The sequence below is a fragment of the Salinibacter altiplanensis genome (assembly GCF_002894645.1).
GTDB classification, from domain to species: Bacteria; Bacteroidota; Rhodothermia; order Rhodothermales; family Salinibacteraceae; genus Salinibacter; species Salinibacter altiplanensis.
The window spans coordinates 365,871-423,541 of sequence record NZ_NCQY01000002.1 but is presented as its reverse complement, the minus strand read 5'-3'; the positions used below and the strand labels follow the sequence as shown (position 1 = coordinate 423,541).

Annotated in this window: 52 protein-coding genes and 1 tRNA gene (1 of these 53 only partly in view); 19 read left to right on the top strand and 34 right to left on the bottom strand. The window is 65.0% G+C overall.

What is annotated here, in order from left to right:
* Positions 1 to 169, bottom strand: the beginning of a protein-coding gene (locus B7R93_RS01935) for a gamma carbonic anhydrase family protein (RefSeq protein ID WP_103019143.1). 377 nt of this gene lie to the left of the window's left edge; the window shows 169 of its 546 coding nt (coding positions 1-169); it begins with the start codon at positions 167 to 169; its stop codon lies off the left edge, out of view.
* Positions 170 to 250: 81 nt separating this feature from the next.
* Between B7R93_RS01935 and B7R93_RS01930 the strand changes: the two genes are divergently transcribed.
* Complete coding sequence (locus B7R93_RS01930) at positions 251 to 1,309, top strand: AI-2E family transporter (RefSeq protein WP_103019142.1); 1,059 nt, start codon at positions 251 to 253, stop codon at positions 1,307 to 1,309.
* Positions 1,310 to 1,647: 338 nt separating this feature from the next.
* On the opposite strand, the gene B7R93_RS01925 is transcribed toward B7R93_RS01930, so the two are convergent.
* From B7R93_RS01925 to B7R93_RS01860, 14 genes are all read right to left on the bottom strand, one after another.
* Positions 1,648 to 1,720: transfer RNA gene (locus tag B7R93_RS01925), tRNA-Thr, on the bottom strand.
* A gap of 61 nt (positions 1,721 to 1,781) precedes the next feature.
* Positions 1,782 to 2,444, bottom strand: a complete 663-nt coding sequence (locus B7R93_RS01920) for a DedA family protein (protein ID WP_198598553.1) — start codon at positions 2,442 to 2,444, stop codon at positions 1,782 to 1,784.
* Between the two features lie 28 nt (positions 2,445 to 2,472).
* A complete protein-coding gene (ispF, locus tag B7R93_RS01915; protein WP_103019141.1) occupies positions 2,473 to 2,961 on the bottom strand; it encodes a 2-C-methyl-D-erythritol 2,4-cyclodiphosphate synthase in 489 nt (162 codons plus the stop codon).
* A gap of 28 nt (positions 2,962 to 2,989) precedes the next feature.
* On the bottom strand, positions 2,990 to 3,730 hold the full coding sequence (gene ispD / locus B7R93_RS01910; protein WP_103019140.1) for a 2-C-methyl-D-erythritol 4-phosphate cytidylyltransferase: 741 nt from the start codon (positions 3,728 to 3,730) through the stop codon (positions 2,990 to 2,992).
* Between the two features lie 53 nt (positions 3,731 to 3,783).
* Entirely contained in the window at positions 3,784 to 4,833 is a 1,050-nt protein-coding gene (gene queA, locus B7R93_RS01905; protein ID WP_103019139.1) for a tRNA preQ1(34) S-adenosylmethionine ribosyltransferase-isomerase QueA, read from the bottom strand.
* Between the two features lie 148 nt (positions 4,834 to 4,981).
* Positions 4,982 to 5,938 carry a cobalamin-binding protein gene (locus tag B7R93_RS01900; RefSeq protein WP_103019138.1) on the bottom strand — a complete coding sequence of 319 codons (957 nt, stop codon included), beginning with the start codon at positions 5,936 to 5,938 and terminating at the stop codon, positions 4,982 to 4,984.
* A 59-nt stretch (positions 5,939 to 5,997) separates the two neighbouring features.
* The gene (locus B7R93_RS01895; protein WP_103019137.1) at positions 5,998 to 7,713 is read right to left on the bottom strand and encodes an amidase; all 1,716 of its coding nucleotides are present in this window, start codon (positions 7,711 to 7,713) and stop codon (positions 5,998 to 6,000) included.
* A gap of 361 nt (positions 7,714 to 8,074) precedes the next feature.
* Positions 8,075 to 8,629, bottom strand: a complete 555-nt coding sequence (locus tag B7R93_RS01890) for a hypothetical protein (protein WP_103019136.1) — start codon at positions 8,627 to 8,629, stop codon at positions 8,075 to 8,077.
* Positions 8,630 to 8,675: 46 nt separating this feature from the next.
* Complete coding sequence (locus tag B7R93_RS01885; protein ID WP_103019212.1) at positions 8,676 to 9,929, bottom strand: inorganic phosphate transporter; 1,254 nt, start codon at positions 9,927 to 9,929, stop codon at positions 8,676 to 8,678.
* Positions 9,930 to 10,185: 256 nt separating this feature from the next.
* Positions 10,186 to 11,787 (bottom strand): peptide chain release factor 3, encoded by a 1,602-nt coding sequence (locus tag B7R93_RS01880; RefSeq protein WP_103019211.1) that lies wholly within the window; start codon positions 11,785 to 11,787, stop codon positions 10,186 to 10,188.
* Between the two features lie 212 nt (positions 11,788 to 11,999).
* The gene (locus tag B7R93_RS01875) at positions 12,000 to 12,443 is read right to left on the bottom strand and encodes a hypothetical protein (protein ID WP_103019135.1); all 444 of its coding nucleotides are present in this window, start codon (positions 12,441 to 12,443) and stop codon (positions 12,000 to 12,002) included.
* A 73-nt stretch (positions 12,444 to 12,516) separates the two neighbouring features.
* Entirely contained in the window at positions 12,517 to 13,791 is a 1,275-nt protein-coding gene (locus tag B7R93_RS01870) for an MgtC/SapB family protein (protein WP_103019134.1), read from the bottom strand.
* 176 nt (positions 13,792 to 13,967) lie between these two features.
* Positions 13,968 to 14,318, bottom strand: a complete 351-nt coding sequence (locus tag B7R93_RS01865; RefSeq protein ID WP_262507541.1) for a YdcF family protein — start codon at positions 14,316 to 14,318, stop codon at positions 13,968 to 13,970.
* 239 nt (positions 14,319 to 14,557) lie between these two features.
* On the bottom strand, positions 14,558 to 15,847 hold the full coding sequence (locus tag B7R93_RS01860) for a vitamin K epoxide reductase family protein (RefSeq protein ID WP_232797907.1): 1,290 nt from the start codon (positions 15,845 to 15,847) through the stop codon (positions 14,558 to 14,560).
* Positions 15,848 to 16,366: 519 nt separating this feature from the next.
* Between B7R93_RS01860 and trpE the strand changes: the two genes are divergently transcribed.
* The 11 genes from trpE to B7R93_RS01805 all read left to right on the top strand — a co-directional run bounded on the left by trpE (position 16,367) and on the right by B7R93_RS01805 (position 26,874).
* Positions 16,367 to 17,875 (top strand): anthranilate synthase component I, encoded by a 1,509-nt coding sequence (trpE, locus tag B7R93_RS01855; RefSeq protein ID WP_103019131.1) that lies wholly within the window; start codon positions 16,367 to 16,369, stop codon positions 17,873 to 17,875.
* Between the two features lie 109 nt (positions 17,876 to 17,984).
* Positions 17,985 to 18,464 carry a hypothetical protein gene (locus B7R93_RS01850; RefSeq protein WP_103019130.1) on the top strand — a complete coding sequence of 160 codons (480 nt, stop codon included), beginning with the start codon at positions 17,985 to 17,987 and terminating at the stop codon, positions 18,462 to 18,464.
* A 47-nt stretch (positions 18,465 to 18,511) separates the two neighbouring features.
* Entirely contained in the window at positions 18,512 to 19,546 is a 1,035-nt protein-coding gene (trpS, locus tag B7R93_RS01845; protein WP_103019129.1) for a tryptophan--tRNA ligase, read from the top strand.
* Positions 19,547 to 19,673: 127 nt separating this feature from the next.
* Complete coding sequence (locus B7R93_RS01840) at positions 19,674 to 20,276, top strand: anthranilate synthase component II (protein ID WP_103019128.1); 603 nt, start codon at positions 19,674 to 19,676, stop codon at positions 20,274 to 20,276.
* A 35-nt stretch (positions 20,277 to 20,311) separates the two neighbouring features.
* Positions 20,312 to 21,346, top strand: a complete 1,035-nt coding sequence (gene trpD, locus B7R93_RS01835) for an anthranilate phosphoribosyltransferase (RefSeq protein WP_103019210.1) — start codon at positions 20,312 to 20,314, stop codon at positions 21,344 to 21,346.
* Between the two features lie 55 nt (positions 21,347 to 21,401).
* On the top strand, positions 21,402 to 22,220 hold the full coding sequence (trpC, locus tag B7R93_RS01830; protein WP_103019127.1) for an indole-3-glycerol phosphate synthase TrpC: 819 nt from the start codon (positions 21,402 to 21,404) through the stop codon (positions 22,218 to 22,220).
* A gap of 77 nt (positions 22,221 to 22,297) precedes the next feature.
* A complete protein-coding gene (locus B7R93_RS01825; protein ID WP_103019126.1) occupies positions 22,298 to 22,963 on the top strand; it encodes a phosphoribosylanthranilate isomerase in 666 nt (221 codons plus the stop codon).
* 80 nt (positions 22,964 to 23,043) lie between these two features.
* Positions 23,044 to 24,264, top strand: a complete 1,221-nt coding sequence (gene trpB / locus B7R93_RS01820; protein WP_103019125.1) for a tryptophan synthase subunit beta — start codon at positions 23,044 to 23,046, stop codon at positions 24,262 to 24,264.
* Positions 24,265 to 24,317: 53 nt separating this feature from the next.
* The gene (gene trpA / locus B7R93_RS01815; protein ID WP_103019124.1) at positions 24,318 to 25,160 is read left to right on the top strand and encodes a tryptophan synthase subunit alpha; all 843 of its coding nucleotides are present in this window, start codon (positions 24,318 to 24,320) and stop codon (positions 25,158 to 25,160) included.
* A gap of 140 nt (positions 25,161 to 25,300) precedes the next feature.
* The gene (locus B7R93_RS01810; protein WP_103019123.1) at positions 25,301 to 26,449 is read left to right on the top strand and encodes a DUF4837 family protein; all 1,149 of its coding nucleotides are present in this window, start codon (positions 25,301 to 25,303) and stop codon (positions 26,447 to 26,449) included.
* Entirely contained in the window at positions 26,449 to 26,874 is a 426-nt protein-coding gene (locus B7R93_RS01805; RefSeq protein WP_103019122.1) for a DUF4296 domain-containing protein, read from the top strand. Before B7R93_RS01810 ends, B7R93_RS01805 begins: the two co-directional genes overlap by 1 nt.
* An 8-nt stretch (positions 26,875 to 26,882) precedes the next feature.
* On the opposite strand, the gene B7R93_RS01800 is transcribed toward B7R93_RS01805, so the two are convergent.
* Positions 26,883 to 28,832, bottom strand: coding sequence for a RecQ family ATP-dependent DNA helicase (locus B7R93_RS01800; protein ID WP_103019121.1), 1,950 nt, complete (start codon positions 28,830 to 28,832; stop codon positions 26,883 to 26,885).
* Positions 28,833 to 28,945: 113 nt separating this feature from the next.
* On the opposite strand from B7R93_RS01800, the gene B7R93_RS01795 reads away from it, so the two are divergent.
* A complete protein-coding gene (locus tag B7R93_RS01795) occupies positions 28,946 to 29,989 on the top strand; it encodes a glycosyltransferase family 2 protein (protein WP_103019120.1) in 1,044 nt (347 codons plus the stop codon).
* On the opposite strand, the gene B7R93_RS01790 is transcribed toward B7R93_RS01795, so the two are convergent.
* From B7R93_RS01790 to B7R93_RS01760, 7 genes are all read right to left on the bottom strand, one after another.
* Entirely contained in the window at positions 29,957 to 30,901 is a 945-nt protein-coding gene (locus B7R93_RS01790) for a DMT family transporter (protein ID WP_103019119.1), read from the bottom strand. The genes B7R93_RS01795 and B7R93_RS01790 overlap by 33 nt on opposite strands.
* 25 nt (positions 30,902 to 30,926) lie before the next feature.
* Positions 30,927 to 31,352 (bottom strand): DUF4293 family protein, encoded by a 426-nt coding sequence (locus B7R93_RS01785; RefSeq protein ID WP_103019118.1) that lies wholly within the window; start codon positions 31,350 to 31,352, stop codon positions 30,927 to 30,929.
* Between the two features lie 22 nt (positions 31,353 to 31,374).
* Complete coding sequence (locus B7R93_RS01780; protein ID WP_103019117.1) at positions 31,375 to 32,397, bottom strand: isocitrate/isopropylmalate dehydrogenase family protein; 1,023 nt, start codon at positions 32,395 to 32,397, stop codon at positions 31,375 to 31,377.
* 150 nt (positions 32,398 to 32,547) lie between these two features.
* On the bottom strand, positions 32,548 to 33,009 hold the full coding sequence (locus tag B7R93_RS01775; RefSeq protein ID WP_103019116.1) for an ExbD/TolR family protein: 462 nt from the start codon (positions 33,007 to 33,009) through the stop codon (positions 32,548 to 32,550).
* Between the two features lie 73 nt (positions 33,010 to 33,082).
* The gene (locus tag B7R93_RS01770; protein WP_103019115.1) at positions 33,083 to 33,691 is read right to left on the bottom strand and encodes an ExbD/TolR family protein; all 609 of its coding nucleotides are present in this window, start codon (positions 33,689 to 33,691) and stop codon (positions 33,083 to 33,085) included.
* 52 nt (positions 33,692 to 33,743) lie between these two features.
* A complete protein-coding gene (locus tag B7R93_RS01765; RefSeq protein WP_103019114.1) occupies positions 33,744 to 34,025 on the bottom strand; it encodes a hypothetical protein in 282 nt (93 codons plus the stop codon).
* A 102-nt stretch (positions 34,026 to 34,127) separates the two neighbouring features.
* Positions 34,128 to 34,874 (bottom strand): MotA/TolQ/ExbB proton channel family protein, encoded by a 747-nt coding sequence (locus tag B7R93_RS01760; protein ID WP_103019113.1) that lies wholly within the window; start codon positions 34,872 to 34,874, stop codon positions 34,128 to 34,130.
* Between the two features lie 560 nt (positions 34,875 to 35,434).
* Here B7R93_RS01760 and B7R93_RS01755 point away from each other — a divergent pair.
* Together B7R93_RS01755 and B7R93_RS01750 are read left to right on the top strand one after the other, a co-directional pair.
* Entirely contained in the window at positions 35,435 to 37,111 is a 1,677-nt protein-coding gene (locus B7R93_RS01755) for a helix-hairpin-helix domain-containing protein (RefSeq protein WP_103019112.1), read from the top strand.
* 37 nt (positions 37,112 to 37,148) lie between these two features.
* Entirely contained in the window at positions 37,149 to 39,125 is a 1,977-nt protein-coding gene (locus tag B7R93_RS01750; protein WP_103019111.1) for a penicillin acylase family protein, read from the top strand.
* A gap of 24 nt (positions 39,126 to 39,149) precedes the next feature.
* Here the strand turns inward: B7R93_RS01750 and acs are convergent, their stop codons facing one another.
* From acs to B7R93_RS01735, 3 genes are all read right to left on the bottom strand, one after another.
* Positions 39,150 to 41,135, bottom strand: coding sequence for an acetate--CoA ligase (gene acs, locus B7R93_RS01745; protein WP_103019110.1), 1,986 nt, complete (start codon positions 41,133 to 41,135; stop codon positions 39,150 to 39,152).
* 125 nt (positions 41,136 to 41,260) lie between these two features.
* The gene (gene pabB, locus B7R93_RS01740; protein ID WP_103019109.1) at positions 41,261 to 43,108 is read right to left on the bottom strand and encodes an aminodeoxychorismate synthase component I; all 1,848 of its coding nucleotides are present in this window, start codon (positions 43,106 to 43,108) and stop codon (positions 41,261 to 41,263) included.
* Between the two features lie 143 nt (positions 43,109 to 43,251).
* A complete protein-coding gene (locus tag B7R93_RS01735; protein ID WP_103019108.1) occupies positions 43,252 to 44,274 on the bottom strand; it encodes a zinc-dependent alcohol dehydrogenase family protein in 1,023 nt (340 codons plus the stop codon).
* A gap of 296 nt (positions 44,275 to 44,570) precedes the next feature.
* Here B7R93_RS01735 and B7R93_RS01730 point away from each other — a divergent pair, with 296 nt between their 5' ends.
* Together B7R93_RS01730 and B7R93_RS01725 are read left to right on the top strand one after the other, a co-directional pair.
* Entirely contained in the window at positions 44,571 to 45,722 is a 1,152-nt protein-coding gene (locus B7R93_RS01730) for an alkene reductase (protein ID WP_103019209.1), read from the top strand.
* A 135-nt stretch (positions 45,723 to 45,857) separates the two neighbouring features.
* Positions 45,858 to 46,130, top strand: a complete 273-nt coding sequence (locus B7R93_RS01725) for a pirin family protein (RefSeq protein ID WP_232797905.1) — start codon at positions 45,858 to 45,860, stop codon at positions 46,128 to 46,130.
* Positions 46,131 to 46,194: 64 nt separating this feature from the next.
* Here the strand turns inward: B7R93_RS01725 and B7R93_RS01720 are convergent, their stop codons facing one another.
* Positions 46,195 to 49,713, bottom strand: coding sequence for a methylmalonyl-CoA mutase family protein (locus B7R93_RS01720; protein ID WP_103019107.1), 3,519 nt, complete (start codon positions 49,711 to 49,713; stop codon positions 46,195 to 46,197).
* Positions 49,714 to 50,056: 343 nt separating this feature from the next.
* Here B7R93_RS01720 and B7R93_RS01715 point away from each other — a divergent pair, with 343 nt between their 5' ends.
* Positions 50,057 to 50,842 carry an NAD-dependent epimerase/dehydratase family protein gene (locus tag B7R93_RS01715; RefSeq protein ID WP_103019106.1) on the top strand — a complete coding sequence of 262 codons (786 nt, stop codon included), beginning with the start codon at positions 50,057 to 50,059 and terminating at the stop codon, positions 50,840 to 50,842.
* Positions 50,843 to 50,888: 46 nt separating this feature from the next.
* Here B7R93_RS01715 and B7R93_RS01710 read toward each other — a convergent pair whose 3' ends face one another.
* The 7 genes from B7R93_RS01710 to B7R93_RS01680 form a co-directional block, all read right to left on the bottom strand.
* A complete protein-coding gene (locus B7R93_RS01710; RefSeq protein WP_103019105.1) occupies positions 50,889 to 51,419 on the bottom strand; it encodes a Na+/H+ antiporter subunit E in 531 nt (176 codons plus the stop codon).
* Positions 51,346 to 52,914, bottom strand: coding sequence for a Na+/H+ antiporter subunit D (locus B7R93_RS01705; protein ID WP_103019104.1), 1,569 nt, complete (start codon positions 52,912 to 52,914; stop codon positions 51,346 to 51,348). Before B7R93_RS01705 ends, B7R93_RS01710 begins: the two co-directional genes overlap by 74 nt.
* A 45-nt stretch (positions 52,915 to 52,959) precedes the next feature.
* Positions 52,960 to 53,316, bottom strand: coding sequence for a sodium:proton antiporter (locus B7R93_RS01700; protein ID WP_103019103.1), 357 nt, complete (start codon positions 53,314 to 53,316; stop codon positions 52,960 to 52,962).
* A 43-nt stretch (positions 53,317 to 53,359) separates the two neighbouring features.
* The gene (locus B7R93_RS01695) at positions 53,360 to 53,797 is read right to left on the bottom strand and encodes a Na+/H+ antiporter subunit B (RefSeq protein WP_103019102.1); all 438 of its coding nucleotides are present in this window, start codon (positions 53,795 to 53,797) and stop codon (positions 53,360 to 53,362) included.
* Positions 53,794 to 56,178, bottom strand: a complete 2,385-nt coding sequence (locus B7R93_RS01690; RefSeq protein WP_103019101.1) for a putative monovalent cation/H+ antiporter subunit A — start codon at positions 56,176 to 56,178, stop codon at positions 53,794 to 53,796. The genes B7R93_RS01695 and B7R93_RS01690 overlap by 4 nt, the downstream gene beginning before the upstream one ends.
* Before the next feature lie 65 nt (positions 56,179 to 56,243).
* Positions 56,244 to 56,648 carry a monovalent cation/H(+) antiporter subunit G gene (gene mnhG / locus B7R93_RS01685; protein ID WP_103019100.1) on the bottom strand — a complete coding sequence of 135 codons (405 nt, stop codon included), beginning with the start codon at positions 56,646 to 56,648 and terminating at the stop codon, positions 56,244 to 56,246.
* Between the two features lie 44 nt (positions 56,649 to 56,692).
* The gene (locus B7R93_RS01680; RefSeq protein WP_103019099.1) at positions 56,693 to 57,001 is read right to left on the bottom strand and encodes an MrpF/PhaF family protein; all 309 of its coding nucleotides are present in this window, start codon (positions 56,999 to 57,001) and stop codon (positions 56,693 to 56,695) included.
* Between the two features lie 267 nt (positions 57,002 to 57,268).
* On the opposite strand from B7R93_RS01680, the gene B7R93_RS01675 reads away from it, so the two are divergent.
* Complete coding sequence (locus tag B7R93_RS01675; protein WP_232797904.1) at positions 57,269 to 57,556, top strand: amphi-Trp domain-containing protein; 288 nt, start codon at positions 57,269 to 57,271, stop codon at positions 57,554 to 57,556.
* Positions 57,557 to 57,671 lie beyond the last annotated feature (115 nt).

Sequence of the window (57,671 nt, the reverse complement as noted above, 5' to 3'; positions counted from 1 at the left end):
CGTTGGTTTCGGCCCCCACACGGATCCAATTCACGTCTCCCCGGAGGGTACAGTGATGCCAAATGCTGGCCTTCCGTCCCAGTACAACGTCCCCAACGAGGACCGCCGTGTCCGCGACGTAGTTTGTGCCGTCGTACGTGGGCTCGACGCCCAACAAGGGTTTGATCATGATTCGGCTGAGGAAGATGTTGGGGAGTGCGCATCGACGCCAGATCCCTATCTGTTTTTCTCCACGGTCGTCTTCCCGTTCATGGCTGCGCCTCCCTCCAGCTCGTTCATCTCGCAACGCCCGTACGTGACGACGGGACTGGCCGTTGGGGGAGTGCTGCTCGTCGTTCTCGCAACGCAGCTCGTCCAGGTTCTGTTTACCGTCTTCGCCGGCATTTTGCTGGCCGTTTTTCTCGCGGGGGTCACCCAACAGCTGACCGACGACACCGTCCTTCCTCGCCCGCTGGCTCTCGCCCTCACACTGCTCGGACTGGTGGGGGTGCTCATGGGCCTCTGGGCCCTGGCAGGGCCCGACATTTCTGAACAGGCCAGTGCCCTGGCGACCCTTCTGCCGAACGCCGCCGAGCGGCTTGCCGCACGTGTTCGCGCCGCCGTCCAGCAGTACGGGTGGATGGGGCGGTACGTATCCCCCAGCCAACTCTTGCCTCCAGTTTCCAGCGTCCTAGGCCGCGTGACGAATGTGTTTCGGGGCACCCTCAATCTGTTCGTCAACGGATTCATCATCCTCTTCATTGGCATCTACGGGGGCGCAGCGCCGCAGTCATACCTCAAGGGCACGGTCCGGCTGGTGCCTCCGTCCTCGCGTCCCCGGGCCCGAGAGGTTCTCTCTGCAGTTGGACGGGCCCTGCGCTGGTGGCTCACCGGTCGGCTGATTCTTATGCTAATCGTCGGGGTACTGACGGCCACCGGGCTGAAGACCGTCGGCATCCCCTCGCCCATCGCTCTCGGGCTCCTCGCCGCCCTCTTTTCCTTCGTGCCCTATCTGGGGCCCATCCTGTCCGTGCTGCCGGCCCTGCTCGTCGCCTCCTTAATTGGACCTACGGAGGTGTTCTACGTCCTCCTGGTCTACGGGGCAGTGCAATTGCTAGAAAGCTACCTCATCGCCCCCCTCGTGCAGCAGCAGGCCGTCCACATTCCACCCGCCACGGTCATTACGGCGCAGTTTATCGGCGGGGCCAGCGCCGGGGCTGGGGGCGTCCTCCTGGCCACCCCGTTCGCCATCGTCGTAATCGTCCTCGTGCAAACGCTCTACGTGGAGGACGTGCTGGGCGACGAGGTCTCGCTGCTGGGCGAACACTGAACGAAGCCCACCCCCTGCAGTCCGTCCCGCCGGTCGGAGCCCACGCCGGAACGGTCCCGAACTCGCTCCCGCAAGCCACCCCGAACAGAAAGATCAGGGACAGTGCCGGGCATCGTCTCGTCCCAGTCCTCCCCTGATGACAGGACGATGCCCAGGAGCGCACCGCCTGCGGACACCAGCTGCAGACAGAGCGATGCGGCATCGGGGACCGTGGGCGAGCCGGGAGCCGACGCGCGGCAGGAGTAAAACGAGGCCATGCCGCTCGGCTGGGGCACGGCCCTGGAGACGAAAACATCTCCCTTGCCCGCATCTCAGATGCGAAGGACACATTGCTGCGGAGCTGACGGGCGGACTCGAACCGCCAGCCTGCGCATTACAAGTGCGCTGCTCTACCAGTTGAGCTACGTCAGCGTAGGAAGCCAACCCCAAACCAGCAAAAGTAACTGGTCGTATCGGGCCGAGTTTCGACGAGTCAGTACGTCCCGGAGGGGTCTCCCTTATCGTCGGCCTCAGTCGCCGCCCCGTCCTGCTGCCGCCGCCAGTACCACCGTCCCGCCAGCGCGGCCGCAATCAGGACCAGTATCGTCAGTACAATGCGCCCGTAGGTCTGGAGGTACGTCACCACGAGGTTCCAGTTTTCCCCCACGGCGTAGCCGGCGTAGCTGATGAGGCCCGTCCACACCAGCGCGCTGACCGTGCACCACACGGCCGTCCGGCCCACGTCCATCCGAAACATGCCCGCCGTCAACGAAATCACCGACCGGGCCCCACTGAGAAACCGGTTGGCCGCGATGACGCCGTAGCCGTACTGATGGATCCAGCGCTGCGCACGCTCGAATCCGTCCCGGGGCAGCCACTGCAGGCGGTCAGGATTCAAGGCCGAACGCCCGAGCTTGTGCCCAACGGCGTACATCGTCATGAAGCCCAGCGCGCCCCCCACCGTGGAGAGCAGGACCACGACGCCGAGGTGCAGCTGCCCGAGCCCGGCCATGTACCCCCCGAAGACCACGACCATATCGCCGGGAATCGGGGGCATCACGTTCTCGCCGTACGCGATGACGAGCAACGTCACGTACGCCCAGATCGGCGAGAGCGCCTCCATCCAGGCAAAGAAGTTGGAGAATCCGTCGAGCATGTGCGCGAGCGATCCGGCCAAATCGGTGTCAGGACCTTTCTCGTTGCGCGGGCTGGATCGTGCAGACTGCCTGCACCGCCACGCCTTCTTCCCGCCCCACGAAGCCTACTCCTTCCGTCGTGGTCGCCTTCACGGAGACCTGGTCGCGGGAACAGGAAAGCGCCGTCGCAATGTTCGCCCGCATCTCGTCGACATGAGGGCGCAGCTTGGGGCGCTCCAGGAGGACTGTGCCGTCGACGTTGTGCGGTATGTACCCGGCGTCGTGGATCTTTTGTGTCACCTGCCGGAGCAGCACCTGACTGTCCGCCCCCTCCCATTCGGCGTCTGTGTCCGGGAAGTGAGCCCCGAGGTCACCGAGCGCAGCGGCCCCGAGTAGGGCATCGGCCACCGCGTGCAGGAGAACGTCCGCGTCCGAGTGGCCGGCGAGGCCCTGCTCGTACGGAATCTTCTTGCCTCCCAGGATGAGGGAGTGCCCCTCGACCAGGCGGTGCACGTCGTACCCGAACCCAATGCGCATGGATGGTCTTCACCTGTGGAATGCAACGCTACGTCGACGCCCCCTCCCCAAACCGTTCGGGCGCATCTTTCCACCCCGGCCACAGCTCTCGGGCGAGCGCCCAGTCGTCCGGGGTCGTAATTTTGAAGTTGCGCCGGCTTCCCGACACCGGGACCACCTCGCGGTCCAGTCGCTGCACGAGGGCCACGTCGTCGGTTGCCGTCCCGTCCGCGGACGACGCGCGACGGTGTGCTTGCTCAAGCCAGCCGCGCCGGAAGCCTTGCGGCGTCTGCATCCGGTAGAGGTCGCTTCGCGGGATCGTATCGCCAAACTGATCGTCGCCGCCCCGGCGGAGCGTATCGGCCACCGGAACGGCCAGCGACGCTGCCCCGTCTGCGCGTGAAGCCTGAACAACGGCCTGCACCTGCGCCGCCGCGACGAACGGACGGGCCGCATCGTGCACGAGCACCGTGTCTACGGGGTCGGGAACCGCCCGCAACGCGTGCCGGACGGAGGCCTGCCGGTTCTCTCCCCCACGCACGACGGCCGTCAGCACACTGAGGCCCTCCGCCTCCAAGCGGTCGGTGACCTCTGCAACCCGATCCTCGGGGGCCGCCACCACAGCATGCCCCACGGCTGGGTGTCGCTCGAACGAAAGAAGCACCTGCACGAGCACCGGGTGCTCGCCAAGGGTCCGAAACTGTTTGGGTCGCCCCCCCAACCGGCGTCCCTTGCCCGCCGCTGGAATCAGAACGGCCACGTCGTCCGGACGAGCATCGGCAGGGTCCATGGGAACGGGGAATCGGGTGCGACGGACGCGGGGCGCTTTGGGCTCTTGCGCAGCTACTTGATGAAGATCGCATCGCCGAAGGCAAAGAGCCGGTACTCTTCTTCGAAGGCTTCTTCGTAGGCCTCGAAAAGGAAGTCATACCCGGCAAACGCCGCGCCCATCATCATCAACATACTCTCGGGCCGGTGGAAGTTTGTGATCATCCGCTCTACGATCTTGAACTCGTGCTCCGGAAACACGAAGAGGTCCGTCCAACTGTGGTCCGGCTTCAGGGTCTCGTCGGCCGAGAGGCTCGACTCAAGGGCCCGCACGACGGTCGTGCCGCAGGCCGTGACGGTATTTTCGTCGGACGCGAGGGCACGATTCACAACCTCCGCCGTCTCGGGGGGGATGTCGTACTCCTCCGAGTCCGTGCGGTGCTTGGACAGGTCCTCCACGCCCACCGGCTCGGACTTGTTGCGGCCGATGTGCAGGGTGATGGGGACCACCTTGACGCCCTTCTCTTTCAGGCGCCCCAGCAGGTCTTCGGTGAAGTGGAGCGTTGACTTCGGCGCAGCCACCGCCCCTCGTTCCTCGGCGAAGATGGTCTGGTACCGGTCTCGGTCCTCCTCCTCCACCTCCCGCTCGATGTGTGGGGGCAGCGGCGTCTTACCGATGTCCCGGATTTTCTGATACAGCGCCTCGTTTACGTCGTCGAACGAAAAGCGGATCGTTCGGCCCCGGGAGGTCGTGTTGTCGATGACCTCCGCGATCAGGTCGTCGTCGAAGTAGAGCTTGTTGCCGATGCGAATCTTGCGGGCCGGGTCGACCTCCACGTCCCAGAGCCGGCTCTCCGGGTTCAGCTCCCGGAGGAGGAAAACCCGGATGTCGGCGCCGGTCTTTTTCTTCTGGCCGTACAGGCGTGCCGGATAGACCTTCGTGTTGTTTACGACGAGCACGTCTCCCTCCGAGAAGTACTCCGGAAGGTCGTGGAACTGTTTGTCGTGGTTGATGTCGTGCGACGCCCGATCCAACACCATCATCCGGGACGAATCGGGCGGATCGGCCGGATATTCTGCGACGAGTTCTTCGGGGACGTCGTAGCTGAATTCCGAGCGTTTCATATACGGTCGTCAGTCGGGCAACAGGTGAGTTGAGCAAGCGCGGGGACCCACAAACGACGTTCGTGGGGGAACAGGGTAGGTACGAGTTGGGGCGCGAGCCTACTACACTTCCGCACGGGTCAAGTTGATCCCACTCCACGCGGGCTTTCTACGCGGGCGTGGGGGTGGAGGCGTGCAGCCACTGGCGCTCCCAGGCCGCCACCGGAGGCTCCGGGCAAAGCGCGTTGGGGTGGAGCACGGACGCGAGCACCTCGATGGCCCGGTAGAGGCGCGGGCCCGGACGGTTGAAGTACGCGTTGCCGTCGAGCAGGGCCACACGCTGATCCTCAACCGCCGACAAGGCCTCCCAGCCGGGCCGGTCGGTCAGGTAGTGCACGTCGCGGCGCGTTTCGTCGATGGTGAAGCCACAGGGCATGAGGGCGAGTGCGTCCGGATCCGCCTCACGAAGCGCGTCCCACTCAACCGGTGCGGTGGGCTTTCCGGCGGTTCCAAGCACGGGACGCCCGCCCGCCATCTCCACCACGTCCGGCATCCAGTGCCCCGCCACCATGAGTGGCTCCAACCACTCGACACAGGCCACGGAGGGAAGCGATTGCGGATTCGTGGCGCGGTCCACGCCGATTTGTTCGCGCAGCACGTGGAGGCCCGTTTCGAGATTGGCAATTGCGGTCATCGCCGCGTCGAGCGTCTCCGTGGCACGGGCCAGTCGGAGGGCCTCGTCGAGCACCTCCTTCAGCGTCTGCGGCTGCATCGAGACCACCTCAGGGCCACCGCCGGTCCACTCTCCGAGCTGTGCCTCCAGCTCCGGCAGGCTCACCGCACAGACCTCGCACTGGTCCTGCGTCACAATCAGGTCGGGCTCCAGGGCTCGCAGTCGCTCCAGGTCCACGTCGTAGAGGCTGAGCCCGTCTTGAAGCTGTCCCTGCACCGCATCGTCGATGGCGGCGGAGTCGCCGTCGGACGCATAGGTCGGGGCCGTCACGACCGGCACGTCCTGTACGCTCTCCGGGTAGTCGCATTCGTGGGAGCGTCCCACGAGCTGGCCTCCGGCCCCGAAGACACAGATCCATTCAGTCGCGGCCGGTAATAACGAGACGATGCGCATGGGCGAACAGGATGGCTGTCGAAAAGCGCGCGGCAGTTCGAACCTCCGCGCGTCTGGAACTACCGGATTGGCGGACGGCGGTTGTGGACCTCGGTCTCTTTCTGCACGGCGTGGGCGAGCGTAAGCGCATTCTGATCCTTGTACAGAGGGGCCACGAAGCTAACGCTGCCCGGCTCCCGACGCTCATCCGGGCCCTCGTCCACGGGCCGCAGGGCATTGGGAAGACACACGCACGGATGTCCCGTTAGGTTCGTGATGCTGAGCGTTCCGCCGCCGAAGCTCGGGCTCACCAGGACGTCGAGGTCCTGCATGACCGCGTGGGCCTGTTCCATGAGGTCCACCCGCAGCCGATCCATCTGCACGTGCTCCACGGCCGGGACGAAGCGGGCGCTACGGAAGACATTCGGCCACGTGTTCTCGCCCTGCCGGACCAGATCGTCGACGCCGCCCGAGCGCGTCAGCTCGTCGAACGCCGCGGCCGCCTCCACGTCAAGCGTATTCAGCAGCGCCCCCACCGGCACGTCCGCATTCCACGACACCGGCTCCAGGTCCACGCCGAGCCCACGGAGGACCTCAAGCGTCGTTTGGTCGGCCGCTTGGTTGCCGTAGTCTTCCTCGAACGCTTCGTGGAGGTACCCCACGCGGAGGGACGCGGCGGACCGCTCCGCCTCGAATGGAAACGGGACGTCCACCGAGGCGGGATCATCGGGATCGGCCCCACGGATCGCGTCGTAGACGTGTGCACAGTCGAGGGCCGAGCGCGCGATGGGCCCCAGCTTGTCCATGGTCCACGAGAGGGCCATGGCGCCGCCCCGCCCCACAGCCCCAAAGGTCGGCCGGTGGCCCGTGACGCCGCAGCGGGTGGACGGCGACACGATGGAGCCCAGGGTCTCAGACCCGATCGCAAACGGCACGCACCCCGCCGAGACCGCCGCGGCCGGCCCCGCCGACGAGCCACTGGAGCCCTGGTCGAGGTTCCAGGGATTCTTGGTGGTGGCATCGTACCACACGTCCCCCCACGCCAGCGCCCCCAGTGCCAGCTTGGCAACGAGAACAGCGCCCGCCTCGTCGAGCCGCTTCACGACGGTTGCCGTCTCGTCGATGGTCTGGTCCTTGTACGGTGCCGCTCCCCACGTCGTGGGGGTGCCCGCCACGGCCAGCAGGTCTTTGGCCCCATACGGCACGCCGTGAAGGGGGCCGCGCCAAGTGCCGGCGTCCAGCTCGTCGTCGGCCTGCCGCGCCGCCGTCAGGGCGCGGTCTTCGGTGTACGAGATGACCGCGTGCAGCCGGTCGTCGTACCGCCGCAGCCGCCGCAGGGCTAGCTCAGTAAGCTCCACACTGGTAACCTTCCGGGCACGGAGCAAGTGGGCCAACTCGGAGATCGAGGCAAAGGCCAGGTCCTGGTCGGCGGACGGACGGTCGATGGACGGCAGGGGGACCTCGGCTCCGTCGTCGGAAGGGGACACCTCCGGAATCTCTGCACCTCCGCGGCGCGGATCGAAAATCGTGGCCGGGGCCCGGGCATTGGGAAGTGCGTGTGCCCGCAGTGCCTCGTACTGCTCAAGGGTCTCGTTCAGGTTTTCCACCAGCAGCTCCCGCTCCTCCTCGGTGAAGGCAAGCCCGGCAATCGATTCGGCGGTCGCGACGTGCTCGGTCGTAATGGGGGCCTCATCATCTCCCTCCTCAGCCACTTGGGCATAGAGGGCACCCGGGAAGAGGCCACTTAGCCCCGCCGCGGAGCAAGCATCCAGAAACTGTCGTCGATCTATAGACATGGCCTTTTCCGGAGGAGAAAACAAATCATGAACGATGCACACCCGATCAATCCGGAGCTACAGGACTCGGCCCGCGGCCCCCTCCTCTGGGGCATCGCCCCGTCGGGAAACGGTCACTGGTCCGTCCCCCTTTTTCTGACGGGTGCAAAGACGCAACAGAAAGGCAGTTCCTGCAGTCTCGGTAGGGTGGGAGCATGGAAAACAGCCATGCGTGTTTCCAATCTTCATGCGATTACGCGAACCGCGGCGTACCGGAAAAACCACGACCCGTTTCTTGAGAAGATTTCTCTCTCAATCCGACGGGGGTCTTTTTGACGTGGCGCCACCGGGAAAAGGGCAAGGTCACGTGGGGGAACCGCCCCTACGGTTGCCCGGAGGACCCTCCATCGCTGGGTCTCCGGGCCGGCGCCTCCTCCGTACCGTCTCCGGCGTCGTCCAGTTGCGACCGTTGCTCTTCCCGCCGCTTTCTCACGTGTTCGGGGACACGCTCGTCCGCGCCGGCCAGTCGTTCTTCCATTTCTTCTCCCACCTGCTGCTTGATCTCGTCGGCCATTTCTTCGGCCACCTGCTTTTCGACCTCGGCGGTCACCTCTTCGGGCACGGCGTCTTCGGCCTCCTCGGCCACGGCGCCCTCAACCGTTTCGGCCACGGCCTCTTCCACCTCGCCCGGCATCGTGTCCTCAATTTCGTCGGCCACCACCGCTTCGGCCTCCGCCGCCACCTCTTCGTGCAGGATGCGCTCATATATGCTCATGTTCTCCCACACCCGCAGAAAATAGCCCAGCACGAGGCCGCTCTGAAAGGCGGCCACCAGCGGGTTCATGCCGACAAACAGCAAGTAGCCGAAGCCCATCGCGAACCCGAGGCCATAGAGTAGGTCGATGTAAAACTGCGTTTGACGACCGCGGAGCTGCATACGGCGTGCGTGCGTCTGGTTTGGAATTTGGAAGAACACCAACGGCTCACCCTCCCACCGGAAACAGCCAGAAGGCCAGGTACGATCCGCCCGTCGCCAGCAGGGGCACCAGGTTCTGCATCAACACGATCCGCACGCTGGTTCCAGGGTCAAACAGGTCCGACCGGGCCGGGCCAGACCGCCGCGGAGCGTTCGGGGGCGAAGAGGCGGCCCCCGTGGTTCCAACCGTCGCATCCCCACTCTGTGCCAGCGCCCCCACCGACACCTGGGGAGACACGTCCCCACGTACAGCCTCGGCCACCGACACGGTCTGCGTAGAACGCCCCCAGCCGAGCCCGATGATGCAGAGGGTGGCAACCACGACGAAGCTCGCCGGAATGCCGAGGGCGGAGAGAACGATGATAATACACGAACTGAGGAGCGCCACCACGATCGCAGCCGTAAGCGGCAAATCGGTGATGTCGTTGCCGAGCGTCTCCATGGTCCGACGGGCAATCGTAAGGGCCCCCAGCGCCACGGCCCCGCATCCGATGAGAATGCCGGCGTTCATGGCAAGCGCACCGCTGCCCACCAGCGGCGCGATGGCGTTGGCAATGTTGCTGGTGCCGGAGCTAGACGCCATCAGGACCCCGATGCTCACCAGAACGGCCGTGCCCACGACCTCGCGCCGGGAGGTGTTGGGCCCAAGAGCGAGGCGGAGCGGCACGCCGATGGGCTTCATCTCCACAATCGGCGACCCGTCGGGACGAATCACGGGCCACCCTCTGACTTCAATTCGTTCGAACACCAGCAGGGGCCCATCGCTCCGCTTAATGGCGACAAGCCGGTCGAGCGACTCGTACCCATAGCGCCCCACCATGACGGCCAGCCAGAAGCCGATGATTGGAGACAGGATCCACCAGGCGAGAATCTCTCCAACCACGGCAACGTTAAGCTCCCCGCTCGCAAGGCCAAGGCCAATGATGGCCCCCACGGCCGTCATTGACGTGGAGGCCGGTGTGCCCGAGAGATTGCCCACGAGCAGCGCCCCACCAATGAAGAGCAGCACCGTGATGCTGGCTTCTAGCGTGAAGACGGACGGGTCGTGGACCAGCTCTTGCCCCAGGGTATCGACGACGCGCCGCCCAATCGTGTAGGCCCCGCCAAAGAACGCCACCGCCATGAGCGTCCCCGCAGTGGTCTTCGACAAAACGTCCGCCCCCACGGCCGGCCCAAACGCCGGCCCGGTCGTCGCGCCGCCAATGTTGAACGCGACGAAGCACGCGATGATGACGCCACCGATGAGAAACAGATCGCCCACCGTCAAGAGTCAGAACGTGGTGCTATAGAGGGTCTCAGAGGCGTATTAAAACAAACTGGTTTTCCGGAAAGCCCCCCCCTCCAAAGACCCTTCGCGGGCGTGAAATGCCGTCTGCGTTGGATCTGGGGCAACGGGCCGGCGCTATCAGAGCCGAAGCCTCTCTCCGAACGAAGCCGTCTCCAGGGCACGCGCACCGAGCCGCAACGCAGGGCGTTCGTGAGGACAACCCACCGGGTCCGGCATCTCCCCAATGGGACTAGCTGCGCTCCTCCTCCGCCGTGTGCTGCTTTGTGGAGTTGAAGCTGATGCGGGGCCAATTCTCCATCGTGCGCTCCAACCGGAAGTCACTGAGCGCGAGGTACGCCAGGTCGCCACCGGCGTCGCGGAAGAGACTGTCCATGTTTTCGGCCTCAAAGTCCTCCAGGTCCTCCGCCGGTCCGTCAATCCAGCGGCAGCAGGCGTAGCGCACGCCCGTCAGGTGGGCGTCCACATTGTATTCGTCCTCCAGGCGGTCCAGGGTCACGTCGAACTGCAGCTCGCCGACGGCCCCGAGGATGTAGTCGTTGCCGCGGAGCGGACGGAACGCCTGGATGGTGCCCTCCTCACTCAACTGCTGCAGGCCCTTGCTCAGGTGCTTCGACCGGAACGGATCGTCGAGCCGCACCTTGCGGAAGTGCTCCGGCGCGAAGCTGGGCACCCCCGTAAAGTGCAGGGGCTCGTCCTGCGAAAAGCTATCGCCAATTTTGACGCGCCCGTGGCTCATGATTCCGATGATGTCTCCTGGGTAGGCGGTGTCGACGCCCTCCCGGTCCTGCGCCATGAACGTGGTGGCGTTGTTGAGGCGCATCGTCTGCCCGGTGCGGTGGTGGATCACCTCCATGCCCTTCTCGAATTTGCCGGAGCAGACGCGCACGAATGCCATGCGGTCGTGGTGCTTCGGGTCCATGTTCGCCTGAATCTTGAAGGCAACGCCCGTGAAGTCGTCCTCGTGGGGCGAGACGTCCCGAGTCACCGTGGGACGGGGTTGGGGCGGCGGGGCGATCTCGACGAAGGTGTCGAACATGTCGCCCACCCCAAAGTTGCTGAGCGCACTGCCGAAGAAGACCGGCGTCTGCTTGCCGCCGAGGTAGGCCTGCAGGTCCAGCTCGTCGCCCGCCTCGCGGACCAGCTCCACGTCGAATCGAAGGTCGTCGGCCTGGTCGCCGAGCACCTCGTCGAGCTGGGGGTCGTCCAGGTCATCAATCGGCAGGCGCTCGTGCTCCCCCTCCATGTCGGCGTGGGAGAAGAGGTGCAGCTCGTCGCGGTACAGGTTGTAGGTGCCGCGGAAGCGGTTGCCCATCCCGATGGGCCAGGAGAGCGGCACGGTATCTAGATCGAGCGTGTCCTCGATGTCCTCCAGGATGTCGAGCGGCGGCAGCCCGTGTCGGTCCATCTTGTTGACAAAGGTGATGATGGGGGTGTCCTGCATCCGACACACCTCCATCAGCTTCTCCGTCTGCTGCTCCACGCCGCTCGCGTTGTCGAGCACCATGATCACGCTGTCGGCCGCGGTGAGGACGCGGTACGTATCCTCCGAAAAGTCGCGGTGGCCTGGGGTATCGAGCAGATTCAGCTCGTAGCCCCGATAGGGAAATTTCATCACCGAGGAGGTGACGCTGATGCCCCGCTCCTTCTCCATCGTCATCCAGTCGCTCATCGCGAAGCGGTCGGCCTTCCGGGCCTTAATCTCTCCTGCCTCGTGGATGGCGCCTCCCTTCAAAAGAAGCTTTTCGGTGAGGGTCGTCTTGCCCGCGTCCGGGTGGCTGATGATGGCAAATGTGCGCCGCTTTTCGATCTCCTCCTTCAGCACCGGATCCACGTCGTCTGTCGGCGGGGCAGTGGCGTCCTCCGGAGACAAGGCATCAGTAGTGCTCACGACAGAAAAGAGGGGTTTGACAAACGACAATGTACGAGTGGAGGACTCAGCAAAGGAGTCGTCTGATAAGTACGGGACGAACCCCAAACGGTTTTGGACGCTCGGGATCCCGAGACGGTCTCCAAGAAGCCTTCACCCTGCCCGTTGCGGGTGGGTCAGCCCGAACCGTCCGGTCGGAGTCGAACCACGGACAGGCCCCGGAGCCCAATTTCCCCCAGGCTTCGGTCTTCGCCCCGGAACGGCACCCAGAAGAGGCCGGCGTCGTCCCCAGTCTTCATTGCCCCGGGCCCCAATCCGCCCCGAACCGCGACCGTGGTATCCGCCGTGGGCGCCCGGAAAACAAGCGTAAACCCGTACCGCAGAGGCACTTCATTCCTGTTGATGAGGCGCAATACGACCCCGTCGTGCTCGGTGTCGGCCCGCGGGTAGTAAATGTATGCGATTCGGAGCCCGCGTTGCGCAACAATCGGCGTCCAGGCGTCTTCGTGCCAGGCCGCGCTCGTGTCGCCGGCCACACCCCCCTTCTGCGCCCACCCCACCGACACCGGCAAAAGCCCCAGAACCAGCACCCCGATGATGTAACGATGAGAGACCTGCATAGCCAATGACCCCCGATTGTACCGCCGTTGCACTGCGCACGGGCCCCGACCGTCCCGGCACGTCCTCTCAGCTTCAGATGAAGAGCAGGGCCACGCCGGACGCCCCGACGATTAGGAGGAGGCCCGGCACCACCGCCCGCCGCAAGCCCGACGTGCCGGTGAGTGCCACGATGCCGCCCTTCAGCACCGTATTGGCGGCCGCCGCAATCACGATGGCCCGGGTGGCAGGCACCGCCCCTACGTCCCCACTTTCGTGGAGACGGGCCATCGAGAGGGTGATGGCGTCCACGTCCGCTAGCCCCGCCACGACACTCGACAGGTACACGCCGGCGTCGCCAAAGTAGGTTTGGGCCCCGTTCGACAGAACGAGAATGACAGCGTACAGCACCCCAAACGTGATTGCCGGGCCGAGGCGAAACGGATTTTTGACAGTCTGAGGTTCGTCGTGCTTCTCGACCGGCTGCACGCCGTACAGGTACCCACAATAGGCGAGGATCACGACGAAAACCCCCAGGATGGGGGCCCAGACTGTCAGAAGCAGGGGCGGGTTGATGACCGCCACTTCCACAATGACCCGTATGAACATAATGGCCCAGGCCAGGAGTACAGCCAGCGCGAAGGGCCGGTCCAGCCCCTCCGAGTCTCGGCTCCGCTCCGCGACGCTTAGCGTGACGGCCGTGCTCGATGCGAGGCCCCCGAGAATCCCAGTCAGTCCCACTCCGCGACGCGGGCCCACAACCTTGATGAGCACGTACCCCAGGAAGCTGATCCCGGAAATCAGCACGACCATGAGCCAGACGTTGTACGGGACCAGCACGTCAAACGGCGATGGACCGTAGCCCTGCTGCGGCAGCAGGGGCAGCACAACGACCGTGATGACCGCAAACTTGAGGGTCGCGATCACGTCTTCCTGATCGAGCGTGCGGGCGAGGGCATGGGTTTGCACCTTCAGCGACAAGAGCACCGCCGTCCCAACCCCGAGGGCCGCACCCAGGCGAAGGTTCCCCCAGTAGCAGAGCCCCCCAGTGAAGAAGGCTACGAGCGCCGCCATCTCGGTGGTGAGGCCGGTGTCCCGCGCCCGGGCCTGCAGGAAATGCCCGATGGTAAGCAACACTCCTACTGCAATAACAGTCATTGCAAACGGCCACGCACTCTCAAGTTCAGTGGCGCTCAGGGCCGACGCCGCCCCTAGAAGCGCAATGATGGGAAAGGTCCGCGCGCCGGCGATCAGTTCCCCGTCCCCGTCCGCCCGGTCGCGGTACGCGTACTCGCGCTGTAGCCCCATGAAGAGCCCGAGGACGAGGGCCACCCCAAAGCGGTAGAATAACGTCAGCGTGTCAGGCGGCATGTTGCGGTGCCCAGTCGGAAGGGTGCGTCGTCGAGGAGGCCGACCGCACGCCATCAGCGGACGGGAGCCGAGGCAGAGGGTGAACAGCAGGCCGTCGCGTCTCTCGAGTCCGGGGATCCGGCGGGGACGGTGGCCCCGTCGATCCACCCACGCCAGTCGTACACGAGATATCTTACCTATTCACGGATGGCGGCGGTGGATCCGGCAAGGGCCCCGGCGTCGGGGAGCACGTCGAGCACGGTGTGGTTTCGGTCGCCCACCTGAACGTCCGTCGGCGCCGGCACGGCCCTGATGCCCGCGCTCCAAAAGACCGCAAGCGCCCGCGGCATGTGCAGGGGGAAGGGCACCAAGAGCACACCGTCAAGGTCCTGCCGGCTCATCACATCTGCCGTCCGGATGGCATTCTTGCACGTGTTGGCGCTTTTCGACTCGAGAAGGGTGGCATCCTCCGGCACCTTCAATCCTACAGAAGCACTTTTGTAGCGGGTGCCTCCCGGGTGCGCGGATCCTTCCAGGGCTCCCCCCACTGGCGATGACCACAGGCGCCGAGAACAGCCACAAAACGAGCCCTCCCCCAGTCACCAACGTCAGCCCGACTCGTTACCACCGGACCGCCACCAGCGCTCCCGTCGCCACGAGCAACATTCCCACCGACAAGGGAGGGGTCAAGGGGCTCAGGAGCTTGGTCACACAATGCGACCCGAAAGGGGGCCATTGGGAAATGCCCCGACGTCGGAAAACCCGTGGATTTGATCATCGGGGACCATCACCCGGACGCTGCGTCACTGAGGGTCCCAGATTTCGCCTGCTCGACGAAGGTGTTCAGGCACTCCTTCGTACGGGACTCCACAAAGTGCCCATTGATCAGGACGGTCGGCGTGCTGTCGACCCCAATCTTCACGGCCTGCTTCCGCTGCTGGAGAATCTGATCGCGATACTCATTCTGTTCTACCCGATCAGTCAACACGTTGGGATCCAGGTCAATGTCGTCCGCGATGGCACGGAGATCCTGCGTCGAGATGCCATTTGGTCCCTGACGAGCGTACTGCGCCTCCAGCATCTCATCAAACTTGTCGGACTGGGCCGCCACGTACAGGGCCTGAATTTCCGGAAGCGACGAGCGGCGGAGGGGGAACGGCTTGTACACAAACCGAACCTCGTCGCGGTGGGCCTCCACCACCTGCTTCATAATCTGATGAAAGTCTTTGCAGTGCGGGCAATTCGGATCAAAGTACTCGACGACTGTCACGCCGGACTCGTTACTGCCCTCGGCAATGTCCTGAAAGCCGACGAGCGAGGAGCCCTGGTCCTGCAGCGGCGCTTTCGAGTCGTCGAGCTCGCACTGGGCCGACGCGACCGATCCGGACGCGGAGCGGGAGCGGGCCTGCACGTCCTGGGCACCTTCCCCATTGAAGTAGACGAGGTCCGTCCCAACAAGGACAGCCGCGGCGGCGATGAAGTAGACAAAGAGCGCAATCTGCCGTTTTACGAGTCGAGACGACATGGAGTCAGAGGGGAATGTTGGTGAGGAAGCAAGCAGGGCAACCTGTCCCGCAAACAGGAATGTCGTGATGAAGGCCGACCCCAAGCACAGAAGGCACACCGTCTCCGGAGGACTGACCTGGAGGTACGTAAGGTATGCGGAGTATGCAACGCCCCCCGTGAGCAGGCCAAACCGGGCGCCATGGCCCCATTCTCGCAGCGCGGGCGCGACCCAGAACACGATGACGGTCAGTAGGCCAACCATTCCGTAAAACCCGAGTCCCCACGTTGTGTTGTCCACCCCCAAAAGCTCATGTCCCGGTCCGGTCGTGACCGCCGCACAGTCGAAGAGGGACGTGTTTCCCCCGAACGACGACGTCCCGAGACATCCATTTTTGAAGCCCCTTCCCTGCTGAATCCGCAGGTGCACAACGTCGAGAATCCCCAGCAATGAGAGCCCGAACACCAGAAGCTCCAGCCGTGGACGGTATCCTCTCAGCCGCTCGCGGAGAGTCTGCACCAGGACCATGTCCACATCGGGAGTGGGATCGGAGAGAACACTTGGCGAAATCAAGGCCTGAGCCGGTTTCAGGTTCCCCTCGCCCCCTCCACTGAGAGTCTGTCTTGGTTTGGGGGGAGATCGCGAGAGCGAGAATTGGCGGGGCGAAAATCCCCCCTTGAACGAGGCCTGCAGTGGGACTGTCGGCCGAGTGAAGAGGCGATTTGCAGCCCGTCAAGACCGCGCCCGGCGCCCCGAGCGGGGCGAGGAAGTATTCCCTGGGGGGTCCAAGAGGTGAATTGAAACAGACTCTGAGGGCCATACCGAGGACGGATGGGAATGCCGTCCCGGGAGGGGCCTCCAATCGAATTTCAAACCATTCCCGTTGCGGATGATGCGTCTGGGTCCTACCCTACAACTGTATGATTAACAACCACGGCATCACATGCACGAGCGGGTGGCCCTGGCCTGTCTCTCCGCGGGTCAAGAGTCCTCGACGTGCCTGATGCTGTGCACGGCCCTCGTACCGAATGACTCTGGACCCGCTGCCGACTGGTGGCGGGTTTTTGTTTTGTCCCTTGCCTTTCCTCGCGTATGACGTACGACGAGTTTCGCACATGTGTAGACGCTGCCCGGGCCGACGGCCCCTCTCGTCTCGTGGTGCCGGTGCACGCCCGTCGGAGTGCTGACCTCCTCACCCCGGTCTCGGCATACCTTGCCCTTCGCGAAGACACCCCGTATAGCTTTCTTTTTGAGAGTGTGGAGGGGGGCGAGAAGTTGGCCCGCTATTCCTTTCTGGGTCGCGACCCATACCGCGTCCTGACAGGCCGAGAGTTTGGGGCCACGGTCAAGATCGACGAGCGTCGGACCCCCGCCCCCGAAGCCGACCTCTCTTCTCCCTCCGGCTCCATTTTCGAAGTGCTGGACGCGTACCTGGGCCGGTACGAGGAAGTCGAACTGCCGGACCTTCCGCGCCTGCGAGGCGGGGCCGTGGGCTACCTCGGGTACGACGCCGTACGCCTCGTGGAGCACCTTCCGGATGCCCCTCCAGACGACCTCGGCCTTCCCGACGCCGTGTGGTGCTTTTACGACACCGTCGCGGCCTTTGACCACGTCCGTCACCAACTCGTGCTGATGGCGAACGTCTTCATCGACGCGGAGACGGACCTGCGGGCCGCCTACGACCACGCTCACACCCGACTTGCCGACCTGGAGGCCGATCTCAAGCGCCCTTCCGACCCGCCGGTCCCTGTCGAGTGGACGGGGGAAACACTTGCCTCCAACACTGAGCAGCCCGCCTTCGAAAGCGCGGTCCGCACCGCCAAAGATCACATCCAGAAGGGCGACATCTTCCAGGTCGTCCTGTCGCAGCGCTTTGCGACCTCCTTCGACGGCGACCGTTTCAACCTGTACCGGGCCCTGCGGCAGGTCAACCCGTCGCCCTACCTCTTCTACCTTGACCTTGACGACCTTGCACTCGTGGGCTCTTCGCCGGAGGTGCTGGTGCGGGCCGAAGACGGCACCGCCGAGGTGCTGCCCATTGCGGGCACCCGGCCGCGAGGCACGGACGAGTCCGAGGACGAGGCCCTCGCCGATGAGCTGCTCAACGACACCAAGGAGCGCGCCGAGCACCTGATGCTGGTCGACCTGGGCCGCAACGACCTGGGTCGGGTCTGCCAATACGCCACCGTGGAGGTGGATCGGTACGCCTATGTCGAGCGGTACTCCCACGTCATGCACATCGTGTCGTCGGTGAAGGGGACGCTGGCCGCCGACCAGAGCTCAATGGACGCCCTGGCGGCCTGCTTCCCGGCCGGGACCGTCAGCGGGGCACCGAAGGTGCGAGCGATGGAGCTCATCGATGAACTGGAGCCCGCTCGACGCGGGGTGTACGCCGGGGCCGTCGGCTACGTCGACTTCTCCGGAACCCTCGACACCTGCATTACCATCCGTACCATGGTGGTGGCCGACGAGACAGCGTACGTGCAGGCCGGGGCGGGCATCGTCGCGGACAGCGATCCCGCCCGCGAGTACGAGGAAACTCGGGACAAGGCCGCAGCCCTGCGTCAGGCCCTTCGCGTGGCCTCCGATGGGCTCCTGTAACCTGTCGGACACGACCGGCGGTGCCCTTTGTCCCCTGTCCAGCCTCCAAACCTTCCCCCCGCACACCGGTAGCATACCACGCTTGTCTCATCAACACTTCTCTCCGGTTATGCCGAACCCAATCAAAGAGGTGCTTCTGAATCGCGGCTGGGCCGGCCCGACGCTCAGCCGGTCCGAAACGGTGGACCGCCTCGACGCGCTCATCCGACAGCACATTGAACTGAACCACCACTACGGCGCCGCCATCCGGCACTGCGACGACGAGCGCGTCGTAGACGTGCTGGAGCGCCTGCAGAAGACCGCCCGTACCGACGTGGGCAAGCTGTCCGAGACCGTCCTGAGCTGCGGGGGCACCCCCTACAACGGCACGGACCTTTCCCCCGACGACTTTGCATTCGAGGGAGCATTGAGCCCCCTATTCGGGGAGCTGCGCGACCTCGAAACGTCGTTCAACGACGCCCTCGCCGACGAGCTCGACCTTGAGCATCAGATGCGCACCCGCGGGGTGCTCCAGGCCATCCGGAGCAACAGCCAGGACCGCCTCGACGCCCTCACGGCGCTGCAGCGACGCATTGAGGACTTGACGTAAATGCCTCCCCCTCCTCTCCGTCTCTCCTTCACGCCCCCCCTGCTCCGATGGAAGCCGCCGATTCTGCCTCGGCCCCAGACACCGACACGCCGGCCGACCCGGTCGTGGTCTCCGGCATCCAGCCCTCCGGGCGCCTGCACCTGGGCAACTACTTTGGCGCCCTCCGCCAGCACATCGCCCTGCACCGGTCCCACGACGCCTACTATTTCATCGTGAACTACCACGCGATGACGACGGTGCAGGACGCGGAGCAACTCCGCGAAAACACCTTTAATGTGGCCCTGGACTACCTCGCACTCGGCTTCGATCCGGACGAGGCGGCCCTCTTCGTGCAGAGCGACGTGCCGGAGGTAACCGAGCTCATGTGGATCTTCCTCAACCTTCTCCCGACAAGCACCCTCGAAAAGGGCCTGGCGTACAAGGACAAGATCGACGCCGGCCTTACGCCCAACGCGGGCCTTTTCAACTACCCGGTGCTTCAGGCCGCCGACATCCTGGCGTACGGCGGGTCTCTGGTGCCTGTCGGGGCGGACCAGAAACAGAATTTGGAAATTGCCCGTGATCTGGCCCGTCGCTTCAACAACCGATTTTGCCCGGAGGACGAGCCCCTCCTTCCGGTTCCCGAGCCCAAAATTCTCGACGACGTGGCCGTCGTCCCCGGCACCGACGGGCGCAAAATGTCGAAGAGCTACGGCAACACCATCGGCATCTTCGACGAAGGCGATGCGCTTGAGGAGACGGTGATGAACATCGTGACCGACTCTACCCCCCTTGACGAACCGAAGGATCCCGAGTCCTGCAACGTCTTCGCACTCATTACCCTGTTTGCCGACGACGAGACACGGCAGGAAATCGCCGCCCAGTACCGGGCGGGCGGCTACGGCTACGGGCACGCCAAACAGGCACTCACAACGCTGATCGAGGACCACTTCGCCGAGGCCCGGGCTCGGCGCAAGGACCTCGAGCGACGGCCCGACTACGTGCGGGACGTGCTTCGGCAGGGCGCAACGGACGCCCGGGCCCGGGCAGAGCCCCTTTTGGAGAAGGTGCGCGACCGGGTCGGACTGGTCCGCGCACACTGATGTTGGGGCCGGGAAACGCTGAACAAACCATGCGTCCGTCCCGCTCCGTCTTCCCATGCGGCCGGACTACTCTTCCCGGTTCCCCCCGGCGGACGCTCCTCCGTTCCCTCCACATTCCTCCCCACCAATGATTTTGGTCATCGACAACTACGACTCGTTCACCTACAACCTCGTCCATCTTGCGGGCCGCCACACGGACGACCTGGAGGTGGTGCGCAACGACGACCTGACAGTCGCGGAGGTGGCGGACCGGGCCCCGGACGGCATTCTGATTTCCCCAGGGCCGGGGCACCCGTCGGAGGCCGGCATCACGGAGCCGGTCATTCGGGAGCTCGGCGCCACGACCCCCATCCTGGGCGTCTGCCTCGGGCATCAGGCCATCGGCGAGGTCTTTGGTGGATCCATTACCCAGGCCGACGAGCTGATGCACGGCAAAACGAGCCCCGTACACCACGAGGGCACCGCCCTCTTCGAGGGCATCGATCCGTCGTTCGATGCGACCCGGTATCACTCCCTCGTCATCGACCCGGACACCTTTCCACACGACGCCCTGGAGGTCACAGCCACGACCGCCGAGCGCGACACGATCATGGCCCTCCGCCACCGCACCCACCCGCTGTACGGCATCCAATTCCATCCAGAAAGCGTGATGACGCGGGCCGGACCCCAAATCGTTGCCAACTGGCTCTCGGTCGCGCTGGATGAACGCTTCTCTGCCCAGACTCCGTAGCTCTTCCACTTCCTCCTCGAAATTCCTTGCTGCCCGTGAACACCTTTCTCCAAACCATCGCCGACGGCGATCCCCTCTCGCGTGCAGAGGCCGAAGAGGCCATGGCCTCCATGATGAACGGCTCCGCCCGCGACGAGCACATCGCCGCCCTTCTAATGGGTCTCCGCACCCGGGGGGAGACGCTGGACGAACTGGTCGGGTTCACGAAGACCATGCGAGAGTTTGCCGTCTCCGTAGAGACCGACGATCCTCGTGCCATCGACCTTTGCGGCACTGGGGGCGACGGGGCGAGCACGTTCAACATCTCCACCACGGCGTCCCTCATCGCCGCCGGGGCCGGGGCCACCGTGGCCAAGCATGGCAACCGCTCCGTCTCGTCCCAGTCCGGCTCCGCCGACGTGCTGGAGGCCCTCGGCGTGCAAATCGACCTCGAGAAGGAGGGCGTGGAACAGTGCCTCCACGAGGCCGGCATTGCCTTCCTGTTCGCCCCCTTTTTTCATCCCGCCATGCGGCACGTGATGCCGGTGCGCAAGGCGCTCGGCGTCCGCACCTTCTTCAACATCCTCGGCCCCCTTTGCAACCCGGCCGGCGTCACCCGCCAGATCGTGGGCGCCTTCGACACGAGCACGGCGCAGACCATGGCGCGCATCCTCGCCGAGCTCGACGCCGACCACGTCATCACGCTCCACGCGGACGACGGGCTGGATGAGGTCAGCGTCTCCGCCCCCACGACGCTCTTCGAGTACGACGCCACGGACCAAAACCCGGTCCCACGGAGTCACGAGGTCGGCCCGGAGAGTCACAACCTGGACCGGTCCTCCATATCCGCCCTCGAAGGCGGGACCGCCCGGGACAATGCCGCTATCCTCCGCAACATTTTGTCCGGCGAGGACCAGGGCCCTCGGCGGGACATCGCGTTGCTGAACGCCGCCTACGCGCTCCACGTCAGTGGGCAGTACGCCGACCTCGACGCCTGCCAGGAGGCCGCGGCGGAGAGCATCGACTCCGGGGCCGCCCTCGAAACCCTCAACACCCTTGCCAGCGTGTCGAAGAGGGCCAAGTCCGAGTAAGGGCAACAGATGGCCCGCGCCCCCTCCCCGTCCTCAGCACCAACCCATTCTCACCGTGAGCATCCTGGACGACATTATCAGCGACACCCGCGAGCTCGTGGAGCGGCGGAAACGAGAGACGCCCGTTTCGGAACTCAAGGAGCGTCCGTTCTATGACGAGCGGGAGCCCCTCTCGCTCGCGACGGCCCTGCAGGAGCGGGGGCTCTCGTTCATCGCGGAAGTCAAGAAGGCATCTCCCTCCAAGGGCGTCATTCGGGACAAGTTTGACCCCGCCGCCATTGCGCAGCAGTACGCCAAGCACGACGCGGCGGCGATCAGTGTGCTCACCGAGCCAATTCACTTTTCGGGGGCGCTGGAGCACATGGCCTGGATCCGGGCCCATGTGCCCGACACACCGCTGCTGCGGAAGGACTTCATTATCGACCCGTATCAGCTCGTGGAGGCACGGGCGGTGGGCGCCGACGCGGTCTTGCTCATCGCGACGGCCCTCGATCCGGGCCAGCTCGCCGACCTGCACGCCGCCGCCACCGAGCTCGGGCTGTCGTGCCTCGTGGAGGTGTACGAGGAAGAGGACCTCGACACGATCAGCTGGGAGCAGGTGGATGTCCTCGGGGTGAACAACCGCGACCTTCGCACTTTCGACGTCGATATCGAAAATTCGCTCCGCATTTTCGACCAGACCCCGAAGGGCGTAGGCCGCGTGGCCGAGAGTGGCCTGAGCGATCCCGAGACGCTCGTGCGCCTCCGAAAGGCCGGTGTCAACGGCGTCCTCATCGGCGAGCACCTGATGCGCGCGGAGCATCCCGGCGAGGCGCTCTCCCAGCTCCGCGCCGAGGGCAAGAAGATTGCGGCCCAACGGGCCGACGGAGCCTAACCGAGTGCCGGCCAAGCGACGACCGTTTGTTTTGTCTATTTTCTCTTCTGCTTTCGCCACCCACGCAGTCACGTCCCATGGGAGTTAAGCTCAAAGCCTGCGGCATCACCGAACTCGAAGATGCCCGCTACCTGGCGGGCGCGGGGGCTGATTACCTCGGCTTCATTCAGCACGAGGAGAGTCCACGCTACGCCCCGCCCGCCCTTGCCAACGATATCATTGAATGGGTGCACGGCCCCGCGCCCGTCGGGGTGTTTGTAAACGACGGCGCCGACACCATCAACGAGGCGGTGGAGACCGCCGGATTTGAGGTGGCCCAGCTCCACGGACAAGAGCCCGCCCACGTCGTCGAACGGGTCGACTGCCCCGTGATCAAGGCAATCCACGTGCGGCACGACGCGGCCCCAAACCAGCTCCGGACGCTCTTCGAGCGCTACGAGGACGTGGCGGAATACTTCCTGCTGGACACCCACGATTCGAGCGTGTGGGGCGGCACCGGCGAATCGTTCAACTGGCGTCTCGTCCGCGACTTCGCCGAGGACTACCCGGTCTTCCTTGCCGGCGGTCTCAACGCCGAGAACGTGGCCCGGGCGCTCGAGACGATGCGCCCGTTCGCGATCGACCTGTCGAGCAGTCTCGAATCCGCTCCCGGGCAGAAGAGCTTTGAGAAGATCGATGCATTCATGGACGCCTTCCAGGCCGCGGCGGACGAGTTGGAAGAAGCCGAAACGCATGACGCCTAGTCCGGACCCCGGCGCGCGTTTCGCGTAAAAGTGTACCGGCGTTCTTACTCGCTGTACCTATCGCGCAAAAGCCTCCTGCCATGTCTGCCCCCGCCACGACGTCTCGTCCGGATGCCCTGCCCGATACCGACGGCCACTTCGGCTCGTACGGGGGCGCATACGTGCCGGAAACCCTCACCCCGGTTCTGGAGGAGCTGAAGGCCGCCTACGACACATACAAGGACGACCCGGACTTTCAGGCAGACCTTCGCGCCCTCCTCGCGGACTACGCCGGTCGGCCCACGCCCCTCACCTACTGCGACCGCCTGACCGAACAGGCCGGTGGGGCCCGCATCTACGCGAAGCGGGAGGACCTCTGCCACACCGGCGCCCACAAGATCAACAACACGCTCGGCCAGATCCTGCTGGCGACGCGCATGGGCAAGGAGCGCATCATCGCCGAAACCGGGGCCGGGCAGCACGGCGTGGCCACCGCCACGGTCTGCGCCAAGTTTGGGGTGGACTGTGTGATCTACATGGGGGCCGAGGACATGGAGCGCCAGCGCCTGAACGTGGAGCGCATGGAGCTGCTCGGCGCGGAGGTTCGGGCCGCGACCTCGGGGAGCCAAACCCTGAAGGAAGCCACCAACGAAGCCATTCGGGACTGGGTGTCCAACCCGGACGACACGTTCTACATCATCGGCTCCGTCGTGGGCCCCCACCCCTACCCCATGATGGTGCGCAACTTTCATCGGGTCATCGGGACCGAAACGCGCCGTCAGCTGCGCGAGGAGACCGGTCGGGAGACGCCGGATGCCATCGCGGCCTGCGTGGGCGGTGGCTCCAACGCCATCGGCATTTTCCACCCCTTTCTCGACGACCCCGAGGTGCAGCTGCACGGGACCGAGGCGGCAGGCGGCGGCCTCGACGGCGACCACGCCGCCACCCTCGCCGAGGGCTCGCCGGGCGTGCTGCACGGGGCGATGAGCTACCTGTTGCAGGACGACACCGGCCAGGTGAGCCTCGCCCACTCGCTCTCCGCCGGTCTCGACTACCCTGGGGTGGGCCCCGAGCATGCCCATCTGCGCGACGAGGGACGCGTCACGTACCACCCGGTGACCGACGACGAGGCCCTGGATGGAGTGGAGCTGCTGTCCCGCACGGAAGGCATCATTCCGGCACTCGAGACGGCCCACGCCGTCGCCCTTCTGCCTGAGCTGGCACGAAATCTGGCCGAAGAGCGAGGGGAAGACGCCGTGCTCGTCTTCAACTGCTCCGGCCGGGGCGACAAAGACATGCAGACCATCGCCGCGCACCGGTAACCGCGGCCGCTCCGGCCTCCCTTCACGTCGTCTCTTGTCTCGTCCCAACCGCCATGTCCCGACTCGACGAAACGTTCGAAGCCCTTGGCCCTGACGACAAAGCCATGGGGCTCTTCCTGACGGACGGCTTTCCAAATCCCGACGCGACCGTCCCCCTCCTCCACGCAATCGACCGCGGGGGAGCGGACTTCATCGAGTTGGGCATGCCCTTCAGCGATCCGTTGGCCGAGGGGCGTCCCATCCAACGAGCCAGCGCCCAGGCCCTCTCCCACGACGTTACGCTGGGCGACACCCTCCACACCGTCGAGGCATTTCGGGAGGACAGCGACACGCCCCTCCTGCTCATGGGCTACGTCAACCCGGTGTTCAAGTATGGGGTCGATGGCTTTTGTCGAGACGCGGCGAAGGCCGGGGTCGATGGGCTCATCCTTCCGGACCTCCCCCCGCAGGAAAGCGACGCGCTCTGCGACGCGGCCGCCGCCCACGGCCTTGACCTGGTCTTCCTGATTGCCCCCAACACCTCCGACGACCGGATCCGTGTCGTCGACCAACGGGCGACGGGCTTCGTGTACGCGGTGAGCGTGACCGGCCTCACGGGCAGTGACCTGGCCGAGACGCCCAGCGTGGAGGAGTACCTGATGCACGCCGAGGATCTCGTGGACCGAAATCCCCTCCTCGTCGGCTTTGGCATCAAGACCCACGACGACGCGATGGAGCTCAGCCGACACACCGATGGTTTCATTGTCGGCTCCGCCCTCATCAACCACGTTGCGGCCCTCTGGGAGCCCCCCGAACAGTCCGTACCGGACCGACTCGACGAGGTGGAGGCGTTCGCGCGTCATCTCAAGTCCGGCGCCCCCGCCCCGGCGCCTCCGCCCCGTCCCGCACAGGGCTGAGCGACGGGCGCTCTATTCTGTGCCGGCGTGGTGGGGCCGGGCCGCCAGCATCGGACTCTCTGTGCTTCCGGAGCAATTCGCGCATTCAAACGTGTAGAGGTGCTTCCCGCCTCGCCTGAGCCTTCAAGCCCTTCTCTTCTATGCGCCGTTCTCTTGCCGACCTGTGCTGGCTTCCCGTAGGCGCGCTGCTCGCCGGTCTGCTCCTTGTTACCGGGTGTGAGGGCGACTACCGTCCGCGCGCCGTGGGCCCGGAGGGCGAGATTACCGTCGTCATGGACAGCTCGCACTGGACGGGCCCCGCCGGCGAGGCGTTGCGCACAAACGTCACGCCCTGGGTCGAGACCCTGCCGGTTTCGGAGCGCTCTTTTCAACTGCGCCACCTGGAGCTGACCGACGAGCGTACATACGAGCGGGTTCAGGACCTGAAGAACGTCATCATCGCAGCTCCCCTCAGCGACTCGACGAACGAAACCTCGTTTCTGCGACGGCGCCTCTCGGGCGAGGCGGAGCAAGCCATCCGGAATGGCCAGACTGCTGTGGTCTCCAAGCCGAACCTGTGGCGGCGCAGCCAACGCATCTACTACGTTGCGGCGGCCGGCCCGGACGCGCTCGCCGAGACGTTTCAGACCCAGGGCCCGAAGATCCGGGACACGTTCACGGAGGCAACCCTTCAGCGCATGGACCGGAACATGTACGACGAGGATCGCCGGGCGGCGCTTGAGGATACCCTCCTGCGGCGCCACGACTTTGCCGTGAACATGCAGTCGGACTTTCAGATTGCCGTCGATACCACGACCGGATCGGAGGGATTCGTCTGGCTTCGGCGCCTCTTGGCCCAGACGCGACGCGAGTTTTTCGTCTACTACGTCGAGGACGTCAGCCCCGACCAGATCACTCCCGAGTGGATCTACAACACCCGCGACTCGCTCACGCGGCGCCACCTTCGGGGCAACGTGCAGGGGTTTGTGAGGGTGGACTACCGACGCCCCCTTGAAACCGAACAGCGCTCGTTTCTAGACCGATACGCGTACGACTCGCGCGGCCTGTGGTACATGGTGGCCCCGCTCGACGAAGGCGGCGACCTTCAGCCCGTCGGGGGCGGCGGTCCCTTCGTGAACTACACCTTCTACGACCAGGCCACGGATCGGGTGTACATGCTGGACGGATCGATCTTTGCCCCTGACAACGACAAGCTCGACCTCCTTCGGCAGATGGAGGTCATGGCCCGTACCTTCCGGACCGCAGAGGGAGACCGCCCGCCAGACGCGTCGCCAACCGCCGCAAAGTAATGCCTACCGTGTCCTTTTCCGTGCGGTCGGCTTCCCCCCTGCACTGGGGCCTGTTCGGAGCAGTCGTCGGCCTGGGCCTGCTGATGGGATGTTCGGCGGTTTCGACCGGCGACGAGCCCCTCCCAGACAGTACGTTCACGCGCGTGCTAACGGAGTTGCACGTGGCTTCCTCCCGACAGTCCCGGGACGTGGCGACACCACCGGGCCTTCGGGACTCGATTTTCGCACGGTACAACGTGAAGCCATCCGAGTTTGAGGCCGCCCTTCGGCATTACACCCGCCGGCCGAACCGTCTGGAGGCGATGTACCAGATCGTGATCGACACGCTTCAGGCCCTGCGGTCTCCGAACCGGCGCCGCTCCAAGCCCCAGAACATCCCCGATTCTCTCCAAGGTCGCTCTCAGGACCCACCGGACACTCCGTAGCTGCTCTTTCAAAGCCAGTTCTCGGCTTTTTCTGTGAGCCGAACTGCCCCGTCCAACGGATTCTTGACGGCCAGATAGTCTTCCGCAACGAGCCACTCCACGAGCTCTTCGATCCGATGGGGAGGCGCCGACAGCTCCCCCCTCCACTCTTCTCGCGGGACCGACGCCGCCGCTTGCTCCAAGATGCGACGGAGAAGCGGCTCGTCCTCGGGAGTGATGGCCGTTGGCTGATGCCGCCCGAGACATACGTCACACGCCCCGCACTGCTGATCGGCCTCTTCGCCGAAGTACGTACGTAGGACCCAGCGCCGACAGGCCACTGATCGGGCATAACGGAGCATGTACTGAAGCCGCGTTTCGGCTCGCTGACGCGCGCTCTGAACGGCCTGATCGTCTACGGGCAGCTTCGACGCGCGCGGGAATGAAAGCTCCACCTGCAGGGCTGCCCCTGGCGGCCGCCAGTGGAGCAGCCCCTGCCCCTCAAGGTAGCGCAGCCCAGCACGAAGACGGTCCCGAGACAGGTCCACCCGGCGTTCGACGGCCCGTAGGTCGAGCGGCCACCACTTCCCAAATGCGTCGGCGTGAATCGTTCGGAGCAAGATCCGCACAAACTTCGCCAGCGCCCGGTTGCCCACCGCATCGGCGTACTCACGTGCCTCTCGGGCCGACGTCGAAAACCGCAAGAGCCCGAAGTGTTTGCGCCGGGGCAGGCGCGTCCAGGCTCCCTGCCGATCGACCAGATCGACGGCGGTCCGAACCTTCGTCCGTGAGAAGCCAGTCGTCTTCAACACAGCGTCGAGACGCACGGCGAGCGGCCCATCCGGCTCGCTCCCCACCGGAACCTGGCCCACGCTACAGACCGCGTCGTAGACCATCCGCACCTCCTCGGCCGTCGGGTGTGACGCCTCGATGAGCGCGGTCTGCGTGTCGGCGTCGGTGGGCTGGTACAGAAGCACCGCGTGGGCCTTCTTTCCGTCGCGCCCGGCCCGGCCTGCCTCCTGATAGTAGCCCTCCAGCGACGACGGAGGGGCCATGTGCACGACGAAGCGCACATCGGGCTTGTCGATTCCCATGCCGAAGGCGTTGGTCGCCACCATCACCCGCACGTCGTCGTCGATCCAGGCCTGCTGACGGCGTTCGCGGGTCTCCGCGCCCAATCCACCGTGATACCCCGCCGCAGTAACGCCGTGTGCATCGAGGCGCTTTTGCCACCGGTCTGCGTCTCGGCGCGTGGGCACGTACACAATCCCCGTTCCCGGCACCGCGTCGACGACCGCGCGGAGCCGTGCCCACTTTTGATCGGTGCGGAACACAGACCACGTAATGTTTGGGCGGTCGAATCCTCGCACTACTTCGACGGCGTCCGGAAGGGCGAGCAGCTCGAGAATGTCCTGACGAACCGTCGGGGTCGCCGTGGCCGTGAGGGCCACGGTGGGGGGCATCCCCAGGTGCTCTCGGGCATCGGGGATTTCGAGGTAGTCGGGGCGAAAGTGATGCCCCCATTCGCTCACGCAGTGGGCCTCGTCGACCGCCATGAGCGACACGTCCAGCCGCTCCGCTCGGGCCTGAAACACCTCCGTGGAGAACCGCTCGGGAGCCATGTAGACCAGATCATACTGCCCGTACTCTGCGTTCGTCCAGCGCTGCTCGACCTTGTAGCCGGGCAGGGTGCTGTTAATGAACGTGGCGGCGATGCCCTCTGCTTGGAGCGCCTCCACCTGATCTTGCATCAGCGCAATGAGCGGTGAGACGACGAGCACAAAGCCGTCTGCAAGAACAGCGGGAAGCTGGTAGCACAAGGACTTTCCGCCTCCCGTCGGCATCACGCCCAGCACGTCTTGCCCTTCCAGAAGCGATTCCAACACCGCCTCCTGGCCCGGCCGGAACGCCTCGTGTCCCCATCGACGCTGCATCGCCCGGCGGGCCTCCTCAATCGAATGGGACGACAGACTGGGCATGAACGGAGGGTGTTCTCAAATCAGATTCCATTTTCCACGGTCAGCTATTATGTTTGGCCGGACTCAGCGTTCGTTCTCTTCACGATGCATCTCAGCCGTAGGTCGCCCCTCTCATGTCTGCCCCGCCAGTGTCCATCATCATCGTCACGTGGAACGCAAAGGAACTGGTGCAGGCGTGCCTTCCCTCCGTCGTAGCGACCGAGTACCCAAACTTCGAGATCATCCTTGCCGACAACGCCTCGACGGACGGCACCGCAGCCTGGGTCGCCCGCGAATACCCGAACGTCAAGATCGTTCGTCACCCCGACAACTGGCTGTTCTGCCGCGGCAACAACGCCGCCCTGCCCCACGCCTCCGGCGAGTTTGTGGTGCTCTTGAACAATGATGTGGAGGTCCCCCCGGACTGGCTCGATCCGCTCGTGGCAGCGGCCACCGAGCGGCCCGATGTCGCTGCCGTGCAGCCCAAGATGCTCCAGTACGATGATCGGAGCCGGTTCGAGTACGCCGGGGCCGCCGGCGGCTTTCTGGACCGTGCGGGCTACCCCTTCACTCGGGGCCGGCTGTTCGACACCATGGAACGCGATCGGGGACAGTACGACGACCCACGCGATGTCTTTTGGGCCACCGGCGCGGCCCTTCTGCTCCGGCACTCGGCCCTGGACGAGGTCGGGCCCCTCGACGAACGGTTCGAGATGCACATGGAGGAGATTGACCTGTGCTGGCGGCTGTGGCGACACGGCTACCGGGTCCGCGTCGCCCCCAAGAGCACGGTGTACCACATCGGCGGCGCATCGCTTCCACAGTCGTCCCCCCGGAAGACCTACTACAACTACCGGAACAGCCTGCTCATGCTCTACAAGAACCTTTCCCCGTCGGCGTGGCGGAGAACCCTGCCGCTTCGGATCGCCTGCGACGTGGCGGCCCTCGGACGCGTACTGGCCCAGGGACGGGGCCGGGAGGCCAGCGCCATCCTGCGGGCCTACCGGGACGCGTTCCGCATGCGACGGCACTACCACGACACCCGTCCTCCCTCCGCCGAGACAACGGTCCTGCCCTTCTACCGGGGCCTGGTGCCCGTCGACTATTTCCTCTGGGGCCGACGCGCCTTCGCGGCCCTTCCGGATTCACGCTTCGTCCTGCCGGGCGACCGCGCCTGAGTGCGCCGGGTCGGCGGACGCTTCGGGCTCCCCCTCGCGCCGCCAGACGACGACCGCCACCGCAGCCAGAACCCCCCCCATGCCCACAATCGAGGCCGGCGGGGGGACTTCGCCAAACAGTCCGTACGCCAGGAGCGATGCCCCCACCGGCTCCAGGAGCGCCAGCATGCCCACGATGGCGGCCGGCACGTGCTGGAGGGCGTAGTTGAACGACCCGTGCCCCAGCACCTGCGGCCCGAGGGCAAGCCCGACACAGAGCGCGTAGAAGTGCCACGAGTAGCCCAGTAGCGGGACGCCCCGGAGGATGGCGGCCGCCAAGGCCGTCAGCGCCGCCACCGTGTACAGGGGCGTCACGTACGCCAGCCAAGACACCTTCTGACGGACGACCCGCCCAATCAGCAGATAGACGCTCACCAGAAGCGCCCCACTCAGCGCCAGCGCGTTGCCCAGCAGCGCCCCCTGGCCTAGGGCAACCGTCCCCGCATCGGCCCAGCCAATGAGCCCAGCCCCCCCGACCGCCACGCCAATGGCGAGCACAGTTCTCCGGCGCAGCCGCTCCCCCAGCACGGCGTAGCCAAGGACGGCCAGGATGATCGGACTCGTCGTGACCAGCACCGATGCGCTGGCCACCGTCGTGTGGGACAGCGACTCAATCCACGCGATGAAGTGGAGTCCCAAGAACACACCCGCCGCCCCGATCAGCAGCACATCTCGGCTCGCAAACCGGCGCATTTCTGACCGGCTCCGGACCGCCGCAACCGGGACCAGCACCGCCGCCGCCGTCACGGTGCGCCACACCGCAATGGCCACGCCCGGCACATCCCCGGCCCAGCGCACCAGGATGGGCGCAAACGCGAAGCTGACGACGCCGAGGCCCAGAACAACATAGATCCGGCGGGGCCAGTCGGACATGAAAAGGGGCGGAAGGGCGTAGCGGCTACCGGATCCGATCCATCGACTCCACGAGGTCGATGTCGTTTTCAATTCCCCGGCGCGCCAGCCGAAACAGGACGTACGCGACGATGGGGAGCAGCAACACGACCGTCCGGCCCCACAGGATACCCGTCGGGTCGGCAAAGGTGAGGGTGCCGGTCGTGTACAGTCCACCGTACAGCACTCCTGCCAGTACGAGGGTGAGCAGTTGAACCCCGTACACAACTGTCCGCTGGGTCTTTCGCCGCTCGTAGAGGAAGATTGCCCCGAGCGCCGTCCCGGCAGTTCCCACGAGCAGCCCAGCGACCGATGGCACAAACCAGGCGTAGCGCTGCGCGGCCGGGTCGCTCCACGGAACCTCGAATCCTCCCATCGCCGCCAGGACAAGGACGCCGAGGAGCAAGTACACCGTTTGGATGCGTTGAATCATAGAAATCGGGTCAGGCAGTCGGCTATGCGTCGACGCGGTTTGCCACTCGATCCGAGAGGGCGTCCGCAAACTCGGACGTGGAGGCGTCCCCACCCACATCCTGCGTCAGCACGTCGCCGTCCCGGTACATGGCAAAGAGGGACTGTTCAATTGCTGCGGCCGCCTCTTCCTCGCCAATGTGCTGAAGCATCATCGCCGCTGTTCGGGTCATCGCCGTCGGGTTCGCCACGTTCTGGCCCGCAATGTCCGGCGCGCTCCCATGGACCGCCTCGAAGACGGCCAGGTCGTCTCCGATGTTTGCCCCCGGCGTCACCCCAAGCCCCCCAACAAGGCCGGCCGTCAGGTCACTCAGAATGTCACCGAAGAGATTCGTCGAGACGATGCAGTCGTAGTTCTCCGGATTGGTGACGAGCTGCATGCACAGGTTGTCGATGATGCTGTCCTCGAACGCGATGTCCGAGTATTCCGCCGCCACATCTCGGCCAATGTCGAGGAAGAGTCCCGACGTCTTCTTCAAAATATTGGCCTTGTGAGCAAGCGTGACACGGTCACGCCCATGGGCCTGTGCGTACTCGAAACAGAACCGGATGATGCGCTCGGCCCCTCGCTTGGTGACACGCGCAATCGAGTCCGCAATGTCGAGCCGCTCGTCGTAGTACTCAATGCCGGAGTAGAGGCCCTCCGTGTTTTCGCGGAAGATAATCAGATCGACATCGTCGAAGGGCGTGTCCAGGCCCTCCATGCTGGTAGCCGGCCGGACGTTCGAGTACAGGTCCAGGCGCTGGCGGAGTTGGACGTTGACACTCGTAAACCCTTGCCCCACCGGCGTCGTGACAGGGCCTTTGAGGGCCGTGCCGCGTTCCTGAATAGAATCAATGATGTCGGGCGGCAGGGCGGGACGCCCGCGTTCCACCGCCTTCGCGCCGATGACGCGATGGCGGTCCCACTCGATGTCGACACCGGCGGCTTCAATGACTTGGGTCGTCGCCTCAGTGACTTCGGGGCCGATGCCGTCGCCGGGAAGCAGGGTAAGTTGATGAGCCATAGGTGGGAAGGTCGTTGGGAGTTAGGAAGAAGGAAGTGATGAGATTTGAGTATTCCCCCCTCATCGAGCGCTGGGCGTCAGAGACAGACCGGGCCAAACAAAAAAGCCCTGCCGGGAAGCAGAGCCTTTTCGTGTTAGGAGCGTAGAGGATCAAGACGGGGGTGGGCCCTCGCGGTTCGACGAATAGTTGATGCGGAGGGCGTTGGCCTCCCGGAGTTCCTGCTGCACTTCGTTGACGATCTGCATCTCAGATTCCTGATCTACCTTCAGGGACACAATCAGCTTCGGCTGCTCCTGCAGTTTCCTGTACATGATCTGCCGGATGGTCCGCTGGTCTTCGATCAAGGCGTCATCAATCTGAATGGCGGTATCGCCCTGATTCTCGCCTCGCTTGAGCGGGCCGATGTGGAGCTTCGAAATGAGCCGCTTCTGGTCGATCTTCGTCAGGGCTTCCGCCTGTGGAAGCTGGGTGCGGACCTTGATGTCCGTCTCTCGGAGCACCGTCGCCACCATAAAGAAGATCAGCAGCATGAAGACAATGTCCGGGAGCGAGGCCGTCGTGAACTCCGGCTCCGTACTCGAACTTCCCCGTTGAAACTTCTGCGACGCCATGAGAAGGAGGTGTCAATGATGAAGGGCACATGAGCGAGGGCTGCGGGGGCTCTCCATGCAGGAGGCAAGCCCCCTACTCGCCAGTGTCGGGCTCAGCGATCGAGATTTGAGCACCGAAGGTGTCTCGGATCTGGTTGTCCTCGTCCGGGCCGAGCTGGTTGTAATATTCTCGGTAGCTGGAATAGGTCTGTTCAAGCCCCGCCGTTCCCCCGTCGGGTCCCGGCAGTCGATTCGTCCGGGCAATTTGGTCCCAGATCTCACGGTAGGACATCCACACCTCGTCCAGCACCTCAATGTAGGTGTTGTAGGGCGTTGCGGCATCCGTTTTGATCGAGATCACCGCGTCGTCCGGGCTCGCGGAGAGGCTCGGGTCTTCCCCAAAGTTGAGCACGTGGGTCTTCACGCGGTCACGAATTTCAGCGACCCGAGCCCGCTCCTCATCAACCAGCACGTCCCCGCTGGCGTTCACCAGCACGTTCATAAGGTTGCGCTCCTTGACCGGCGGGGGCTTCTGTTCCGGTTTGAGCTTGGGCGGCAGGGTCATGCCGATCCCGGTATCGACGTTAATCGTCGTGGTCACCAGGAAGAAAATAAGCAGCAGGAAGGCGATGTCCGCCATCCCCGCGGTCGGGATGGTCCCTTCGTCTCGGTCACTGCGCCGCTTCTCTAGCAGTCCAGGCATAATTTGAGATCGCTACCAGGGGACAGTTCAGTGCGGTATCAAGGGAGGGCGGCTACATCACAAAGAGCTTGCGCAGCCCTGTGAGCAAGAGACTGAGGGCGGCCAACCCAAACATCACAGCGAGGGTATATATGCCCGCCTGTACCCACGTCTCCATGGTCGACCCAAGAACCGCCATCAGAACCCCGGGAATGGCAATGATGGCAATGCTGAGGGGCTGCACCTTGCCGTACACGAGACTGCGAAGGCCGAAGATGCCCATCCCGAGAAGGCTGAGCCCGGCGAGAGCAATGGCAGCCCAGATGGCAATGGGAAGAATGGCATTCTGACTCATAAAAAGGTCTGTCCGTCTATCGTTGGAAAAAGAGAGAAGAGTGACACTGGGGAAGGCCCCTGTCGCCCCCAAGGACGGGGGCACAGAGGGCCGTTCGCAGTCCTACTCTTCTCGTTCGCCAACACTTTCGGGAATCGACTTCTCGGCCGTAGCGGACTCGCCCCGGTCCAGGGCCACGAGCGCGTCGACCAGCTCGATGGATGCGTCCTCCATTTCGGCCACCAGTCGGTCGATCTTCGACACGGCGTAGTTGTAGAAGAACTGGAGAATGACCGCCACGATCAGTCCGAAGGCGGTGGTCAGGAGCGCAACCTTAATTCCACCGGCCACGAGCCGTGGGGAAATGTCGCCGGCCTGCTCGATCGAGTCGAAGGCCTCGATCATTCCGATAACAGTTCCGAGGAAACCAAGCATCGGCGCGACGCTGATGAAGAGCGAGAGCCAGACCAGTCCACGCTCCAAGAAGCTCATCTCGATGGAGCCGTACGAGACGACCGCCTCCTCCACGGCGTCGATGCCTTCATCGGCCCGAAGCAGCCCGGCTTGAAAGACAGACGCAACGGGGCCCCGCGTGCTTGCGCATTCTTCCTCGGCCGCCGGAATCCCCCCCTCGTCAAGGGCCTCCTTCACGCGCTGCAAGAACGCCTGCGTGTTGATGTCGGCACGGTTCAGCGAGATGATGCGCTCAAACGAGATCGCAAGCCCAATGATGAGGCAGATGAGAACGGGCCACATCCACTCCCCGCCCTCGTTGAAGCGTTCCACGAGGGCATTGATGGCACCACTTCCGCCGGACTGTTGGGGCAGCAGGAGGAGAAGGTGAACCGACAGCTTATCCAGGATGACCATAAGTGGCTAGTGCTCAGTCGAGTCTGTTGGAGGGTGAAATTCAGGTGTGGGGATGGGAGACTGGGACTCACGTCCCGCGGTGGCCTGGCCGGGAGGCGGCCCTCAGCGCTGCCCAGCAGCGTCTGGCGGGCCCACAAGACAGTCTCAAATCAACGCAAACAACGACAGGCATTCAGGCAGATTCGTAGACTCTGCTTCACAATTGCCCAGTATACACAGCCCAGGAGAGGTTGTCAAAGGGCGGGATTGGCGAACTCCTCTGCCCCCCCGGATTTCGCCTTCGCTTTTCGTGAACGAAAGGGGAAGAATGCGGGCACACAGTGTCGGGGACAGTGCGAAAATTCTGTACGGGGGAAGAATTTGAACCCCTGTTCTCAAATGACCCGACCGCACAGGGTTCCACTCCACTCGTCTCCGCCGCGATTTTGCCCCGGGTGACGAGTCTTCGCGTGCGGGCCCGGAAATTCCCGCAGGCCTTCATTGGAATCAATTTGACGGGCGGGTATATTACGAACGTCCTGCGGCCGCCACCATGCCCTCTTTCTCAACCCCCTACGTCCATGCGCAACGACGAGGTTGCCCAACTCTTACAGGAAACGGCGGACCTACTTGAGCTGACGGGTGGAAACCCACACCGGGCCCGGGCCTTCTCCCGCGCCGCCCGCTCGTTGCAAGACCTCGACGAGCCCGCCGCCAAACGCCTCTCCGAAGAGACCCTGGTCGAGGCATCGGGAATCGGAGACGGCATGGCAGATCACATTGGCGACATTGTGCACGGCGGCTCGTTTGAGCTCCGGGACGAGTTGCAAAGCGCCGTGCCGCCGGGCCTCATGGATGTCTTGCGGGTGAACGGCCTGGGGACGAAACGAACCCGTCGTCTCTGGACGGAGCTCGGCATTGCCTCTCTCGATGAACTGGAACAGGCCGCGGAGTCGGACCGGATTATGAGCCTCGACGGCTTCGGGGCCAAGACGCAACAGAACATCTTGGAGAATGTGCGTCAGCTCCGGCGCTACGAGGCCCAGTGGCGCCTCGCCGACGCCTGGGGAGCGACCCGCCCGTTTCTTGAGGCACTTCGGGCCCTCGACGCGGTCGGCCGGGCCGTGCCCACTGGTGCCCTCCGGCGCCGTGCCGAAACGATGGAACGGGCCGATGTGCTCGTGTCTACCGCCAACCCCACGTCGGTGACGAAGTGGCTTGATGGGCGCCTCGACGACCCTTCGGAAGAGGATGCGGTGGTGACCGGCCGCCTCAATGAAGGACTGCCGGTCGCGGTGCACCTCGCGTCCCCGGATCGGTTCGGGACGGCCTGGTGGCGCACCACCGGTGCCTCCGACCACTGTGCTGCAGTCACGGAACGTGCCTCCTCACCCGGCGACCACCCCGACGAGAATGCCCTCTACCACGCCGTTGGACTGTCGTTCGTGCCGCCGGCCCTCCGTGAAGGCCAGGGGGAAGTCCGGGCGGCGGCCGACGACGAACTGCCGGCGCTCCTCACGACGGAGGACCTCGACGGCTGCCTCCACAACCACTCCACCTACAGCGACGGCTCGCACACGCTGCGCGAAATGGCCGTGGCGGCCCGGGACCGCGGCTACTCGTACTTCGGCATCTGCGACCACAGCCAGTCGCTCCAAATCGCCGACGGGCTGTCGCCGGAGGAGGTCCGCGACCAGCATGAGGCGGTGGCCCGTCTCAACGACGAACTCGCGGACGGTGCCCCCCCATTCCGCGTTTTTCATGGCATCGAAAGCGATATTCTCCGGGACGGATCGCTCGACTACGAGCGTGAACTCCTCGACGCCTTTGATTTCGTAGTGGGTAGCGTCCATACCGGCTTCAGCATGACGGAGGATGAAGCAACCGAACGGCTCGTCCGTGCCGTGGAGGCCCCACACACCCGCATCCTCGGGCACCCGACGGGGCGTCTCCTCCTCGGCCGAGAGGGCTACCCTATCGACCACGAACGCGTGATTGAGGCCTGCGCCGAGCACGACGTGGCCCTGGAACTGAATGCCAACCCGCACCGGCTTGACCTCGACTGGCGTTGGGTTCGACACGCCACTGACCACGGCGTCCTCATCTCCGTCAATCCAGACGCCCATGCGATCTCGGAGCTCGACTACGTGACGTGGGGCGTGGCCGTGGGCCGAAAGGGCTGGCTGACGCCCGATCAGTGTCTCAATGCAAAGTCCCTGAACGCCTTTGAGCAGTGGCTTGAGGACGCTCGCCCGTAGGGCCCCCGCTCACTTTCAAGTCCTGTCCCTCGACCCCGTGTCCCAACGCCTCTACCTTGGGCTAACGTGTGCTCTGATTGCGGCCGGCGGTGCCGTCCTGTGGTGGGCATTCAGCGGTCCCGCCACCGCCCCACCGTCCGAGCACCCGATCGATGGCCTTCGCGACACCACGACGGTGGGCTGGACAAACCGCCACACCGCGACGATTGACGCCGACGACGACATCGATGCGTTGACGGCCCTGGGCTACATACATGGCATGAAGCGAGCCTGGACCCTAACGGTGTGGCGCCACACGGCCCTCGGCACGCTCTCCGCGACGTTCGGCGACGAGCTTGTGCCGATCGACCGGCATGCACGTCGGCTTGGCCTTGCACACCATGCGCGCCGCACCTACAACCGGCTCGATTCTACGGTTCGGAAACGCCTCCGAGCGTACACGCGCGGCCTGAACACGGCCCTGCAGTCCGGCCGCGTGCATCAGCGAGAGCCCTTCCTGTACTTTGACCTCGTCCCCCAGCGGTGGGCCCCCTGGCACTCATTGGCCATCGAGCGACTGATGGCCTGGACCGGCACCTCTCCGGTCGCGAAAGCCACTCCTTCCGACTCTGGCCTGGCCGACTCCGGCCTGGCCGACTTCCGCACCGCCGACCGTCGCCTTCGGCACTGGCTTCACCTGCATGGGCGGTCGCGCAGTGTGGCCTGGGCCACGCGCGGGGACACCAGCCAGACCGCTCTCTTCGCCAGACACGTACTGGGGGCGACGGCCGATCCGGTGGTGCAGGAGGTCGTCCTCCGGCGCCCCGGCACAGCCCCCACGGTCACGGCCACCCTGCCGGGCGCTCCTCTCTTTCCCACCGGCCGTGCGGGGGGCCATCGGTGGACCTATCTGATGAGCAGCAACGCCCAGCTTACCCCCGTCGGCCTCGACTCGACACAGGCCCGCTCTCGGCACGAGCGCATTGCGCCGGCCCGGGGCGACGAACAGTTGGTCGAGGTGCAGCGGCAGGGCACCCGGGTCCGAGTGGGCTCGATCGGCCCGGACTCGGCCTGGGTATTGCAATGGCCCGGCCTGCGTGCCGGGACGGATCTTCCACGGTGGCTCGCCACGGCCAACCTGGACGGGCAGCGTGGCAAAGCCCCCACTGATTTTCGTCTCATGCAGGGCGACGGGCTGTGGGTGGACTCCACCGGGACATGGTCGGTGCAGGGCCAACCGCCCGTTGTCGACCGGGGCCCGGCCTCCGTCCTCGTCGGTCGGTCCGACTGGGCCCCCTACCAGGCCAGGGTGCTCCACGCCGAGGCTCGCACGGGGCCCGTTGACCCAGCTCAGCGGAGCGCAGGGGACTCGAGTGCCTGGGCGGCTGCCCTTTTGCCGGCCCTCGTGCCGAGCTTGGACGCCCTCAGCAACGCCGACTCCACGACCGCTGACGCGCGCTCATACCTGCGCAACTGGGACGCCGTCTACGACCCGGCCAGCATCGGGGCAGTGGTGTTTGAAGAGTGGATGCGTGCCTACCAGCAGGCAATCGGGCACCCCCCCTCCCCTACCGATTCCGCCTTCTTTGCGGCCCCGCGCCGACGGCGCGCATTTCGCACGGCCGTCGACTCGCTCACCCAGCGCTACGGCACCGACGTACGACGGTGGCGCTGGGAGCGTGTGGTGTCGGCCCGACGCTACTTTCCCGTGTGGGCGGCCGACAGTCTTGTCGCGCAGGACCTGTCCGCGCTGAGCAGCACCCGGTTTGCCCCCCTGAATCGCCCCGGCCAGGGGCACGCGTCTGCCCTTTCGGGCGGCCCCACTCGTGTAGACCCGCCCCCCCTCGGGCCCGCACCGGCGCACTGGAGCGGATGGATGCGGCGCCCCTCCGGCGACCTGACGGTGCGACGCCTACGCTTCGATCCCGCCGACTTCTTCGCCCGCTCTCTTCTTTCCCGCGACCGCCCGACGTCCGTCGCTGTCCAGCAGGCCCCGGCCGAGCGCACAACCCGGCTCGTTCCCGCGGCCCCGTAGCCTGCACAGCCCCCCGGACACGGGCTACGCCTCCTGAACCTGTCGGCGGATGTCTTCGGGAACCGTCGGGTCGCGGAGAGTCGTGGTGTCGCCGAGGTCCTGGCCGTTGGAAATGTTTTCGAGAAGACGGCGCATAATCTTCCCCGAGCGCGTCTTCGGAAGGTCCCCGACGAAGATGACGTTCGCCGGACGGGCAAACGCTCCGATTTCCTTCTCGACGGCGGTAATGATGTCCTGGCGGAGCTCTTCGGACGCCGCCACGCCGTGCCGGGGCGTCACGTACACGTCGGGCACATTTCCCTTCTGGTCGTCCTGCCGCGCGGCCACGGCGGCCTCGGCCACCTCGGAGACCTGAGCCACGGCGGATTCGAGCTCCATGGTGCCGAGCCGGTGCCCGGCCACGTTCATAACGTCGTCGAGGCGGCCCAGGACGCGGAAGTAGCCGTCCTGAGCGTGCACGGCCCCGTCGCCGGCCTCATAGACCCAGTCGCGCCAGTCGTCGGAGTCGACGTCCGAGAAGCGGCGCCAGTACTCGTTGATGAAGCGCTGGTCGTCGCCGTACACGGTCTGCAACATGCCGGGCCAGGGACGTTCGATCACCAGGTTGCCGGCCCGTCCGCTGGCGGCCTCCACCGGAGTGCCGTTGTTGTCGTAGATCGCCGGCTGAATCCCCGGGCACGCGTGCCCCGCCGAGCCGGGCTTCATGTCCTGCAGGGCCGGCAGGTTGGTGATGAGGTGCCCGCCGGTCTCCGTCTGCCACCACGTATCGACGATCACAGCGTCCTCATCCCCGATGTGCGTGTAGTACCAGAGCCACGCCTCGGGCTGAATGGGCTCCCCGACCGTCGTCATGTGGCGGAAGTTGAAGTCGTACGCCGCCGGGTACTCCTTGCCCCACTTCATGTACATGCGCACCGCCGTGGGGGAGGTGTGAAAGATGTCGACGTCGTGGCGCTCGGCAATCTCCCAGGTGACGCCCTTGTGCGGATGGTCGGGGGCCCCTTCCCGCATCACGCTCGTGGTACCGAGCGCGAGAGGACCGTAGACGATGTAAGAGTGGCCGGTGATCCATCCAATGTCGGCGGCGCACCAGTAGGTGTCCTCGGGCTCAATGTCGAGAATGTACTTCGACGTGCCCGCCACGTAGCTAAGGTAGCCCCCGGTGCGGTGCTGGGCCCCTTTCGGCTTGCCGGTGGTGCCGGACGTGTACATCAGGAAGAGAGTGTCCTCGGCGTCCCGGGCCACCGGCTCAACCCGCGCCCGCTCGTTGTCTGCGAGGAGCTCGGAGACAAGAATGTCGCGCCCCTCGTGCAGATCGGCATCGGAGTGGAGCTCGCCTTCGTGACGCTCCCACACCAGTACCGTGTCGATGTCGGTATCCGCCTCCTCTACGGCGGTGTCGGCCTTTTCCTTGTGGTGCAGAAACTCGCCTCGTCGGTAGTAGCCGTCGATCGTGACAATGACATCCGAGTCGGCGTCGGTGGCGCGCTGGGCGAGGGCGCTGGCCGAAAAGCCCCCGAAGACAACCGAGTGCGGCGCGCCGATCCGGGCGCAGGCCAGCATGGTAATCGGAAGCGCGGGCACCATCGGGAGGTGGAGCGTCACCACGTCGTCCTCCTCCACCCCGACGTCGCGGAGCGAGGCGGCCATCTTGTTCACCTCGCGGTAGAGATCCCGGTACGTGAGCGTGCGCCGGGTGCCATCCTCGCCCTCCCAGATGAAAGCGGCCTGGTTGGGCCGCTCGTCGAGGTGACGGTCCACGCAGTTGAAGCAGGCGTTGAGCTCACCGCCCGTAAACCACTCGAAAAATGGCGGGTCGGACCCATCGAAGGCCTCGTCCCAGCGGGCGTCCCAGTCCAAAAGCTCGGCGTACTCCTCGAATCCCTCCGGAAAGTCGTCGAACCGGTCGTAGACCGCCGGGTCCGTCACGTTGGCCTGTCCCACGAACGCCGGTGAAGGACGAAGGTAATCTTGATCGGAGAGGCGTGCTTCGAGGGCGGCATCGGCCATGACATGCAGTCGGGGCGTGTGCGGAGAGACGAACGAGAAATGAGCAGCCAGCCTGGAAGGGCGTCGACGTTGCTCGGTGTATTCTGCCCTTTGCAAAGCTACCTTAGGGATTTGGGGGCCCAATTTCAACTCGGGGCCACGACCTCGGGCTCCCCTGCAAGCTCTGCTTCGCACCAGCCCCGGACCGCGTTGCAGCAGTACAGGGCGTCCGCCGCTCGAAGGTCCTCAAGACCCAGTGGACGCTCTGCAGCCTCCGGGCGGGTCTCCAGGACGGAGTCCCGGTACACCCCCGCCAGCAGTCCCGCGTCCACCGGTGGGGTCCACAACGCGTCGCCCCGCCGGACGAACACGTTGCTGTACGTACCCTCCGTCACGTGTCCTGCCTGATTCAACAGAATCGCCTCGTCGAAGCCGTCGTCTCGCGCCGCCGTCAGGGCGCGTTCGTACGTGCCACGCCGGGTGGTCTTGTGGTAGAAGAACGGGTCGGCGGCATCGACCTGCTCGTCGGCGACGGTCACCCGCCAGGGCTCATCGATCGATCCCCGTAGCGGCGTGGTCTCCACATCCCCCCTTCCCCAGCGGTCCAATGTGGCTCGGACTTTCAAAGTGTCCCCTTCTCCCGCCTGGGCCACGGCCCGGTCGACTCGCCGCCGAAACCGTGCCTCATCGAACGGGAATGAAAAGTAGTCCGCCGAGCGGGCGAGGCGCGCCACATGCCGGTCGAGACGCAGAATCCGCCCCTCCTCGGCGCGCATCGTTTCGATGAGCTTCAGGTCTTCATCGGGAGAGGACGTAGGATCGGACTGTGCGGATCGACCCTGCGTGAGGAAGGTGCCTTTGAGCACACACTCCTCGTACTCGGCCGCCGGGGTGGAGTCCCACACGATGCCACTGCCGATGCCCATGGTGCCCTCCGCCCCGTCCAGGACAGCGGTACGGATGGCGACGTTAAAGACCGCCGTGTCGTCCGGCCCCGCCATCCCGATGGCGCCGCAGTAGACGCCTCGCGGGGCTGCCTCCAACTCGCGGATGATCCGCATGGCACGGCGCTTGGGGGCCCCGGTAATGGAGCCACACGGAAAGAGCGCGCGGAGCACTGCGGCCAGGCCCGCGTCGTCTCGAAGGCGCCCCTCGACGGTTGACGTCATCTGCGTGACACTCTGGTACGGCTCCGTCTCGTAGAGCGACGGGACCGTCACCGACCCGGGTTGGCAGCAGACCGACAGGTCGTTGCGGAGCAGGTCGACAATCATCAGGTTCTCCGCCCGGTTTTTCGGATCCGCAGCAAGCTCGTCCTGCAGGGCCTGGTCCTCGGTCCGCGTTCGGCCGCGGCGGATGGTCCCCTTCATGGGCCGGGTCATCAGCCGGTCGCCGTCGCGCCGAAAGAACAGCTCGGGCGAGAGGGACAGGAGCTGCCGGTCGCCACAGTGCAGGTACGCGGCGTACGGGACGCGCTGGCGGGCCCGAAGCCGACGATAGAGGCCCCGCGGATCGCCCTCTACACGAAAGCGGAGTGGAGCCGTGTAGTTGATCTGATACACATTGCCCCGCCCGATGTGACGCCGGACGGTCCGCACATCGTCGACGTAGGCCGTTTCCGTAGTGTCCAGCCGCACATCATCAACGGCCGGACTTGTGCCAAGCGAGCTCAGTCCTGCTGCCACGTCCGCCGGCGCAAGGCGACGCGGCGCGTCGTACACGCCGAACCAGGCGAGCGGGTGTTCGGCCCGCTCCGGAATGTCGAGGTCTACGAAGGGGTACCCGGCCTCGTACGAGAGATGCCCCGCGACGTAATGACCGCGGGCAGTTTCGGCCTGGAGCGTCTCGACCAGCGTGCCCACCTCCGCCGCGGTCGATGCAGTGAGCACGCGCTTCGGCGCCGTAAAGGCCCAGCTCCACGGGTTTTCGGCGTCGGGCCGCGCCGAGTCGAGCAGCACCGTCCCGGGACGGGCGAGAATCCGAGGATCAAGCACGGGGCGTACCGGAAAGGTCCATAGTGAAGCAGCGCTCAGTCGATTAACGTACGATCCGGCCAGCGCTTCGTTGCCCCACCGATGCCTTCGTCCGCAACGATGTTCAAACACCCGTTTTCCCCAGGCCTGTCTGTTGTCAGTCCCTAAATCGAGATGACAACCTTCCCGAAGTGCGCCTGGTCGGCCTGGTACTGATACGCCTCCCGCGCCTCCTCAAGTGTGAAGGTGCGGTCGACGACCGGCGTGATGTCGTTGGCCTCGATCGCTGCGTTCATGGCCGCAAAAGAGTCGCGCGGGTGGTCGATCGATCCGACGTAGATGCCGTGCAGGTGGCCCCGGCGCTGCATGAGCATCTGTGGATTCGGGTTCTCGTCCGCCTCGGTGAGCACTCCGATCAGGCCGATTTTCCCCTCCGGCGCCACGGCCTGAAAGGAGCGGCCCAGCGTGCCGGTGCCCCCCACCTCGACCACACAGTCTACCCCCCGACCGTCGGTCCGATCCAACACGGGCTCGTGCCAGTCGGGCGTGCGCTCGTAATGGATGGTCTCGTCGGCCCCCAGGGCCCGGGCGCGCTCCAGTTTGTCGTCGCTCGACGAGGTGATGAACGTGCGGGCGCCGGCGGCCGCCGCAAACTGCAGCGCAAAGATGGACACCCCACCCGTCCCCAACATCAGGACCGTCTGACCGGGCCGAACGGGCGTGCCTGCCCCGAAGAGGGCCTGCCAGGCCGTGTGGGCCGCGCACGGCAGCGTGGCCGCCTCTTCTAGGGAGAGCGTGTCGGGCACGGGCAAGAGCCCACTTTCGTGGAAAACCTGGTACTCCGCCAGGGTGCCATCGAGCGGCGCGCCGAGGGCCTGTCGGGGAGCAGACGACGGAGCGTCGGGCGGCACCTGCGAGAAGGTATTCACGACCCGATCCCCCTCTTCAAAGTGCGTCACTCCCTCCCCTACGGCATCGACGAGGCCGGCGCCGTCCGAGAGCGGAATGAAAGGCGCGTCCTGCTGAACCGGGTACGTCCCCCATGCGATCAAGAGGTCGCGGTAGTTGACGGACGCGGCCTGGAGCCGCACACGGACCTGCCCAGGGCCGGGCTCCGGGCGCGGACGCTCCGTGGGCTCCAGGGCCTCGAAGGAATTCCCACTAGGATTCAGCTCTATGACGTTCATGAAGGGGACAGTATCTGGTGGTGAAGGATCAAAAATACAGTCCGGCTGGGCAACCGAGCATCGTGACTCGAGCATGCACTGAGTCCCGAAGCCGGACAACCTGAAGGAGCCTGCTCGCCAAACGCTTCGACCGTGCTGTGTTGATCGCAATGTCTGGAATGATCGTTCCAGATTGACTGCATCTTATCCCATGCGGAGAACCGACGAAATTGACCACCTGTTTTGGAACGTCCGTTTCATAAATCGTGTACGTGCTCTCGGACTCGTCATTTCACGCACCAATCCGTTCGTTCCTCGTGGCTTCTTCCCTCTTCGACGACCTGGACCTTGGGCCCCTCACGCTTCCGCACCGCGTGGCGATGGCACCGCTCACCCGCAACCGGGCCGCCGAGGGCAACGTGCCCAGTGACCTGAACGCAACGTACTACCGCCAGCGTGCCGACGCCGCCGTCATCGTAAGTGAGGCCACGCAGGTGGCCCCTAAAGGACAGGGGTATCCCCGCACGCCGGGCATTCACTCCGACGCACAGGTGGACGGATGGAAGAAGGTCACCGACGCAGTCCACGACGCCGGGGGGCGCATCCTTCTGCAGCTCTGGCACGTGGGGCGCATTTCGCACTCCCTCTACCACGACGGGGAGAAGCCCCTCGCCCCCTCTCCGATCGCGCCGGACGGTCAAGTTTTAACACCGGATCTGGAGATGACCGCCTTCGAGACGCCCCGGGCACTCGCGACCGAGGAGGTGCCGGAGGTGGTGGAACAGTATCGCACGGGGGCAAAGAACGCCCGGCGGGCCGGGTTCGACGGCGTGGAAATTCACGCGGCCAACGGCTACCTCATCGATCAATTCCTACGCTCCGGCACCAACGAGCGCACGGATCGCTACGGCGGGTCGCTCGGCAATCGGCTGCGCTTTCTGCGGGAGGTGACCGGCGCGGTGACGGATGTGTGGGATTCGGAGCGGGTCGGCATCCGGCTCTCCCCACTTAGCCCATTTAACGACATGGGGGACGACACCCCAGCGGACACGTTTCGGGCGGCCGCATCCACCGCCGACAACTTTGACCTGGCGTACGTTCACCTCGTAGAACCAAACTCTCCCAAGCCGCCCGTGGTCGAGGACGACGAAACGGCCGCGGTCTTTTCCGGCATTCGGGAGGCGTTCGATGGCGCGCTCATGGCCAATGGCAACTACGACACGCAGACAGCCCGCGAGGCCATCGATCGGGGATACGCGCAGCTCATTGCGTTTGGACGCGCGTTTCTGGCGAACCCCGACCTGCCCCAACGCCTCCGAAAGGGCCTCCCCGTCAACGTCCCCGACGAGGAGACCTTCTACAACGGCGACGAGCACGGATACACTGATTACCCGACCTGGGACGAATTGCAAAATGGCGTGTCTTTCGACACGATCGACTCCCTCGCCGAGCTTGAGCCTCGCGGCTAGTTGGCCCTCTCTCGCGTACCCTCCATCCCCCCTCTTTCCCTCGCCCAGCGATAAATGCCTCGACGGCCGCCAGCCGTTCGCCTCCACCGCAGCGACGAGCGCGGCCTTGGGCACATGGGCTGAACCCACAACTGGATGCCCTTCTCGTTCGCGGACTGCCACGATCCGGACTGGGTGCACTTCGGGCTGCTCCGCGTGGTGGTGGAGAACCATATTGTGCCCCACGAGGGATCTTCCGCGCACCCGCACCGCGACGCAGAAATCGTCACGTACGTCTCGGCGGGCATACGGACCCACGGCGACGACCAGAGCCACGAAGCCGGCATCTCGGCCGGCGAGATGCAACTCGTCAGTGCGGGGAGCGAGGCGCTCTTCTTCGACCTGAGTATGGACGCACCTCTCCTCTAAACGTAGGCCCGTTGCCGCTCCGGGGCTCAGGCAATGATGCAATGCCCGATTGAAACAATGTTCTCTACATGTTCCGCCGGTACTCGCCGCCAACTTCGAAGAGCGCCTTGGTGATCTGCCCGAGCGAGCAGTACTTCACCGCCTCCATCAGCACCTCGAACGTGTTTTCGTCTTCGCGGGCCGCCTCCTTGAGCTCCGCGAGGGCGGCCTCGTTCTTGTCGGCGTAGCGCTCCTGAAACGCCTTCAGGTTGTGAAGCTGGTGCTGCTTTTCGTCGTCGGACGAGCGCATCAGGTCCACCTCCTCTTTCCCCGACGCGTCGTCGTCTTCGTCGCGCAGGAAGGTGTTGACGCCCACCACCGGGCGGTCGCCGGAGTGCTTCGACTCCTCCAGCTTCATCGACTCCTGCTGGATCTTGCCGCGCTGGTACATCGACTCCATCGCCCCGAGCACGCCGCCCCGGTTGTTGAGGCGCTCAAACTCGTGCAGCACCGCCTCCTCCACCAGGGCCGTCAGTTCTTCAATGACATGGGAGCCCTGGAGTGGGTTTTCGTTCTTCGTCATGCCCAGCTCCTTGTTGATGATGAGCTGGATCGCGATGGCGCGCCGCACGCTCTCCTCCGTCGGCGTCGTGATGGCCTCGTCATAGGCGTTGGTGTGGAGCGAGTTGCAGTTGTCGTAGACGGCCATGAGCGCCTGCAGCGTGGTGCGGATGTCGTTAAACTGGATCTCCTCCGCGTGTAGGCTGCGGCCGGAGGTCTGGATGTGGTACTTCAGCTTCTGCGACCGCTCATTGGCGCCGTAGAGCTCCTTCATCGCCACCGCCCAGATGCGCCGCGCCACCCGTCCGATGACGCTGTACTCCGGGTCCATCCCGTTCGAGAAGAAGAACGACAGGTTCTGTGCAAAGTCGTCGATGTCCATGCCCCGGCTGAGGTAGTACTCCACGTACGTGAAGCCGTTGGCCAGGGTAAAGGCCAGCTGCGTGATCGGATTGGCGCCGGCCTCGGCGATGTGGTAGCCGGAGATCGAGACCGAGTAGTAGTTGCGGACGTCGTGATCGATGAAGTACTGCTGGATGTCGCCCATCAGCCGAAGGGCGAAGTCCGTGGAGAAGATGCAGGTGTTCTGCGCCTGATCCTCTTTCAGGATGTCGGCCTGCACTGTGCCCCGGACCGTGTGGAGGGTGTCGGCCTTGATCTCCTCGTACGTCTCGCGATCGAGGACGCCCCACTCCACGAGCTCTTCGCCGCTGGTGCCGAGCAGGCCGAGCCCACTGCCGTCGTGGGTTTCCGGCAGATCCTCCTCGCGGCCCTCCGGCCCGTACGGCACGTACTCGGGGCGGTCGTCCCCCAGCTTCTCGTCGATCACCGCCTCCGCCTCGTCCCAGTGGCCCTCCTCCCGGAGGTGCTTCTCGACCTGCTGGTCGATGGCCGCGTTGAAGAACATCGCCATCAGCATCGGCGCCGGGCCGTTGATGGTCATCGAGACGCTCGTCTTGCGGGCACACAGGTCGAAGCCCGAGAAGAGCTTCTTCATGTCGTCGAGCGTGCAAATGGAGACGCCCGCGTTGCCCACCTTGCCGTAGATGTCCGGCCGCTCGGCGGGGTCGCGGCCGTAGAGGGTGACGCTGTCGAAGGCCGTGGACAGCCGGTTCGCCTCGTCGCCCTGCGAGACGAGGTGGAAGCGGCGGTTTGTGCGCTCGGGCGACCCTTCGCCCGCAAACTGGCGGGTCGGCATCTCTCCCTCCCGCTTGAACGGAAAGACGCCCGCCGTGAAGGGGAAGTATCCGGGCAGATTTTCGGTGAGGGCGAACTCCAGCCGCTCGCCCGGGGCTTCGGTCTGCGGCAGGGCGACGCGCGGAATTTTGGTGCCGCTCAGGCTCTCGCGGTAGAGCGGCACCGTGAAGTCGCGGCCCCGCACCGTGTAGGTGAACTCCTCCTGCCGGTACTCCTCGGCCAAGTCCCCCCAATTCTCCAGAATTTCCTTGCACCGTTTGTCGAGCTTGTCCCACCAGTGGGCTTCCATCTCGTCGAGTCGGCCGGCGATCTGGTCCCGATCCTCCGGGGCCCAGTCCTCCACCTGCTGGCGCGCGCCCTGGGCCTCCCCCCACTTTCGGGCGTATGCCACCTGCTGCTCGGCCCAGTCGTGGTACTCGTCGCAGGTTTCCGCAATCTCACCGAGGTAGCGCTGCCGATCCGGGGGGATGATCGCGACCTCGGACGGGTCCGGCTCGGGCACCTCGTCCTCGTCGTACGTGCCCGACTCGCGCTCAAAGTCAAAGTTTGCGTTCAGTCGGTCGAGCAGTCCGAGGTAAAGGTGCGTAACCCCGGGATCACCGAAGCGCGACGCCATCGTCGGGTACACCGGCATATTCGCTGGGTCCTCGTCGAACCGCATCCGGTTGCGTTGCACCTGCTTCCGCACGTCGCGCAGGGCGTCCTCCGACCCCCGCTTTTCGAACTTGTTGATCGCCACGAAGTCGGCGAGGTCGAGCATGCCGATTTTCTCCAGCTGCGTCGGCGCGCCAAAGTCGTGGGTCATCACGTAGAGCGTGAGGTCGGTGAGGTCCACGATCTCCGTATCGCTCTGGCCGATGCCCGCCGTCTCTACGAGAATCAGGTCGAAGGTCGCGGCCTGGCACACCTCAATCGCCTCCTGGAGGGCCTGCGTGGTGGTGCGGTTCGCCTCCCGCGTGGCAAACGACCGCATGTAGACGCGGTCCGTGTTCGTGCCATAGATCGCGTTCATGCGGATGCGGTCACCGAGCAGCGCGCCGCCCGTGCGCCGCCGCGTGGGGTCGACCGACAGGACGGCCAACTCCAGGTCATCGTGGTCGTTGAGGAAGCGCCGCACGAGCTCGTCGGTCAACGTCGACTTCCCCGCCCCTCCCGTCCCCGTAATCCCCAGCGTTGGAACGCTGGGATCTTCAACGTTCAACGCGTCAGCGTCAACACTTTCAGGGCTTCCGTCCCCCCTCATTTCCCCCTCCGTCGCTGCCGGGTCGGCCTCGTCCGCATCGCCAGCCGCCCCGACCACCACTGCCGCCCGCTCCGGCTCCGGCGCCTCCACGCGGGTGAGGTTGCGGGCCACGACTCGGGAGTCCCGCCTCGGGACGTCGTCCGGCACGTGAAAGTCGGCGTCCGCGACCGGAAAGTCGCACGCCTCCACCATGTCGTTGATCATGCCCTGAAGCCCCATGTCCATCCCCTCATCCGGCGAGTAGATGTGGGCGATGCCATAGTCTTCCAGCTCTGCTTTCTCCTCGGCCACGATGACGCCGCCCCCCCCGCCGTACACCCGAACGTGCCCGGCGCCCTTCTCCTCCAGCAGGTCGTGCATGTACTTGAAGTACTCCATGTGCCCGCCCTGATAGCTGGACACGGCAATGCCCTGTGCATCCTCGTCGATGGCCGTATCTACGATCTCTTGCACCGAGCGGTTGTGACCGAGATGGATCACCTCCGCGCCCGTCTGCTGCAGGATGCGGCGCATGATGTTGATCGCCGCGTCGTGCCCGTCGAACAGGCTCGTGGCGGTGACGAACCGGACCGGGTGGGTGGGCTGATAGCGATCGACGTCCATGAGGGAAGAACGGTTGTGAAGGAGACTCGCGGAAGGGGCCGGGCAAACTTAGGAAGCGCTTCCGCAAAAAGTTACGGACAATGCGAAGACACGTTGCATCGAATCTTTTCGGTCCGTACAGACCCTGTGTCTCCACCCAGCGTAGCCCGTCCAGAGATCAGTCCCTCTCATCGGGCCGGACGCCCATCCGTAGCGCACGCTCCGCACGAGTCCCTACTCTTCCGGGAGCGCGGCTCGTTCCGACCCGGAACCCCTCCGCCCCCTGTGTCGTCCGTGCAAAGAGGCGCCCACGGAGGCGTCGGCCCCGCAGATTGCTTTTCTTCACCAGCCTCGTCCCCCTCCCGTGGCCACACTCGTTGTTCCCGGCGGCAATGGGTTCATCGGCACCGAAATTTGCCGCGTCGCCGTCCAGAACGGACACGAGGTGGCCGCCTTCGGGCGCACCGGCCGGCCCGCCCTCACGCCCGCTCGACACCCCTGGGTTCAGGACGTGACATGGCGCGCGGCCGACGTGTTCGCCCCGGACACCTGGCGCGACCTGCTCCAGGACGCCGACGCGGTGGTGCACACCATCGCCACCCTCCGCGAACGCCCCAATGACGGCGTCACCTTCGACCGCGTGAATGCAGAGTCGGCGCTGCTCGCGGCCGAGGAGGCCGTCGCGGCCGGTGTCGACGCCTTCGTGTTTCTCTCGGTGCGCGACAAACCGCCCCTCATCCCCTCCCCCTTCCTGTCGGCCAAGCGCCGGGCCGAACGTAGCCTTCGGGAAGACTACCCACCCCTCCGGACCGCCACGCTCCGTCCCAACCTCGTCTACGGAGACCGCAGGACCGGGACCTCGACGCTCGCCGCCGTCCTGAGCCAGGGCCAGGGGCTCCATCCCCATCCGTATGCGTCGGACGCAGGGCGCCCACTGCCCGTCGAATTCGTCGCGGCCGCCGCCGTGCAAGCCGCCACCACCTCTACGATGGAAGGCACCCTCGCCGTACCGCAGATCGAAGACGTTGGGCGCACGAGTGGACTCGTTGATCCGGACCTCGTCTCTCGCCCCTCCCTTGCACCGCTGTTGTTAGGGCTGGGGGGCGCCGCCCTGGGAGCCTGGCTCCTCCGCCGATGGCAAGCCTCGTAGTGCCTTCGGGGGGCACGTCCGCGGGCACAAGTCTTCCCAATGAGACCTACGAGGCAGAGGCCGCGTCGGAGCCGGGGGGCGGTGGTGCCTCGGTCGATTCCGCCCCCAGTGCAAGAATGATACGGCGCTCCAGCGTGCGCTTCAGATGCAGAACGTCTTCCTCCTCCCCCTGATCGATGTACATCGCGTGGATGTAGAGGTACTCCCGGTCCTCGGACACGTCGAGGCTCAGCGTGCCCGGGGTCAGTGAGATGAAGTTCGCAAAGAGGGTGATGCCCAGGTCCGACCGTACGGAAAGGGGCACGGCAAGGATGCCCGCCCGCATGTGGTAGCCCGGCGTGATCACTTCCGTCGCCACCCGGACGCTCGAACTGATCAGCTCCTTGACGAAGAAGCCCGCCAGGACCACTTTGTACCAGAGACGCCGGTCGTAACTGGCCTCCCCCAACAGGGGCCGCAGCATTCGGAGCACCGCGTACGCAAGCACGAAGCCGAACGCGAAGTTACCGAGCGTGAACGCGCCCTGGACGGCCGTCCACACCAGGGCGAGGACCAGCGTCAGCAGCAGATTCTTCATGGTTGAGCACCGCTTCGACGTATTCAGAGGAATTGTAGAGCTCGTCCGCCGAACGCTCGGCGAGGTCGTACACCGGCCCGGCAAAGACGCTAATCATGATCGTAAGGGCCGCGAGCCCAGCAATCGGCACGTACATCACACGCGTGCCCAGGCCCATCGACGACACCGCGTCCGCCATCTCGCCCCCGCCCCCCGGGAGAAAGGCCTTCACCCAAATCTTCGTCATCGAGAACATGGTAAAGAGCCCCACGGCCACAGCCACGGCCACAATCCAGTAGGCGCCCGTCTCGATGCCGGCAATCGTCAGGATCAGCTTCGCCCAGAAGCCGGAGAGCGGCGGAAAGCCGGCCAGCGAGAACGCCGGAATGATGAAAAGGGTCGCCAGCCAGGGATGGTATGCGTAGAGGCCCTGGAGCGACTTTAGGCGAAAGGAGCCCCGCAGCCGCTTCGCCACCCCGCTGACGAGAAACAGGTTTGCCTTTACAATGATGTGGTGGACGATGTAGAACACGCCCCCCAGGATGGCCAGCGGCGTGTACAGCGCGAGCCCCATGATCATGTAGCCGATCTGGCTGACGATGTGGAAGGACAGCACGCGCCGGAAGTCGTTCTGGACAGCGGCGCCGAGCACGCCCGTCACCATGGTGAGCCCCGCCCCCCACAGCAGGAGCGTATGGGTGTAGCCCACGTCCTGGGTAAACAGCAGCGTGAAGACGCGAAAGAGCGCGTACACCCCCACCTTGGTCAGCAGGCCCGCAAAGAAGGCCGAGACCGACGCAGGCGGGGTGTGGTAGGAGGCTGGCAGCCAGAAAAAGAGCGGAAACAGGGCCGCCTTGATGCCGAAGGAAATCAGGAACAGCATCGCCACCACCGTCACCAGGCCCGGCTGGCCGACCTCCGAGAGGGCCAGCGAGAGCTCGGCCATGTTGAGTGTGCCCGTCATTCCGTACACCAGCCCGACGCCCGACAGGAAGAGCAGCGACGACACCAGGTTGATGACGACGTACTTGACCGCTCCGGCGAGCTGTTCGTCCGTGTTGCCCAGCACGATCAGCACAAACGAGGAAATCAGCATGACCTCGAACCACACGTAGAGGTTGAAGAGGTCCCCCGTTAGGAACGCCCCGTTAATCCCGATCATGAGTAGGTTGAAGAACGGGTAGAACCCAAACCGCACCCGGGCATCGTCAACGTCGGGCACGGCGTAGACGGCCACGGCCACCCCAATGATGGCGGACACGATAAGCATAACGACGCTCAGGTGATCCACCACAAACACGATCCCGAATGGAACCGGCCAGTCCCCAATCGTAGTCACCTGGATGCCCTGCTCCGTAATTCGGGACAGGAGCCCCAGCGACGCCGCCAAGATGCCCCCCATGCTGGCAATGTTGATGCCCTTCTGCACCGTGGGCCATCGGGCGAACAAGAGCGCCGCCACCGCCGCCACAAACGGGATGATCAGCGGCAGGATGAGAAGGAGATGGGCGGACATGAACCAGGGCGATCAGTTCAACAGGCAGAAATGGTCGGGGGGGAACTACTCGTCGCCGAGCGTCGCCTCGATGAGCACGTCGGCGTCGGCCGACTGGTAGGACTCGTGCAGCCGGTAGATGAGCACGAGCGAGAACGCCAGCAGCCCGAACCCGATCACGATGGCCGTCAGGATGAGGGCCTGGGAGAGCGGATTCGCAACGACCTCGGGGGGGTACTTCTCCCCCGAGGGAATGAGCGGCGACGCGGCCCGCGTCATTCGGCCCACCGCGAAGATCAACAGGTGAATGCCGTTCGACAAGATGACCACGCCGATAATCTTTCGCACCAGGTCGCGCTGCAACAGCAGATAGACGCTGATGGCGACCATCGCGCCGGTAACGAGGGCGAGGAGGGTTTCCATTGCGCCGTGTACGATTCGTGAGAGGGCCAGTCGAACGGGATGTCTACTCGGGAGCGACCGACTGCGGAAACAGTCCAGGGTTGTGCTCCTCCAGCTCGTAGACGATCACGAGCGTCAGGCCAATGACCAGCAGGTACACCCCTACGTCGAACAGAACCGGGGTCCCCACCTTCAGCCCTCCCCATTTCACCCAGATCCCTTCGAGCAGGGTCCCCCCTCCAAACAGAGGCAGCAGCCCGCTCAGCACCGCGATGCCGAGGCCCACGGCCATCAGCCGCTGGGGCCGGGCCCGGAGCGACTCTCGGGAGGCCGCCGTTCCGTACGCGATCGCATAGAGGGCAAACGAAATGCCGGCCACGAGCCCCCCAATGAAGCCGCCCCCGGTCTCGTTGTGCCCACGAAGAAGCAGGAACACCGAAAACAGCAGTATCAGCGGCACCAGAAGGCGCGCCGCGGTGCGCAAAATGACGGAAAACCTCACGGTACCTGTTGGGTCTGTTCGGCTTGTTCGATCGGCGCGGATGCGTCTTCGGGCGGCGGCTCGTGCTCGGCGTTGGGATCCGGGGCGGTCCCCGTGCGCAGCAGCGCATAGATGCCAAAGCCGGCCACCAGCAACACGGTGATCTCTCCGAGGGTGTCGAGCGCCCGGAAGTCGACCAGAATGGTGTTGACGATGTTGTGCCCCTCCCCCTCCACGTACGTGTTTTGAGCGTAATAGTCGCCCATCGGGTTCTCGAAGGGCAGCTTGAGTACGGCCAGGATCAGCCCCGACACTACAACCCCCATTCCCACGGCCACTGCTCCGTTCGTCGCCTTCTGGCTCGCCGTGAGCGTCCCCTCGACGCTCGAAACCGTGGTCAAGATGAGCACGACGAGTATGACCGTCAGCGTCTCGATCAGAAACTGCGTCTTGGCAAGGTCCGGCGCGCCGAACGCCAAAAAGAGCAGCGCGATGCCAAAGCCGGAGACGCCGAGCGACGTGATGAGCCCAATTCGGGACCGGAAGAACAACGTCCCGAATGCCCCCACCACCGACAAGATCGCCAGCACCCACTCGTGAGGCCGCACGTCAGCCACCGATATCGGCCCGCCGAAGAACCCGTAGTGGTAGAAGGCGGCCCCCACGAGGACAATGGTCGTCCCCAGGACGGTTGAGAGGTAGCGGCGCAGGACCCCACTCTGGAGCACGCTCGTCTGCCACCGCCCCACGCCCAAAAGTCCGTCGACGACGTTGTCGTATCCGTGATCGAGCCCCGTGCCGAGCCAGCGCTCAAGCTGCTGGAAGGCCGTGTTGGTACGGAGCGCGGTCCAGGCGAGGTACGTCCCCACGCCCGCCGCCACGGTCACAGCACTGAGCCCCAGCTCCAGGGTAAATCCGTGCCAGAGGGCGAGGTGCGGCGCGATCGACGCGCCCAGGACCGTCCCGGCCGACGGGCCGAGGAACGCGGCGTCGAGCAGCCCCGGCGCCAGGCCGAGCCCGACGCTGAAGACGGCAAGAACGACCGGCCCAAACCAGAGCCCGGCGTCCGGCCGGTGGGCGTGCTTCGTCACGTCGTTCAGCTCCCCGAAGAAGGGCCGGACCACCAGCAGGCCAGCGGAGGCGACCAGTGCCACGTTCGCCAGCACCGAGACGACCGTGACCGCCACCGTGGCCGGGTCGAAGTGAGTCGCCGCCTCGTAGATCAGCTCCTTCCCCACGAACCCGAAAAACGGCGGGATGCCCGCCATCGACAGGGCGGCGAGGGCCGCCGCCGCCCCGGTCACGGGCATCCGGGTCCACAGGCCACCCAGCTTCGTGATGTCGCGGACGTGCACTTCATGGTCAATCGCCCCCGCCACCATGAAGAGGGCCGCCTTGTAGAAGGCATGCACCAGAATGAACACCATACAGGCCTCCACGGCGACCTCGGTCCCCAGCCCCAAGAGCATCGTCAGGAGCCCGAGGGCCATGATGGTGGTATAGGCCAGGATCGCCTTCATATCGGTGTACTGCAGGGCGAGCCAGGCGCTGAGGAGCATCGTGAGGGCCCCGATGCCCCCCACGACCCACATCCAGAGATCGGTTCCCGACAGCACGGGATGAAAGCGGGCCATCACGTAGATGCCGGCCTTTACCATTGTCGCGGAGTGAAGGTAGGCGCTCACCGGCGTGGGCGCCTCCATGGCGTTGGGCAGCCAGAAATAAAAGGGAAATTGCGCCGACTTCGTAAACGCCCCGGCCAGCACCAGCAGGACGATGGGCAGGTAGAAGCTGTGCTGCCGAATCAGGTCGCCGGACTCCAAGATCGCGGAGATCTGAAAGGTCCCCGTCGCCTGCTGCATGAGGATGAACCCAACGAGCAGCGCGAGGCCGCCCGCCTTGGTCACCAGCAGCGCCTGCCAGGCCGCCCGCCGCGAGGGGGCCTCGTCGTGGTTGAACCCGATCAGGACGAACGAGGCGAAGCTCGTCAGCTCGAAGAAGACATAGAATGTGATCAGGTTGTCCGCCAGGACGAGCCCCACCATGGCGGCCATGAACATCGACAGGTAGCTGAAGAAGCGCCCCAGATGGTGGTGGCCCTTCAGATAGCCCCCGGCGTAGACGTAGATCAGCGTGCCGATGCCGGTGATGAGGAGGGCAAAGAAGAGACTCAGCCCATCGACGTAGAACGACAGGTTGACGTTCAGTCCCGGCACCCAGGCGTAGGACACCCGCAACGTCTCTCCCGCTGCCACTTCCCCCACGAGCGTGGCAAGCGTTCCCGTGATGGCGGCCGGCAGCAGCCCATACACCCACCCTGTGGCCCGGCCCGTGTACTGTGTCAGCCAGGGGGAGGCAAGGGCGAGCACAAAGCCCGAGAAGACGGCAAACAGGATCGCCATGATCAGCGTCGGTCAACCCAAGAAACGAGACAATCGGCGGTCTTTCCCCATCGCAGGGTCTAGATTCAGGACGCTGCCCCCGGGGAGCGGGGGTCGTCCTCCCCGGTTCTGGCGGAGAACAACGCCTCCCCCCGGTGGTCGAGCATGTGATCCACAACTGTGCCGTCCCAGACGGCAATCCCCATCTCTTCCCGGGCAAAGTAGGAGGCCCGCCCGATCATGTGAGCAGCAACAGGGGCCGTGAGGAGGAGGAAGAGCACGAGGGCGGAGGCACGCGTAAAAATGCCCAGGTCCGGATAAAAGACCGCCAGGCCGGCGGCATTCAAGGCCACCCCGAGGGTACCGGCCTTGGTCGAGGCATGGAGACGCATGTACACGTCCGGCAGCCGCAGCACCCCGAGCCCCGCCACAGACACGAAAAACGTGCCCGCGCCCACCAAAAAGATCCCCACAACCTGTTGGGCAAGCATAACAGAATTTGGATCTGTTAAGAGTGCAGGACGGGCCCGAGCCGCTATTCCGACGCCTGGGCGGCCTCCTCCCCAATCGAAAAGTACTCGATGTACCGGGCGAACGCGACCGTTCCGAGAAAGGCCACGAGGGCCAACACGAGCGACACGTCCAGGAAGGCGGGCTGCCCCGTGAGCACGGCGTAGACGAGCATGAAGGCGACGGCCTGGTAGGCCACGAGGTCCAATGAGACCACTCGGTCCGGCAGCGTAGGCCCGCGCAGCAGTCGAATCACCGTCATCACGAGCGAGAAGGCAATTGCGACCAGACACGCGGACGCAAACCAGGCCGGAGCACCGCTAAGCTCTACCATAACACCGGTCCCAACTCTTGCAAACGACGAGTGGATGCCCCCTCGCACGCCAATAGACACTCACGGCGAGGACTTGCCTGTAATTTTCCACCGTATAGGGTAAGCGCTAGCACGTGAAGTCTCACCCCATTCACCGAGACCTCAAGATTTTGGGCGACCGGCAGCTGTCCCTCAATTCTTCACCCACGACGGATGAACGGACGCCTCGGAGCCGTGTATGTGCCCTGGTATCTGTTCGGTACTTTCTTCTGAACACCTTTCCCGACAATGCCTGACGATACGCTCTACGAATTCGACCGCGACATGTCCCGTGCGGACGTGGCCACCTACCTTCGTACCGTGGCGGATGAACTGGACAGCTCCGGGGAGCTCGACTTCTCCTCCGACGAGCAATCCACGACGATCCGTGTACCCGACCACGTCGAATTCGAGGTGGAACTTGAACGGGAGTCAAACGATCGGGGCTCTTCTGAGATCAGCCTCGAACTCGAAATCGAGTGGTACGAAACCCGTGATGGAAGCATTGCGGGGCCCGGGTCCCTCGACGCCGAGTAACCCCTTGGCCTCATGGACCGCTGGTCCAACCCGTCCGGCCTTCTCGACGCCCGAACTGTTTCTCTTGCCGTTCCCTCGTGCCATGCCCACGACGTTCTTGCGACTTCTCACGCCC

Coding starts and splice junctions, on each gene's coding strand:
- B7R93_RS01930 (WP_103019142.1), top strand. CDS start 251: ATGGCTGCGCCTCCCTCCAGCTCGTTCATCTCGCAACGCCCGTACGTG.
- B7R93_RS01920 (WP_198598553.1), bottom strand. CDS start 2,444: ATGCTCGACGGATTCTCCAACTTCTTTGCCTGGATGGAGGCGCTCTCG.
- ispF (WP_103019141.1), bottom strand. CDS start 2,961: ATGCGCATTGGGTTCGGGTACGACGTGCACCGCCTGGTCGAGGGGCAC.
- ispD (WP_103019140.1), bottom strand. CDS start 3,730: ATGGACCCTGCCGATGCTCGTCCGGACGACGTGGCCGTTCTGATTCCA.
- queA (WP_103019139.1), bottom strand. CDS start 4,833: ATGAAACGCTCGGAATTCAGCTACGACGTCCCCGAAGAACTCGTCGCA.
- B7R93_RS01900 (WP_103019138.1), bottom strand. CDS start 5,938: ATGCGCATCGTCTCGTTATTACCGGCCGCGACTGAATGGATCTGTGTC.
- B7R93_RS01895 (WP_103019137.1), bottom strand. CDS start 7,713: ATGTCTATAGATCGACGACAGTTTCTGGATGCTTGCTCCGCGGCGGGG.
- B7R93_RS01890 (WP_103019136.1), bottom strand. CDS start 8,629: ATGCAGCTCCGCGGTCGTCAAACGCAGTTTTACATCGACCTACTCTAT.
- B7R93_RS01875 (WP_103019135.1), bottom strand. CDS start 12,443: ATGCAGGTCTCTCATCGTTACATCATCGGGGTGCTGGTTCTGGGGCTT.
- B7R93_RS01870 (WP_103019134.1), bottom strand. CDS start 13,791: ATGCCGCCTGACACGCTGACGTTATTCTACCGCTTTGGGGTGGCCCTC.
- trpE (WP_103019131.1), top strand. CDS start 16,367: ATGACGTACGACGAGTTTCGCACATGTGTAGACGCTGCCCGGGCCGAC.
- B7R93_RS01850 (WP_103019130.1), top strand. CDS start 17,985: ATGCCGAACCCAATCAAAGAGGTGCTTCTGAATCGCGGCTGGGCCGGC.
- trpS (WP_103019129.1), top strand. CDS start 18,512: ATGGAAGCCGCCGATTCTGCCTCGGCCCCAGACACCGACACGCCGGCC.
- B7R93_RS01840 (WP_103019128.1), top strand. CDS start 19,674: ATGATTTTGGTCATCGACAACTACGACTCGTTCACCTACAACCTCGTC.
- B7R93_RS01825 (WP_103019126.1), top strand. CDS start 22,298: ATGGGAGTTAAGCTCAAAGCCTGCGGCATCACCGAACTCGAAGATGCC.
- trpB (WP_103019125.1), top strand. CDS start 23,044: ATGTCTGCCCCCGCCACGACGTCTCGTCCGGATGCCCTGCCCGATACC.
- trpA (WP_103019124.1), top strand. CDS start 24,318: ATGTCCCGACTCGACGAAACGTTCGAAGCCCTTGGCCCTGACGACAAA.
- B7R93_RS01810 (WP_103019123.1), top strand. CDS start 25,301: ATGCGCCGTTCTCTTGCCGACCTGTGCTGGCTTCCCGTAGGCGCGCTG.
- B7R93_RS01805 (WP_103019122.1), top strand. CDS start 26,449: ATGCCTACCGTGTCCTTTTCCGTGCGGTCGGCTTCCCCCCTGCACTGG.
- B7R93_RS01800 (WP_103019121.1), bottom strand. CDS start 28,832: ATGCCCAGTCTGTCGTCCCATTCGATTGAGGAGGCCCGCCGGGCGATG.
- B7R93_RS01795 (WP_103019120.1), top strand. CDS start 28,946: ATGTCTGCCCCGCCAGTGTCCATCATCATCGTCACGTGGAACGCAAAG.
- B7R93_RS01790 (WP_103019119.1), bottom strand. CDS start 30,901: ATGTCCGACTGGCCCCGCCGGATCTATGTTGTTCTGGGCCTCGGCGTC.
- B7R93_RS01785 (WP_103019118.1), bottom strand. CDS start 31,352: ATGATTCAACGCATCCAAACGGTGTACTTGCTCCTCGGCGTCCTTGTC.
- B7R93_RS01780 (WP_103019117.1), bottom strand. CDS start 32,397: ATGGCTCATCAACTTACCCTGCTTCCCGGCGACGGCATCGGCCCCGAA.
- B7R93_RS01775 (WP_103019116.1), bottom strand. CDS start 33,009: ATGGCGTCGCAGAAGTTTCAACGGGGAAGTTCGAGTACGGAGCCGGAG.
- B7R93_RS01770 (WP_103019115.1), bottom strand. CDS start 33,691: ATGCCTGGACTGCTAGAGAAGCGGCGCAGTGACCGAGACGAAGGGACC.
- B7R93_RS01765 (WP_103019114.1), bottom strand. CDS start 34,025: ATGAGTCAGAATGCCATTCTTCCCATTGCCATCTGGGCTGCCATTGCT.
- B7R93_RS01760 (WP_103019113.1), bottom strand. CDS start 34,874: ATGGTCATCCTGGATAAGCTGTCGGTTCACCTTCTCCTCCTGCTGCCC.
- B7R93_RS01755 (WP_103019112.1), top strand. CDS start 35,435: ATGCGCAACGACGAGGTTGCCCAACTCTTACAGGAAACGGCGGACCTA.
- acs (WP_103019110.1), bottom strand. CDS start 41,135: ATGGCCGATGCCGCCCTCGAAGCACGCCTCTCCGATCAAGATTACCTT.
- B7R93_RS01735 (WP_103019108.1), bottom strand. CDS start 44,274: ATGAACGTCATAGAGCTGAATCCTAGTGGGAATTCCTTCGAGGCCCTG.
- B7R93_RS01725 (WP_232797905.1), top strand. CDS start 45,858: ATGCCCTTCTCGTTCGCGGACTGCCACGATCCGGACTGGGTGCACTTC.
- B7R93_RS01720 (WP_103019107.1), bottom strand. CDS start 49,713: ATGGACGTCGATCGCTATCAGCCCACCCACCCGGTCCGGTTCGTCACC.
- B7R93_RS01710 (WP_103019105.1), bottom strand. CDS start 51,419: ATGAAGAATCTGCTGCTGACGCTGGTCCTCGCCCTGGTGTGGACGGCC.
- B7R93_RS01705 (WP_103019104.1), bottom strand. CDS start 52,914: ATGTCCGCCCATCTCCTTCTCATCCTGCCGCTGATCATCCCGTTTGTG.
- B7R93_RS01700 (WP_103019103.1), bottom strand. CDS start 53,316: ATGGAAACCCTCCTCGCCCTCGTTACCGGCGCGATGGTCGCCATCAGC.
- B7R93_RS01690 (WP_103019101.1), bottom strand. CDS start 56,178: ATGGCGATCCTGTTTGCCGTCTTCTCGGGCTTTGTGCTCGCCCTTGCC.
- mnhG (WP_103019100.1), bottom strand. CDS start 56,648: ATGCTTGCCCAACAGGTTGTGGGGATCTTTTTGGTGGGCGCGGGCACG.
- B7R93_RS01680 (WP_103019099.1), bottom strand. CDS start 57,001: ATGGTAGAGCTTAGCGGTGCTCCGGCCTGGTTTGCGTCCGCGTGTCTG.
- B7R93_RS01675 (WP_232797904.1), top strand. CDS start 57,269: ATGCCTGACGATACGCTCTACGAATTCGACCGCGACATGTCCCGTGCG.